A 43,957-nucleotide genomic window follows, 5' to 3' on the forward strand; every position below is an offset into this window, starting at 1 on the left:
CCCCTCACCCGGATTGCCAACCGAATTGCGAAGGGCAATTCGGGGCAATCCGACCTCTCCCCGAGGGGAGAGGAGGTCGCCGGCGTTAACGCCAGCCTCTTCTCCCCAGCGGGGAGAAGGTGGCCGCGAAGCGGCCGGATGAGGGGGGCCCCCTATGCGATAGCCCTGCCGTTGGGGGGGAGATCGCTGCTTCGCCCATCAGCGCCCCCGCCCGCCTGCCTCCAGCTTCTGCTCGGCCGCAATCAGCATCTCGACAAACCTCGTCACCTTGGGCGGGCGGAAGCGGGCGGCGGGGTAGACTGTGTAGATGCCGCCGGAGGGCAGCCGCCACTCGGGCAGGACCTGCACCAGCCGCCCGGCGGCCAGCTCGTCCCGCACCAAAAAGTCTGGCAGCACCGAGAGGCCGGCGCCGGCGCGGACCGCCGCCAGCACTGCCGGCGTTGCGTCGATTGAAATCGTTGCCTGCATTCGCACGGCCTGCTGCTCGTCGCCGCGCGAAAATTGCCATAGCAGCGGTTCGCGCAGCGCCATGTTGGCGACGAAGGGCAGCCCGGCAAGGTCTTGCGGTTCGCCGGCGGTGAAGCGGCCTTCAAACCCGGCGCCGCACACCATGAATTTGTTGGAAGGTGCCGATGCGCCGCGCCTGCAGGCTGGAATCGGCCAGCCAGCCGACGCGGATGGCCACGTCGATGTGGCCGGAAACCAGGTCGATCGTCTCGTCGCCCAGCGTCAGCTCCACCCGGCAGGCGGGATAGCGCGCGCTGAAGGCGGCGACCACCGGCACCACCGCCGACGTGCCGTAGTCGTTGGACGCCGCGATGCGCAGCGTGCCAGTCGGCTCGGCGGCGGCCTGCGCGAGTTCGTCGAAGGCATCCTCGGCCTGCTGCAGGACTTGCAGGCAGCGGGCATGGAATGTCCGGCCGGCCTCGGTCGGATGGACGCGGCGCGTCGTGCGGATCAGCAGCGTCGTTCCGACATCGCGCTCCAGCCGCGCCACCTGCTGGCTGACGACCGCCTTGGTGATGCCCAGCCGCTCGGCGGCCCGCGTGAACGAGCCGGCGTCGACCACCGCCGCGAAATAGGCCAGCCGGTTCAGGTTCATGCTTGGCTCATGGCGGTCTCATTGTCAGGCAATGGCATACATTACGTCTATTTTGTCGGCCTTCAATACGCATTCCGCTTTTGCCATCTTGCGGGCATCGAGGCTGCGCGCCGCCGAGTTCCGCATTCCCAGGAGACATCCATGTTCACACGGAGAGCCATCATGAAAACCACCCTCGCCGCCGGCGCTGCCGCGGTCTTTGCTCCCGCCGGGCTCGGCCATGCGGCCGGCGGGCTTTCCTGGAAGCATTTTCCGGCCGGGCAAAACGGCTTCTTCCGCGCCCCGGTGCTGATCTCCGGCGCCACCGAAGCCGTGCTGATCGACGGTGGTTTCACCTACCCCGACGGCCGCGCCGTGGCCGAAGCGATCAAGGCCACCGGCAAGACGCTCACCACCATCTATGTCAGCCAGTCCGACCCCGACTATTATTTCGGCCTCAAGCCGATCAAGCAGGCGTTCCCGCAGGTACGGGTGATCGCCGCAGCCGATACGGTGGCCGCCATCAACGGCAATGTCGAAAAGAAGCTCGCCGTCTGGGGGCCGCAGCTCAAGGAGAATGGCCCACAGGCGCTCGCCGACGTCGTCATCCCCGAAGCTTTCGACGGCAAGACGCTCAGCGTCGACGGCGAGAGCATCGAGATCGTCGCCGCGGAAGGGCTCGCCAATCGGCGCTATCTCTTCGTGCCGTCGCTGAATGCGGTGTTCGGCGGGGTGATGATCTTTGCCGGCGTGCATGTCTGGACCGCCGACACGCCGACCAAGGAACTGCGCGCCGCCTGGCTGGCCAATCTCGAAAAGATCGCAGCGCGCAAGCCGGCGATCGTCGTGCCCGGGCACATGACACCTGAGGCAACTACCGACCTTTCAGCCGTCGAGCACACCAAGACCTATCTCATCGCCTTCGAGGAAGAACTGGCCAAGGCCAAGGACGCGGCCGCGCTGAAGAGCGCCATGGAAGCCCGCTTCCCCGGCCTCGGCATGGGCGTTGCGCTCGACATCGGCTCCAAGGTTGCCACCGGCGAGATGAAGTGGGGCTGAAATGGCCGCCAATCTCGACCCTCGAGGGGGAGATCGGAAGCTTCAGCCTCGGCGCTCGATCCTGCAATGCTGGTGATAGGCGAAATCGCCGATGACAGCCAATCTCCCCCCTCGTGGGGGAGATGCCCGGCAGGGCAGAGGGGGGCGCGAATGAACGCCGGCCTTCGCGCCCAAACTTACCGCCCCTGCCCGCCTGATGTCGACACGCTCATGGGCCAGCGGGCGCTGACGCCAAGCGCTTGATTACGGTCATCCGCCGAGACGGTTGGTGCGCTTGCTGGCTTCGGCCTTGGCCCGCGCCTCGACCGCCCTTTCGATCTCGCGCTTCAGCTCGTCCTTGATCGCCACCGTCTCGGCCATCAGCGCCTCGACCTTCATGAAATCGAGCACGCGGTATTTCGACACCGCCGGCCGGATCAGGATGTCGGGCCGGCTCTGGTTCAGCTTACTGGCGATGATCGACTGCATCATCAGCTGCGTGGCACCGAACATCAGGTCGACGGAGGTCGGGAATTTGCGCCCGGCCTCGGTCGGCGCGCCGACCACGTCGACGGCGATGATGATGTCGGCGTCGAGCTCGATCAGGTCGAACGGCACGGGATTGTAGATGCCGCCGTCGATCAGCAGCCTGCCGTCGCGCATCACCGGGCGGAACACTGCCGGGATCGCCGCCGAGGCAGCCAGCGCCGAATGCAGCTCGCCCTCGTCGAACACGGCGAGCTTGTGGCCATAAAAATCCGTTGCCGTCACCTTCAGCGGTATCTTCAATTCGGCGAAGGTCTCGGGGATGGCGTCGGGCAGGAACGCCTTGAGGATGCGCTCGACATTGAACTGGCTGACCCGCAAGCCGCCCTGCAACGCTTCGGCAAAGGTGCCGGGCCGCGCCCGCCACATGCGCGTCGCCACTTCGGCGCGGCGGCCGAGGATCGAGCGCGTATAGTCGTGGATGTCCTTGCCGGTCATGCCCGAGGCCATGCCGGCGCCCATGATGGCGCCGATCGACGAGCCGGCGATTGCCGCCGGCCTTATGCCCAGTTCGTCCAGCACCTCGATGACGTGGATATGCGCCAGCCCGCGCGCGCCGCCGCCGCCAAAGGCGATGCCGAAGCTAGGCGCCATTTTGGGTGACATTTGACGACAGGACAGCCGCTTTCGACCTGCTCTTGTCGAGGTTGGCGCCGCCCCTCACCTGCCTGCCGGCATCCTCTCCCCGTATAGTGACGGGGAGAGGGGCGCTCTCATCGATGGTTTTGCCAATCGCCAGCGCTGCAAGAAGGGCGTCGGCATTGCGGCCAGCCCCCTTCTCCCCGTCACTATACGGGGAGAAGTGCCCGGCAGGGCGATGAGGGGCAGCGCCAGCGCCCGAGAAATGCAGGCAACGGCTCATCCCTTGCTTCCTAGCTTCGGCCCGACCACCATGACGGCCGGCTCGGCGGAGAGCAGCTTTTTTGCCGCCGCCTTGACCTGGTCCAGCGTCACCGCGTTTATCAGCGCGGCGCGGCGCTGCATGTAGTCGATGCCGAGCTTGCCGAGCTGGATCTCGACCAGCGTTGAGGCGATCGCGCCGGAGGAATTCAGATTGTTGATGGCGTAGGCGCCGATCATGTATTTCTTGGTCGCCGCCAGCTCGCCTTCGGTCGGCCCCTCCTCGGCCATGCGCTTGACCACGTCGCGCACCACGGCCAGCGTCTCGGCCGCCCTGTCGGCGCGGGTCGAAGTGGTGATGGACAGCGCCTCGGAATGCTGGTGGTCGACGAGGTCGGAGCTGACGCTATAGGCCAGGCCGCGCTTCTCGCGCACCTCGTCGAACAGCCGCGAGGTGAAGGTGCCGCCACCGAGGATCTCGTTCATCAGCACCGCGGCGAAGAAATCCGGCGCATTCCGCTTCACTCCGGGATAGGCGAGTTGCAGCGAAGCCTGCGGCTGGTCGTACACGACCTCGAGCTGCTGGCCAAGTTTCAGGTCGATGTCGGGAACGGGCGTAAGCGCCTGCTTTTCCGGCAGGCTGCCGAATACCAGGTCGAGCTTCTGCTTCAGCGTCTCGGCGTCGATGGCGCCGACCACCGCGACATGCAGACCGTCGCGGGCGAAATTTGCCTTGTGGAAGGCGCTGAGATCGGACGGCGTGATCGTCGCGATGCTTTGCCTGGTGCCCTGGTCCGGCCGCGCATAGGGATGCCTGCCGTAGATCGCGTCGAGCCATTTGCGCTGGGCGAGCGTATCGGGATCGCGCTCGTTGGCGATGATGCCGGACAGGATTTGCGCGCGGATGCGGTCGATCGGCACCTGGTCGAAGCGCGGCTGGTTGACCGCCACGCGCAGCAGGTCGAAGGCGCCGTCGCGCTGCTCGGCCAGCATGCGCATCGAGCCGTAGATTCCGTCGCGCTGCGCATCGAAGCTCATCTCGGCGCCGACATCGTCAAGCTTGACCTGGAAGGCCTCGCTGTCGAGGTTGCCGGCACCTTCGTCGAACAGACCGCTCATCAGGTTGGCAAGCCCTTCCTTACCGGGCGGATCCTGCGTCGCGCCGCCATCGAAGACGAAGCGGATGGCGACGATCGGCACCGAATAATCCTCCACCAGCCAGGCGGTGATGCCCTTCGACGAGGTCACCTCCTGGATGTTCATGGCAGCACGAGCCGAAAGCGCCGGCAGGATGAGGAAGACGAGGGAGAGGATGAGGGTCGCTAGAAGAGGGCCGGAGCGCGCGTGCTTCCCTTCTCCCCTTGTGGGAGAAGGTGGATCGGCGCGAAGCGCCGAGACGGTTGAGGGGTGTTGGACGGAGTGCCGTTGGTGCCAAGCTGGAACACCCCTCATCCGACCGAGCTTTGCTCGGCCACCTTCTCCCACAAGGGGAGAAGGGGAGGAGCCCGGGGGAGAAGGCAGAGCGGGACCGTGCTGGTTCATCATCAAATCAATTCCCAGCCTGGGTTTGCGGCAGAAGATAGCCGGTCGTTGCGTGGTCGAGATTGAGATAGCGGGCAGCGACCGTCTTGACCTGGTCGGCGGTGACCTTGCGGATGCGGTCGGGCCATTGCTGGACGTCCTGGACGTTGCCGCCGGTGGCGAGCGTCGAGCCGTAGATGTTGGCCATGTCCTCCTGCTTGTCGCGGGCAAAGATCATCGAGCGGACGAAACGGTCCTTGGATTTTTCCAGCTCATCGCTGGTGACGCCGTCTTTCGCGATGCGGGCGATCTCGGCGTCGACCGCGGCCTCGACGTCTGCAAGCTTGGCATCGCCGCGCGGCGCGCCATAGACGGTGAAATTGCTATCGTCGAGCATCGTGCCCTGGAAGAAGGCGCCAGCCGGGGCGGCTATCCCTTGCCTGACGACAAGCTCCTGGTAGAGCCGGCTGCGGTTGCCGCCGCCGAGGATTTCGGACAGCACGTCGAGCGCTTCGGCTTCGCCGGGCTTTGCCGTGTGATAGGACGGAACCACCCACTGCGTCGTAAAGCTCGGCACGCTGACGCGCCCGTCGGTCAGCGTCACCGTGCGCCTGGTGTTCTGCTCGGGCTCGATCGGGCGGATCCGCGGCGGCAGATCCGGGCCGCGCGCGATCTTGCCATAGGTCTTTTCGGCCAGCGCCTTGACCGTTTCCGGCTCAACATCGCCGGCCACCACCAGCACGGCGTTATTGGGCGTATAATATTTGTTGTAGAAGGCCATCGCGTCGGTGCGGTTCAGCTTCTCCATCTCCTGCATCCAGCCGATGACCGGGATGCGGTAGGGCTGGTTCTGCCACAGCGTGGCGTCGATCTCCTCGTCGAGCACCGCCTGCGGATTGGAGTCGATGCGCGAGCGGCGCTCCTCGAGGATGACGTCGCGCTCGGTCTTGATGACATCGTCGTTGAGGATGAGATTGCGCATGCGGTCGGCCTCGAAGCCCATCATCTCACCGAGCGCCTGCGGCACCACTGTCTCATGAAAAGCGGTGTAGTCGTAGGAGGTGAAGGCGTTGTCCGAGCCGCCGATGGCGGCGACGGCGCGATCGAGCTCGCCGGCCGCATGGTTGCTGGTCGCCTTGAACATCAAATGCTCGAAGAAATGGGCAATGCCGGATTTGCCCGGCGGCTCGTCGGCGCTGCCGATCTTGTACCAGACCATATGGGTGACGATCGGGGCGCGGTGGTCGGGGATGACGACGACCTCCATGCCGTTGTCGAGCAGGAAATCCGTCACCGCGCCGTCGTCGGGATTGTTGTCCGCCAGAGCCGGCGCGGCCATCACCAGGGCCAGTCCCAAGAGCGTTCCGCGCAGCCATTCAGCCTGAAATGTCATAGATGGCTCCGGTTTGGGGTGGAACGATAGGCGGGGTTGCTGGTCGAGGCAAAGCGAATTGTTCGTCATTTTGAAGGCGCTGCTTCCTCGCCAATTGCGGGGCCTCACCCAACCTCGATGAAGCGGATGACCGTCTCGCCATAGTTGCGCTCGTCGACAACCGAAAAGCCCGGCCCCGCCTCGAACGTCGCCGCCGCCGCTTCTTCGACGACGCAGAGCGCGCCGGGGGCGAGCCAGCCGCCGGCCTTGGCCGAGCGCAAAGCGCGTTCGCCAAGGCCTTTGCCATAGGGCGGATCAGCAAAGACGAGGCCGAATGCGGCAATGGTGCCCGCCTCGCCCAAGGCCGTCGCGTCGCGACGGAAGATCTTGGTGCGGCCGGTGAGGCCGAAAGCCTCGACATTGGTGCGGATCAGGCCGCGCCCTTCGGCGGATTCCTCGATGAAGACAGCATAGGCAGCGCCGCGCGACAGCGCTTCGAGGCCGAGCGCGCCGGTGCCGGCGAACAGGTCGAGCACGCGCGCGCCGTTCAGTTTTTCGGGAAAGCGATGCGCCAGCACGTTGAAGACCGCCTCACGCGTGCGGTCGGTCGTCGGGCGGATGGCAAAGGTGCGGGGCGTCGCCAGCGGACGCCCGCGAAGCTCACCGCCGACGATCCGCATTGCTTCCTTTCGGGCCGCCACGCGGCCGGTCGCCACCGCTATCCGAACGTTCGCCACGAGGCTTGCCGAACGGCTTTGCACCGCCGGGCTTGCCATAAGACGGCTTGAAAGCGGCCTTGCGCGCCTTGTTTTCCGCCGCCTTGGCGGCGTCTGCCTCCGCCCTGCCCTTGCCGATCGGCCGCGCCCCCGGCGCCATCCAGACATTGGCCTTGCGCTGGCCCGGCGGTTCGATCGGCCGCTGCTCGCGTTCGGATTTCTTGCCGCCGAAGCCGCCACGAGGCTTGTCGCCACGGGGTTTGTCCCCGAAGTCGCCGCGTTCAGGTTTGGCGCCACGCTCGCCAAAGCTCCTCTCCGGTTTTGTCGACAGCTTGCCGAGCGCTTCGTCGCGGCTGCCTTCGCGGCGCTTGCGGTTCTTGATCAGGCCGCCCTCGCCGATCGGACGGCGTTCGCCGTCACGGGTGAATTTCGGCCGCTCGGGCTCCTCCTCCCGCTCACGCCTGACCGGCTTGTTGGAAAACGGCTTGGCGATATCGGCGTCGAAATTGGCACCGGACTCTTCGACCAGGCGCTCGCCGAGCTGGTCGCGCAGCACGCGGCCCTTGATCTCCAACACATGGCCTTCCGGCAAATCGTCGAGCTGGAACGGCCCGTAGGAAATGCGGATAAGCCGCGTCACGTCGAGACCGAGCGAGCCCAGGATGTTCCTGACCTCACGGTTCTTGCCTTCCCGCAGGCCGAGCGTCAGCCAGGCATTCGAACCCTGCTCGCGGTCCAGCGTCGCCTCGATGGCGCCATAAAAGACACCGTCAACGGCAATGCCTTCGCGCAGGCCCGCGAGCGCGCTTTCCTCGACCTTGCCGTGGACGCGCACGCGGTAGCGCCGCAGCCAGCCGGTCGCCGGCAGTTCGAGCACGCGCGACAGGCCGCCATCATTGGTGAGCAGCAGCAGCCCTTCGGTGTTGATGTCGAGCCGGCCGATGGTCATCAGCCGCGGCAGCCCGGGGGGCAGCACGTCGAAGACGGTCTTGCGGCCTTCGGGATCGCGGTTGGTGGTGACCACGCCGGCCGGCTTGTTGAACAGGAACAGCCGCGTGCGCTCGATCGGCGGGATCTCCATGCCGTCGAGATGGATGATGTCGCCGGGCATCACGTTGAAGGCCGGCGAGGTCAGCGCCCTGCCGTTGACCTTGACGCGGCCGGCCGCGATCAGTTCCTCGGCATCGCGGCGCGAGGCCAGGCCGGCACGCGCCAGCCGCTTGGCAATGCGTTCGCCGGCTTCTTCCGTTGCCTCGACGCGACACGGACGCGGCTTGAAGCCGCCCTCCGATGCCGCCTGTGCCCTTTGTGCCCCTTGCGGCCGATCGCCGCCAAAATCACGCTTGGGACGATCCCCGAAGTCACGCTTGGGACGGTCGAAGCGCTTTTCGCCGTGCTCGCCTTCGGCAGCGGCCGGCCGGTCGCCGCGCGGCGCGTAGGGCTTGCGCGGACCTTCGCGCTTCTCATAAGGCTTGCCCTCCGGACGCGGCCCTTTGCTGAATGGCCTCTCGCTGCCTTTGAAGTCGCGCTTCGGCCGCTCGCCTTCGGCAGCTGCTGGCCGGTCGCCGCGCGGTGCATAAGGCTTGCGTGGACCTTCGCGGTTCTCATAAGGCTTGCCTTCCGGACGCGGCCCTTTGCTGAACGGCCTGTCGCCTTCGCGCTTCGGCTTGAAGTCACGCTTCGGCCGTTCGCCTTCGGCCGCCGCCGGCCGATCGCCGCGCGGTGCATAAGGCTTGCGTGGACCTTCGCGCTTCTCATAAGGCTTGCCTTCCGGACGCGGCCCTTTGCCGAACGGCCGGTCGCCTTCGCGCTTCGGCTTGAAGTCGCGTTTCGGCCGTTCGCCTTCGGCCGCCGCCGGCCGATCGCCGCGCGGAGTGTAGGGTTTTTTGACGCCGAAGGACGGCTTGCCACCCTTGCCGGGAGCGCCATCGCGACCACGCGGCCCCGCCGGTTTCGGGCCGGCCTTGCGCGGGAATTTCTTGTTTTTGTCGTCCATGTGGCCTTTGCTCGTTTGCGCGGGTAGTAACAGGATCGCGCTCTAGTGGCGAGGAGATAATCGGAATGGAAACCGCGTGAGGCGGCAGGATTTCATGGCGCTGGCGCTGAAAGAAGCCGAAGCCGCCGCCCTGCGTGGCGAGGTGCCGGTTGGCGCGGTCGTCGTCGGCGGCGATACGGTCGTTGCGAGTGCCGGCAACCGCACCCGCGAGTTCGCCGATCCGACCGCCCATGCCGAGATGCTGGCGATCCGCGAGGCCTGCCGCAAGCTTTCCAGCGAGCGGCTCAGCGGCCACGATCTCTATGTGACGCTGGAGCCGTGCACCATGTGCGCCGGCGCCATCTCTTTCGCCAGGCTGCGCCGGCTCTATTTCGGCGTCGCCGACGAGAAGGGCGGCGCAGTCGTCAATGGCGTTCGCTTCTTCACGTCACCGACCTGCCATCATGTGCCCGACATCTATCCTGGCATGGCCGAGAACGCTGCAGCAGCATTGCTGAAGGACTTTTTTCGCGAGCGACGCGGACCCTGATTTTCCTGGTTCGGCAGACGGACCGAATCCAAGTCAGCCAATCCAGTTCAGCCAATCCAGGCCAGAACGTCTCTGGCGCCGTCAGTCTACCAGGGCAGCCAGTCGAACATGCCGCTGCTCTTGCTCTTGGCGGCCGCCTCCCTTTTGAGGCGGCGTTCCTTCTTGTACTCGTCCTCGCCGAGGTCACCCTGCGGCGCAGTGTCGGCGGCAGCGCGGTATTGCACCGGCGGCTCGCTCAGATATCTGCGGGTGGTCGGGTCGCCCTGTTTGCCTTCAGCCCGGCGGCGCATGATTTCCGCGGCGCGGTCCTTGTCCGAATCGGCCGGAGTCCAGGCTGGCGGGTGGCTCGAGCCCGACTGCTTCAGCGCGGCCTTGACCGACGCCGGATCCGTCTGCACGTCATCGATGACCTGCGCCTGGTAGGCCGGGTCGTCCTGATGCAGGGTGGCATCGGCGCGCAGGCGGGCACGGCGCTGCTCCGGCGATTCGGGCCATTCGGCACTCGCCGTCTCGATGCTTTCCTGCGGCGGCGGCAAGACTTCCTTCTGCCCCGGCCCTGGCTTCACCAGCGTGGGGCGCGGCTTGTAGTCGATACTATCCTTGCGTTTGGGTGCGAAGGAAAAAGCCCCGGTGAGGTCGCCGGCAAGCTGCGCGCCCGCGGTCTTGTCGGTCCCGTAGGTGGGCGAGCCCATGCAGCCGGACAAGGCGAGGCTCGATACGACAAGCGGCGCCAGCAGCGCGACGCGCGCGTAAGTTCTCTCGGTCATGCCAAAAAGTCCCACTGTAGACAGCCTCTCGATTGCCGCCGGCCAAAGAAAGGTCCGGCCCCCATCGCCTATGCTCTTCCGACGGAATTCCGGCGACAATTTGTCGTCCGGAGTTTCGCGTGTTTACCTCAACCACTCGTTAAGGGCAACGCACGGGGGCCGATCGGCCGCCCGCCGTGGCAATTGTGCACCGCCTTAAAGGCGGCTCAAAGCCTTCAGCTCATGCAGGACAGCTGCGTCACGGGCCGAAACATCCGGGAATTCCGGATCTGAGCCGACATCGGCGGTGTAGCGCCAGGAGCGTGCGCATTTCACCAGGCCGCGGTCCTCCGCCTTCTCGACGACCACGGCGACGCCTTTGACATCGTCGAGGGTAAAGCCGCCCGCCGGCGCCTTGCCGTGCGCGATAACCAGATCGCTGGTGATCGCCATCTCGGCCATGTCGACATCGGCGATCGCCGCTTCGAGTAGGGCATCGTCGAGAGTGACGACCGGCACCGCTTCCAGCGAAGAGCCGATGACCTTCTGCGCGCGGGCGATCTCCAGCGCGCCGGTGACGACACGGCGGACCTGCCGCACCTTGCGCCACTTCTCCGCCAGCGCCTCGTCCTTCCAGTCCGCCGGGATCTCCGGGAACTGGTCGAGATGCACCGAGACGACATCCGGATGACGGTCGAGCCAAGCCTCTTCCATGGTGAAAGGCAGCATCGGCGCCAGCCATTTCACCAGACAGTCGAAGAGATGGCGCACCACCTGCACGGAAGCCTTGCGCTTCACGCTGGAAGGCGCTTCGCAGTAGAGCGCATCCTTGCGGATATCGAAATAGAAGGCCGACAGCTCGATCACCATGAAGTCGAGCAGCGCGCGGGTGATGCGCTTGAATTCGAAGGCGTCGTAGCCCGAGCGTACGACTTCATCGAGCTCGGCGAGCCGGTGCAGCATCAGCCGCTCCAGCTCCGGCATCTTGTCCAGCGGCACCTCCTCGCCATCGTCATGGGCGAGCGTGCCCAGCATCCAGCGGATGGTGTTGCGCAGCTTGCGGTAGGCGTCGATGTTGGTCTGCAGCACGTTTTTGCCGAGCCGCTGGTCTTCCCAATAATCGGTCGTCACCACCCACAGCCGCAAGATGTCGGCGCCGGACTGTTTGATGACGTCCTGCGGCACGACGGTGTTGCCGAGCGACTTCGACATTTTCCGCCCCTCCTCATCCATGGTGAAGCCATGGGTGACGACGGTTTCGTAGGGCGCCCTGCCCCTGGTGCCGCAGCTTTCGAGCAGCGAGGAGTGGAACCAGCCGCGATGCTGATCGGAGCCTTCGAGATAGACGTCGGCCGGCCATTTCAGGTCGGGCCGGTCCTCAAGCGTGAAGGCATGCGTCGAGCCTGAATCGAACCAGACATCGAGGATGTCCATCACCTGCTGCCATTTCGAGGCATCGTGATTGCCGAGGAAACGCTCCTTGGCGCCGGCGGCGAACCAGGCGTCGGCACCTTCCTTCTCGAAGGCGTCCATGATGCGCTGGTTGACTGCCTCGTCGCGCAGGACATTGCCGTCGGCATCGGCAAAGACGGCGATCGGCACGCCCCAGGCGCGCTGGCGCGACAGCACCCAGTCAGGGCGCTCCTCGATCATGGCGCGGATGCGGTTCTGGCCGGCGGCGGGTACGAAACGGGTATCGTCGATGGCTTTCAGGGCGCGGCTGCGCAGCGTCGTGCCGTCGCCAAGCTCCTTGTCCATATAGACGAACCATTGCGGCGTGTTGCGGAAGATGATCGGCTTCTTCGAGCGCCAGGAATGCGGATAGGAGTGCTTCAGCCGGCCGCGCGCGAACAGCGCGTTTCGCTTGATCAGCTCGTCGATGACGGCCTGGTTGGCGTTGCCCTTCTTGCCATCGTCGTCGATAACGCGCGCCGCCCCACCCTCGCGGTCCGGGCCGAAGCCCGGCGCGTCCTTGGTGAAGAAGCCGGCATCGTCGACGGTGAAGGGGATCGCGGTGTCGATGCCACGCTGGCGAAGATCAGAGGCGGCATCCATCCAGGCGTCGAAGTCTTCTCGGCCGTGTCCCGGCGCGGTGTGGACGAATCCGGTGCCCGCATCGTCGGTGACATGATCGCCGGCCAGCATCGGCACAGGGAATTCGTAGCCACCACCCAGACTTTTGAGGGGATGCGAAAGCGTAAGATTTTCAAGCTCTTCGGCGCCAACGCTGCGAAGACGATTCAGGGTGACGTTGGCCTTCGCGGCAGCGTCGTCTGCAAGTTTCTCGGCAAAGATCAGCTTTTCGCCGGGCTGGGGGCCAAAGGCGTTCTCGGCCGCCGTGACCTCGTAGAGACCATAGTTGATGCGCGGCGAGTAATTGACGGCGCGGTTGCCGGGGATGGTCCACGGCGTCGTGGTCCAGATGACGACGTTGGCATCAAGCAGATCGAGCGACGTCTGCGTCAGCTTGGGATCCAGGGCTGGCTGCCCATCATCGATGTTGATGACCTGGCGAGCGAGGCTGACGACCGGAAACTTCGCCCAGATCGTGTCCGACTCATAGTCCTGGTATTCGACCTCCGCCTCGGCCAGCGCGGTGCGCTCGACCACACTCCACATCACCGGCTTGGAGCCGCGATAGAGCTGGCCGGACATGGCGAATTTCAGCAGCTCGCCGGCGATGCGCGCCTCGGCGTGGAAAGCCATCGTCGTATAGGGATTGTCGAAGTCGCCGACGACGCCGAGGCGCTGGAATTCGGAACCCTGCACCTTGATCCAGTGCGCCGCAAACTCGCGGCATTCCTGCCGGAACTCGTTGACCGGCACCTCGTCCTTGTTCTTGCCCTTGGCGCGGTACTGCTCTTCGATCTTCCATTCGATCGGCAGGCCGTGGCAATCCCAACCGGGTACATAGTTCGAGTCATAGCCGCGCATCTGGAATGAGCGGGTGATGACGTCCTTGAGGATCTTGTTCAGCGCATGGCCGATATGAATGTTGCCATTGGCATAGGGCGGGCCGTCGTGCAGCACGTATTTTTCGCGGCCGGCTGCGTCTTCGCGCAGCTTGCGGTAAAGGTCCATATCCTGCCAGCGCTTGACCAGCAGCGGTTCCTTTTCCGGCAAACCGGCGCGCATCGGAAAATCCGTCTGCGGCAGGTAGAGCGTTTTGGAATAGTCGATCGTCTCGGCGGTCTCGGTATCAGTCATTCGTCTGCCATATGCGTTGCCCGTCGGCAAAAGAGCCCGGGCGTTGAACTATCATGATCTGGAAAAAGCGCGAGAGGCCGCGCGCAAGATTCCCGGCGGCTCCGGCGGCGGTCAAGCCGCCCGGAACACCGGGCCTGTAATTCGTATCGCAGTCGCGAGAAGGCGCGAAAAGCTCGTCATGGCTGGGCTTTTAACTGAGACAGGCGATGTTGAAAAGCCCGAACTCTGATGCTTCCGCTAGGAGCGTACACCAATTGCGCCTATGTTTGTCGGTAGATGGCGTCGAGAGACCAGCATCTTCGGTTTGCATTTCACAGTTTAGCGCGCTGGAAGGACGGAATGTGACCCTGACGACTACCGAGTCCGCCTTGCGACTTGAACGCATTTCAACGATGGCGAATCGCGTTTTTGGCAACCATGAAAAGGCGCAACGCTGGCTGCGTAAGCGAAGTCGGGTTCTCAACGACGCGCCCATCGATCTCCCTCAGTCTGCAACAGGTGCCACGCTTGTGGAAGAGGAACTCAACCGGATCGGCTACGGCATAGTCGTCTGAGCCTTGCGGCTCTCCGTCGTGCACAACCCGCCCGCTCACATCGAGAAATCGAAGCGATAGGTCGTCGACACGCCGATCATGAACTGATCCCTGGAGCCCCGCTCCTTGACCAGGCTGGAATCGGCGGCCGGGCCCATCAGGCGGGAATATTCGCCGAACAGACTGGCCGTCATCGGCTCGGTCACCTTCCAGGTCACCGCGCCGCCCAGGCCCGCGGATTTCACCCCGCCGCCTGGATGATATTCGCTGAGCCCCGAGGCCAGTGACTCCTTGGCATCAACGCCATAATAGGCGTCGAAATAGTCCGATGAGGCGAATGAAACGCGCGGCCCGCCGGAAATCCTGACGTCGGGCGTCACATCGTAAAAGGCGTCGGCGGCGATGTCGGCGACAAAGCCGTTATGGGCGCGAATGCCGTGCCGCAATTCGGCGCGGGCACGCAGCCAATCCAAAGGATAGAATTCGAAGAAGCCGCCAGCCTCGCCGCCCCAGCGCACCGGGTCGAGACCCTTCAATTCGTCGGCGTCACCACCATCGCGGGAAAACAGGAACTTGCCTGTCAGGCCGGCGCGGACGCCGCCATCGTCGATCAATGCCAATGAGATATTGTCGTTGCGCGAGTTGAAGCGCGCCGCGGGACCAGCCTTGCCGAGCGAGATGATCGGCGAGGCGCTGAGCAGGTACTTCTTGCCGCCCTCGAAATTCGGCGCGACCATGCCGGTGGCGCCGACCGTCAGGTACCAGTCTCCGGACAGCCAGCCGAAGGTGCCCTCGCCGGCCTTGGCAACGCCGCAGGTGCCGAGCATGAATGCGGCCAAGACCGTCGGGATCGTCGGGACTGACCGCATCGTTACTCCATACGTCGAACGCATTGGCCGATACAACCAGCCTTCATCCAAGCCATGGCGCCATTTCGGTAAAATTTGACTTAATATCCGTAACATTGGCGGCGTTGGCCCTGTTTTCCGCATAGCAACGAATCGTATTGGCGCACCAAGATCCCAGATCAAGACGTCTGGAATGCGCCAGCAGTTGCCTCGGCAAGGGTTCCAGCAGTTGCCTCGGCAAGGGTTATAAATACTCGTGGACAAACATGCCCGCGCTGTGAAGAGCGCGGCGACCGGCACTCAACCGCGCATTCCAAACCGGCCAAGCGTGAATCATATGCGGCCAAATTTCGAGACGTACTTTGACGTCAGTCGCGCCAGCGGCTTCCGCGAGCCGAGTTGCGTCCGACAACAGCGTCTCGGCCGAACCGACTTGTATAAGCATTGGGGGAAATCCGCTCAGATCGGCGAACAACGGCGAGATCAGGGGATCGCGCCGACCAACGCCATTGGGAACATAGGCGGTTGCCAGTTCCTCCAAATACGCCCGGTGGATGATGGGGTCGATTGCGTCCTTGGTTGATAGTGTCGCGCCGGACATCGAAAGGTCCGTCCAGGGCGAAACCAGCCAAAGACATCGCGGCAACGGCTCGCCTGCCGCGCGCAATATACTGACCAGGCACAGGGTGAGGTTGCCGCCCGCACTGTCTCCGCCAACCACGATGCGATCCGGCGCGATCCCTTGCCGCCTCAGAAAGCGCCATGCGGTGAGTGCGTCTTCATGTTGCGCAGGGAAAGGATGTTCCGGTGCGCGTCGATAGTCGATCGCGAGAGTGCGCATTCCCATTGCCCGACCTGCCTCTGTCACCATTCGACGATGACTTTTAGGAGAGCCGGAGCAGTAGCCACCACCGTGGAAAAACAGCAGAACCTTATCCCTGTCACTCCCAGGCGCCAGGGACCACTCTCCCTCGAGGCCATCGAAAACCACATCCTCGCATCGGATGTCCTCGGCAATCGGCCACACCGAACCAACCTCGTCGAGCCGTGCCCGGCGTTCGTCCCAGCGGACCGTTCGTGGCTTTGAGGTCAACAACCTGCGGACGGCGTTGATCTCCGTCAGATCGAGGTGTTCGTCCACGTCGCCCATTTTGCTTCCCTAGCCTCATCAAGCGTAGAAAACGGCGTACAGCAGCACGTCATCGATAAAGGGCCAATGCCAGCGCTGGGGATTTTTCGTTACACTTGCGTCATGGCGAATACACGAGACGGCGGGTCGCCCCTAAACCCACTCGTCATCTTTAGCACTCCCCTCGCATATGGTCGAATATTCCATCTGATATTTGGCCTCTTCGGGACAAAGCGGAAGTGTGGCAAGCGGATCGCTCGGGGCGTGGCGCTCGCAGCCTGCTCGCTGGACGGGCAAGGCGATCGGCGCTACCTTCCGGAACAAAGAAGCTAGGCAACCTTGAGGGAGAAGGGTGATGACACTGCACGGCGACGCCTTGAAAGACGCCATTGGCCAGACGCGGGCGAAGTGGGGATGGTTCGTCGCGCTTGGGGTGCTGCTGCTTGTCTTCGGCGGCATCGCTTTCGGCAATCTGTTCATCGCAACCGTCGCCTCCGTCTTTGTCGTGGGCTGGCTGATGCTGATGGCCGGCGTTGTCGAGATCATCCATGCCTTCGGCGTGAAGACATGGGGCCGCTTCTTCTATTGGCTGCTCAGCGGCCTCCTCTACGCCGTCGCCGGCTTCTTCGCCTTCGACAATCCGGTCCTCGCCTCGACGGTGCTAACCTTCCTCCTGGCAGTCGCACTCCTTGCTTCAGGCGTGCTCAGGGCCTGGGTCGGCTACAGCCACCGGCCGCAGCCGGGCTGGGGCTGGGTGGTCGCGGCCGGCATCATCAGCGCGCTGGCGGGACTGGTCATCGCCATGGGCTGGCCGGTCAACAGCGTGTGGGTGCTCGGCCTGTTCCTGGCCGTCGACCTGATTTTCCAAGGCTGGACCTTCATTGCCGTCGGCTTGGCGCTGAAAAAGTAGATTCAGAAAGCTATGGCCGCGTCGAGCCCGGAAAGCGGCCTGACGCCGGCGAGCAGTGCCTTCGCCTCAGCCTCATCGCGCTTCATCTGTGCGACCAGCGCATCAAGCCCGTCGAACTTCACCTCCGAACGCAGGTAGCCGAAAAAGGACACGGCACAAATCTCGCCGTAGAGGTCGCCGGAAAAGTCGAACACAAAAGTCTCCAGCAATGGTGCGCCATTGTCGTCGACCGTCGGCCGGCGGCCGAAGCTGGCGACGCCATCATGAAGCGAGCCGTCGGCGCGGCGGAAGCGGACTGCATAAATTCCGTCCTTCAGGGTGGCTTCCGGCGAAAGCCTCATGTTTGCGGTCGGAAAGCCGAGTGTCCGGCCGAGTTGCTGGCCGCCGATCACCTCCGCCTCGACGGTGAAACGGTAGCCGAGCAGGCCGGCGGCCTCGGCCACATTGCCCTCGCACAGCAGCGTGCGAATGCGGCTCGACGACACCACCTCGGCGCTTTCGTCGCGGAAGGCATCGACCAGCGTGACGCCGAAGCCGTGGCGCTCGCCGGCCGCCATCAGATAGGCCGGGCCGCCTTGGCGGTCCTTGCCGAAATGGAAATCGAAGCCGGTGACGGCGTGGCTTATGCCGAGGTTGCGCTCGAGCACGCCGGTGACGAAAGCCTCCGCCGACAAGGAGGCGAACTCGCGTGTGAACGGCTGCTCGACCAGCGCCGCAAAGCCCAGATGCGACAGCAGCCGCGCCTTCATTGGCGGTGGCGTCAACACGAACAGCGGCATGTCCGGCCTGAACACTTTTCGCGGATGCGGCACGAAGGTCAGCACCAGGGCAGGTACGCCGCGACGCTCCGCTTCGGCGCGCGCGCGTTCGAGCACCGCCTGGTGGCCGCGGTGGACGCCGTCGAAATTGCCGATCGCCACCACGCCGCCACGCAGATGGGCCGGCAGCGGTGCGGTTGCGGAAATGCGTTCGAACATTGCCGTCATAGCTTGAACCTATTGCAGTCTGGGCCTGAAGTTATTGCAGTCTGGGAATCACCGCGACCGGCCTGTAGCCGTATTTTTCGAGAAAGGCCGCGAGCCTGGCCGGGTCTGGCTGCAGCGCTTCACCGTAATCGCGGGCATGGATGCCGCCCGATACGTAGAGCACGTCGAAGCCATTATCGGCCGCGCCCTTGATGTCGGTCATCATGCCGTCGCCGATGGCCAGAACTTGCGAACGCTCGACCGTGCGGCCGAGAATGACGGCGATCTCTTTCATGGCGACCTCATAAACCGGCGCATAGGGTTTCCCGGCGATCAGGGTGCGCCCGCCAAGCTGCGCGTATTCGCGGGCCAAAGCCCCTGCGCACCAGATCATGCGTTCGCCGCGCTCGACGACGATGTCGGGATTGGCGCAGATGAAGGGCAGGTTCCTGGCACGCAGCCGCCGCAGAAGATCGGCATAATCTTCCGGCTTTTCCACCTCGTCATTGAACAAGCCGGTGCAGACCACGCCGGATGCTTCGAACTCCTCGACAAGCTCGACGTCGAGACCATCATAGAGCGTGAAATCTCGATCGGCGCCTATATGGAAGATCTTTCGCGGCCCGTCGGCGATCAGGTCGCGGGTCACGTCGCCGGACGTCACGACACGATCGTAGGCGGCGGAAGGAACACCGATAGCGTTCATCTGCGCCACCACGTCGGCGCTGCGGCGCGGCGAATTGGTGATCAGCACGACAGGTATTTTCGCCGCGCGAGCAGTGATCAGCGCGGCAGCAGCCGCGGGGAAATGCCATTCGCCATTGTGCACCACGCCCCAGACATCGCACAGGATGGCTGAATAGGCTCCCGACAGGTCTGCGAGCGAACCGATGATGTCGGGCGAATCCGCCATGCCGTTGTCCCTGTACCATGATGCTTGCAAGCGCCGCGACCGACGGTCCGTAGCGGCCGGCCCGGATTAACCGAAGCGCTTCGCTCTGTCACCAGCTTTCGTTGTGCCCGCAAGATTGCCGCCCGGGGCGCCGGCGGGGAAGTGATGGCGAAAGCTTTTCTTTTCCAGCGCCTTATCCGCTTTTAGGGACTTTGCCGCGGAGAGCGCGGACCGGCATTGCCGATTGCGGACGTGTGGTTAACGGGGATTGAAAAACCGTACGGACCTTGAACGTATTTTAGCAATCGGAAATTTAAAAATGCGTGGCATCGTCCGGGAAAAATAGGGCGGGGCGGGAATGCTGAAGGCAATAATCGGAAAATTTCGACACGACAGACGTGGCAACTACTCCTTAATGACTGCAATCACCATTGTGCCGCTGATGGCCGGTCTGGCGCTCAGTGTCGATTACGGGGAGTTGCTGCGCCAAAAGCACGAAACGCTGAACGCACTTGATGCGGCCGGCCTCGCCGCCGCCCAGCAGATCGTCGCCGGCGCCAGCGACGACGACGTCAAGGCCTACGCCAAGACATTTTTCGAAACCAATCTCGCACGTATCGACCCGGCGAACACAGTGCTGACCGTCACGCTGCCCAACAACAATGCCGGCGGCGGCACCTTGAAGCTCTGCGCCGGCCTCACCTTCCACCCCTATTTTCTACCGGCCGCCAGCCTGCTGATCGGCGGCACGGCAAGCGACACGACCTTCACCGAATGTTCGGAACTCCGCCTCAAGAACACCCTCGAAGTCGCGCTTGTGCTCGACAATTCCGGCTCAATGACCGATCTCGGCTCCGGCACCGGCGAGAAGCGAATAGACCTGCTGAAGTCGGCCGCCAAGCAGCTTGTCGATACGCTGGCGCTTCAGGCGCAGCAGATGAAGCAGATCACCAAACCGGTGCAATTTTCTCTCGTGCCGTTTGCGGCCTCGGTCAATATCGGCCCTACCCACGATCAAGACGGCTGGATGGATCAGGACGGCATCTCCCCGATCCAGCATGAAGATTTTGACTGGACGACGATGAGTGCCGCCAACAATCCGGACAAATATGCCGAGAAGCTCAATGGCATCTGGTACAAGCGCGGCACCGGCTGGGGCGAGACCAAGGACCAGCCGCTGACGCGTTTCAGCCTCTATGCCGACATGACGGTCGAATCGGGCCGCGAAGAGGTACCCAATTCGAAGCAATATGTCTGCGACACATACAAGAAGAACGGCACCTGCCAGTACGGCCATTGGAGCGCACCGGAATATATCTATACGACGAGCCGCTATGCGAGCTGGCAAGGTTGCGTCGAGGCACGGCCATATCCCTACAATGTCGACGACACCACGCCCGACACAGCCGCGCCTGCCACGCTTTTCGTGCCGATGTTCGCCCCGGATGAGGCTGGCACTCTGTGGCTCGATTTCAACCGTGACGGCATCAACGACGTCATCAGCACGTCTTACAATTACGGCAACAACTGGTGGGCCGATTGGCCCTATGTCGCCGGTCCTACCGCTTCGCAGCGACAGTCTGATATGCGCAAATATTTCCTGGTAAAACCGTACGGTTCGCAATCCGCAGCCGCGGGCGATGGGCCGAATTCCTCCTGCACCACCAACCCGATCACGCCGTTGAAGGACGTCAGCCAGGACGCAGAGAAGCAGGAGATCAAGGACGCCATCGACGCCATGGCGCCGAACGGCAACACCAACGTACCGGAGGGCATTGCCTGGGGCTGGCGAACGGTATCGAGCAACCCACCGTTCACCGATGGCCGGCCGAACAGCGAGCGGGGCAACGACAAGGTGGTCGTGGTGCTGACTGACGGAGCCAATACCTATAGCGCCGTCAGCGACGGCAGCTATGCCAACAACAGGTCGACCTACGCCGCCTACGGCTACACTGGCCTGACCTATCCGGGATCTGGAAGCGTGACCCGCCTGTTCATGAATACCAGCACCGATATCGGCAAGACCACCTATACCGGTGCCAACTACACGGCAGCACTCGACGAGCAGATGAAAACGCTCTGCGCCAATGCAAAGAATTCGAACATTCTGGTGATGACGGTGGCGCTCGACCTGTCGCCCACAGATACTGGCGACAAGAAGGCGATCGATGCGCTGAAGGCGTGTTCCTCGGATTCGCGCTTCCGCAAGGATCCGGCCGACCCGAGCAAGCCGGCCAAGTTGTTCTGGAATGCGACGGGCGCGACGCTGTCCGACAATTTTAAGGAAATCGCCAACGAATTGTCGAACCTGCGCATCGTCGGCTGAAGGCGATGGGATTAGCGACGTAAAGGCAGAGGGGCGCAGCGCGCTGGCGCAAAGGCTCCTGCCCTCATGCCCTTGCGGGTGGGGGAAGCATGTGGTGAGTGTCCCCATCCGGAGATACGCTCTTGCCTGAACCCGCCAACCATCTCGCCTTCGCGCTGGTCTGCCTCGGCATGGTGCTGACGCCCGGCCCGAACATGATCTATCTGATTTCGCGCTCGCTGTCGCAAGGGCCGAAGGCCGGGCTGATCTCGCTGGGGGGCGTGGCGCTCGGTTTTTTATTCTACGTGCTGTCAGCGGCGTTCGGCATCACCGCGCTGCTGCTCGCCGTCCCCTTCGCCTATGACGTGCTGCGCCTTGCCGGCGCGCTCTATCTGCTGTGGCTTGCCTGGCAAGCGGTGAAGCCGGGCGGGCGCTCGCCCTTCCAGATCCGCGAACTGCCTAAGGACAGGCCGCGCAAGCTGTTCGCCATGGGCCTGATGACCAACCTCCTCAACCCGAAGGTGGCAGTGCTCTATCTGTCGCTGCTGCCGCAGTTCATCAGCCCCGGCAAGGGCCACGTGCTGTCGCAGCTTCTGGTGCTCGGTGCCACGCAGGTCGCCATCAGCCTGACCGTCAACGCCATCATCGCGGTGACGGCCGGCTCGATCGCCATCTTCCTCGCCGGGCGGCCGCTATGGCTGGTGATCCAGCGCTGGATGATGGGCACGGTGCTGACCGCGCTGGCCGTCAAGATGGCAACCGATGCGCAACGCTGATCGGGCCTACATCGGCCGTCTGACCTGCTGTGCCCGCTCCGGTTCGACCACCGTGCGGTAGAGATGCCAGGTCGCGTGGCCAAGGACGGGCATGACGACGGCAAGCCCGGCAAATAGCGGGATCGAGCCGATGACCAGGAGCACGGCGACCATTAGGCCCCACAGCGCCATCTGCAGCGGGTTTGTCATAACTGCGCGCGCCGACGTCTCGACTGCCGAGACCGCGCCGACATCGCGGTCGAGCAGCAGCGGAAAGGCGACGACAGTCGTCGCCAGCACGATCGCGGCGAAGGCGAACCCGGCCAGGTTGCCGAGCAGGATCAGTGTCCAGCCCTTACTGGTCGTCAGCACCTCGCGAACAAAGCCGACGATAGAGGTCGGAGGCTGATTGCCGTACAGGCTGGTGTAGATCGATTGCGCGGTGAACAGCCAGAGCAGGAACAGTACCAGCAGCATGATGCCGATGACCGCAATCGCGGGCAGCGCCGGCGAGTGGCGCACGTCGAGCGCATGCCACCAGGATGTATCCATGCCGAACTCGCGCCGACGGCTGATTTCGTAAAGGCCGATAGCGGCGAACGGACCGACCAAAGCGAAGCCGGACATCAGCGGATAGATGAGCTGGATGGCATTCGAGCCCGACGTCCACTGCGTCAGGATCAGGCCGACCACCGGATAGATCAGGCACAGGAACACATAATGCGACGGCTTGGCCCAGAAATCCTCTACGCCGAGACGGAGCGCATCGATCAGATCCTCGGTGCTGATGCGGCGCACCGTGGGCTGTACATGCATTCCACGCGCGTCCGCCATGACATGAAAGCCAGCCATAACCTTTCTCCCGTGTGTCGGGGCGGTCACCGCCAGGATGGCCGCCCGCAGCTGCCACTTCAAGAACGGCGATATGATAGCCGATCTCGGCGCGCTTGTCGCCACCACCCGGCGCCAGGGCGCGCCGGGCGGCTGAACGAACAGATTAGGCCGCGAAGCGATCGATCACCTCGGCCAGCCGCACGTGACCGAGGCAAGCGCCTGACCCGGCCGGCTTTTCACCATCCTCGATGGCCTGCGCAAATCGCACGTCCGGATCGCTTTCGATCCGGCGGCGCAACGCCGCCAGCTTGGGATAAGCTGCGCCGTCGACCGCCTTGTGGAACTCCGCCCAGCGCGCCACGCCGATCAGCGTGGTATCGGCAAGCGTCAGCCGGTCGCCGACCAGGAAATCCGTGTCGAGGATCATCGCCTCGAGCTGGTCATGGCGGTTGGTAACGACCTTGCGGCCAAAGTCACGCAAGGTTGCCAGCAGCACCGGCTCGGCCGATTCCATTTCATGTGCGGCCCAGAGCGGGGTGAAAGCGGCGGTGAAGCCGGTGTTCACGAAAGCCATCAGCTGGTGCATCCGGTCGGCTTCCGGCGAGCGAGGCTCAAAGCTGATACGACGTTGCGTATCGCGGGCTTCGAGCCAAGCGGCAATCGCCATGGTCTCGGTGAGCACCCTGCCTTCGTCGGTGATCAACACCGGCGTTTCCTGACGGCCGTTGATGCTGGCATAGGCGTCGTTCTTCATTTCAGTGAGCATGTCGACTCGACACAGGCGGTAGGGCTGTCCGACGCGTTCAAATGCAGCGACGAGCCCCATCGAACTTCCCAGCGGGAAGCCATAAAGGAGGATAGGTTCCATTTCTTTGTCTCTTCCATAATTTAGGGATTACGCTGCGCAGCGAAACTTGACCCTAAACGCTGGTCGCCCCATGTAAATTACGCACTATTCTGTAACCAGGTCCCCCCATGAAAGATGTCGTCTCACGCTGCCCGATCGAAGAGACCATGCGTGTGCTCAGCGGTCGCTGGCCCACCTTGCTGCTCTACTATCTCAAGGACGGCACCAAGCGCTTCAGCGATCTGAGGCGTGACAACCCGACCGTGTCGCACCGCATTCTGGCTCTCGAACTGCGCAAGCTGGAGGACGCCGGGATTGTGCGGCGAACGGCGCATGCCGGCTATCCGCTACGCGTGGATTACGACCTCACGACGCCCGGTCTCAAGCTTGTGCCGCTCATCGAGGCCTTGGGCAGATGGTGGGAACATACCGAGGACGACCGGGTCGGCCAGGCTCCACCGATGCCGGAAACGAGGCTAGACACAGCGGCCTAGCCGATCGTGAAAATCTGACGCTTGCTATCCGAGGCTGGACAACCGCTTTGGATAGGATCCGGCCGAATATCGGAATGCACGGACAGCGCCAGAAGCTGTCATTGCCGAGCAGATACTCTAACGTCGCGTTTGGGCCGGAAGCGGAGATCCGCTTTCGGGATGATTGGGCCAAAAAGCTGACCTTCGCGTCCAGCATAGCGTGGGCTGGTTTGCGCCACTTGCGGACCTTTGCCAATGATGCCGCGAAGGTCGCGTCTCGGACCCGTTGCTGCCCTTCGGTCACAGCTTGGGGCATACAAAGGTGTGAACACGACAGACAAGCCAGTCGCGGAAATTGGCAACCGGGATGTCTGAACCGAAGGCGCTACCCCAGCCGGCGAACCGCTCGGTATTCGCGCGAGACGCTGAAAAAAACAGCTGTGACCACGAACGCGGCCGGCTGCTGCGGCTGAAGAGACGAGGCGTCGCGATCTGCGGCCCCCTCAGCCGGTCGACTTCTTGAAGTTGGCGAGGGCCTTGTCCCAGTTCACCACGCGCCACCATTCCTTGAGGTAGTCGGCGCGGCGGTTCTGATACTTGAGATAATAGGCGTGTTCCCAGACGTCGACGCCAATCACCGGACGCGCCCCTAGCTCGAGCGGCGTGTCCTGGTTGGCTGTGCTGACGATGTCGAGCTTCTTGTCCTTGTTCACGACAAGCCATACCCAGCCGGAGCCAAAGCGGCCAAGGCCAACCGCCGTGAGCTTTTCGGTCAGGCCCGCATAGCTGCCGAAGGTGCTGCTTATGGCGGCGTTGAGGTCGCCACCGGGCTGGTTGGGGCCCCCGGGAGTCATCAGCTCCCAGAAGTGAGTGTGATTCCAATGTCCCCCAAGATTGTTGCGCACGCCTTCCGGGACCTTGCCCAGATCTGCCAGAATAGCCTCCATCGGCGTGCTGGCGAGCTCGGGCCAAAGCGGCACGAGTTGATTGCAGGCATTCACATAAGCGGCGTGATGGCGGTCGTGATGGATCATCATCGTGGTCGCGTCGATGTGCGGCTCTAATGCGTTGTTCGCGTAGCCGAGCGGTGGGAGCTTGAAGGGTTGGGTCTCCTGCGCAAAGGCCGCGGCGCCCAACAGGGTTGTGTTGGCTGCCGCGGCCGATGCTCCTGCGAGAAATAGAAGACTCTGACGCCTGTTCATGGTGTAGCTCCGGGTGAAAGTGGAACGCCAATGCTGCATGCTGTTCGTTTACGAGGTGTCGCGACTCCAAGCATCGCTTCGCGAAATTCCCTGAGGGTTAGCCATTGTTCCGATCAGTGTTGAACGAGATAGGTTTCAATCCTGCCGACACCTGCCAGTTCTACATTACAGCGCGGTTCGAGCTTCCAGGAGGTGTGCAGGGCCTGCTTGGTTGCCTCCGAAATCTGCATGCGGTCGGCCACGCCCTGGGACTCGAGCCGGCTTGCAATATTCACGGTTTCGCCCCAGACGTCGTAGACGAACCGATGCCGGCCGATCAGGCCCGCGATCACCGGTCCCGTGTGCACGCCAATGCGGATCCGAAAACCATCGTTGCCCCACGCTAAGGGCTTCAACGCGTCCAGCATGGATTTCCCCAGTGCCACGATCCTGTCGGCATGGTCAGCTGCCGGTTCCGGAACACCGCCCGCAGCCATATAGGCGTCTCCGATGGTCTTGATTTTCTCCACGGCATGCTTCTCCGCCAAGACGTCGAACGTGCTGAATAGCCCGTCGAGGCGTTTGATCAGGTCCGACGGCGGCAACCTTGCCGCTATGCTCGAGAAACCGACAATATCGGCAAAAAGAATGGTCACTTCATCGAACCGGTCGGCAATGAACTCTTCGCCCCGTTGCAGCCGTGCCACGATCTGACCGGGCAGGATCGCATGGAGAAGCGAGTCAGCCCGCCGCTTCTCCGCCTCGATCCGCTGAAGATACTGGTGCTCGCGGTCGAGCCAACGTTTCTTCTCCAAACTCGAGTTGATCCGGGCGCGCAGCAGGACCGGATTGAAAGGTTTAGGCAAGTAGTCGTCGGCCCCCGCCTCGATGCAGCGGACCACCGCGTCCACTTCGTCCAACCCCGATATCATGATGACAGGGATATGCCGCCATCGGCGCTCCGCTTTCAATCGCGAGAGCACCTCGATGCCGTTCATGTCCGGCATTAGGACGTCCAGCAGAACTAGGTCGAACTCGTGTTCCGCGAGGTGAGTCAGCGCCGACGGACCGGACTCGGCAGTGACTACCTGATGACCGTCACGTTGCAAGCGGCGCGAGAGGAGACCGCGGTTGCTGGTGATGTCGTCGACGACAAGTATGCGGCCACCGTGACCGGAGCTTGCGTCGTGCTCTGCCTTGATCAGTGCCCGTTCGAGCCCTGCCACATCGATCTCAGCCTGATCCGTGGTCCGCGGTTCCTCGCTGTCGGGTGCGCGCGAGAGGCCGGCAATCGCATCGACATGCGCCAGCAACTCAGCCGCCGCGGCGAGCATCACCCTGACATCCTCTTCCAGCGCGTATTCGTGCAATTCTTCGGCTTCTTCACGAATCATTTCGGAATAGCCGATGATGGCGTTGAGCGGCGTTCGCAAGTCGTGGCGCAGTTTCGCCTCGATCTCGACCCCTGCCCGGTTCTGATTGTCCGCTTTGCCGTGGATCAAGCTGTCGATCAGGCTACTCAATTCGCAAGCAGCGGCGCCAACCTTCTCTAGATCCGGTCTCATGTGGGCCAGACCGAGGTCCTGCACCTGCTCGGTTAGCAACTCCTGAAATCCTGAGATTGCCCGCGCCGGTCCGGCGAGCTGTTGCGCCAGATGGACGGCGATCGCATGGCGTTGGAACTTGTTCTTAGCAGGCATATTTTCAAACCGTCGGTCCGCGCCTCATCGATTCGCGGCAAGCAATTGTTCAATTTTCTGGACAAGTCGCGACAGGTCCACCGGCTTGCTATCGTAGTCATCGCAGCCTGCCTCGAGTGCCATTTCGCGATCGTTGGCCATCGCGTGCGCAGAAAGCGCAATGATCGGGATCCCGGAGGTGGCCGGATCAGCCTTGATCCGCCGGGTCGCCTCCCACCCGTCCATGACCGGCAAGCTCATATCCATGAGGATGAGATCGGGCCTTTCCGAAACGGTGAGTTCCACGCCCGACTGTCCGTTTTCCGCAATGAGGACTTCGAACCCACGCCGTGACAACCGCCGCAAAAGCATGTCGCGGTTCAATTCGTTGTCTTCTACCAGAAGGATCCTCGTCATCTTTAGCTTCCTTCAGCCATGGGGGCGGTTCCGCGATCGGCAATGCTGGCACCTGTCGACCCAAGTGGGAAGATCTGGCGCTCGAGGGCCTCGACCAACTGAGACCGACTATTTGCGCCCTTGATTACAACCGCGACCGCCCTGTCGCGAAGCCACTTGAGCTCGTCCGCCGATAAATCCTTGGAAGTCACGACGACGACCGGAATGTTCTGAAGCTCGGGCACCTGCTGCATCTCGTTCAGGGTCTGGAACCCGTCCATTTCGGGCATCAGCAGATCAAGCAGGACCAGACGCGGTAACAACCGCTTCATCAGCTTGAGGCCGCGCAGGCCATCGCTTGCCTCGTGAACCCGCCAATCCTTCTTGATCAGGATACGCCGAAGGAAGTCGCGGGAGGCTTGATCGTCGTCAATAACAAGCACATCGCGGTTGCCGCCGCCGCAAGCCTCTATTGTTCGTATAAGCTTCTGGGTGTCGATCGGCTTCGTGAGGTATTCGACCGCACCGAGTGAGAGGCCGAGTTCGCGATCTGCAAGTATCGTCGCAAGGATTACCGGAATCTCGCAGAGCTCCTTATCGCCCTTCAGTGAGCGCAGCACTGACCAGCCGTCCTGATGCGGCATGATGATGTCGAGAACGATTGCGGCCGGGCGATGCGCTCGCGCCGCGGCTATGCCTTCCTCGCCGCTTGCTGCTTCGATTGATGCCAGTCCCGCCTCAGCCAAGGACCTGGCGATGAGAGTTCGGGCGGCTGGTTCGTCATCTATGATCAGAACCGCCTGCTCCGAGGGTCTCGACGACAGCGGCTCGGCGGGTTTCTGCTCGCCAGGTTCTTCGTCGCACTCGGCTGGAATCTCCATTGTGAAAGTCGAGCCTTTTCCGAACTCGCTTTTAACGGTTACAACGCCTCCGATCATGCGGCAGAAACTCCGGGTTATGCTGAGGCCCAATCCCGTCCCGCCGTAGTTGCGAGTGGTGGAGGCGTCTGCCTGCGTAAAAGCATCAAAGAGCCGTTCTTGCTGCTTTGGCGTCATCCCGATCCCGGTGTCGGACACTGTGAATATCAGCCAGTCGCCGTCCGATCTCCTCTCGCGTCGAATCGCCAGTGTTACACGGCCCCCCTCGGTGAACTTGGCTGCGTTACTGAGGAGATTGAAGAGGTTCTGACGCAACTTCGTCTGGTCCGAATGCATCTTCCCGAGGTCGCCCGCGAGGTCCATAACGAAACTGTTTCGGTTTTTCGCCATCAGTGGCGCGACTGTGGCCTGGACATCGCGCAACAAGTCGGCGACGTCGAAAGTCTCCAGGAAATTTGCCATCTTATTTGCCTCGATCTTCGACAGATCGAGGATGTCGTTAATGAGCGCGAGGAGATGGCGACCGGCCCCGGCGATCTTTTCCACATCTGGCACGAACTCATTCATTTGCTGGTCGCTCGCCTCTTCGATCAGCATCTCGCTGTAGCCAATGATCGCGTTCAGTGGAGTGCGCAGCTCGTGGCTCATGGACGCGAGGAAGCTGCTCTTGGCCTCATTTGCCGCTTCAGCATGACTCTTGGCCCGCTCGAGTTCGACCTCTCTCTGCTTCAGTTCCGTGATGTCGGTGTAAACGGCGACGGTCCCGCCGTCAGGGGTCTTTCGTTTGCTGACGCGGACCCAGCGTTCTCCAAAGCGACCCTCGTGGACGAAGCCTGCCGGATCCTTCTGGATGCGCAGCCTCTTCGCAATCCATTCCTCCGGCGACGCGCCCTCAAGGTCGACGTGCCCGCTCGCCAAGCGTCTTTTCAGAATATCCTGAAGGCTTTGCCCCGGCAGAGTAGCTCGGTCATTGTCGGGAAAGATTTCGCAGTATTTGCTGTTGGCAAGAAGGACCTTGTCCTCCGAATCGAACAGGACAAATCCGTCAGAAATCGCCTCGAGTGCCGCTCCGATCGTCCGTCTTTGCCGCTCCGCCTCATCCTCCAGTCGTTGCTTGGCAATTGCGCTCGCCCGGAAAAGCCGAAGCGTCCGCGCCATCGCGCCGAGCTCGTCCCCTCCCTCTGCCTGTATTTCGACGTCGTAGCGTCCTTCCGTCAGATTTCCGATTACCCGGTTCAGCCGCCGCAACGGTCCGACGATCGAGCGAAGAACAAGGATGGTGAGAAGTGACCCGATCATCACCACGATGGCCACCAGAACGGCAGCAGTAGTCGCCGTTTTCTGGGTTTCCGTTACGACCTCGTTGCGAGCGGCTTCTGCCTCGGCGCTCGCTCGGTCGACGAGTTTGTTAAGCGCAGCATCCACGTTTGCGCTGTGGGTGCGCGCCTCGGCGAGGAGAGTGTTGCCGATGATGCGGTTGTCTTGAGTATAGCTGTCTGCCGCCTCCAGCGCTGTTTTGACATAGGCATCCATCTCAACGCGGATTTCCCTGACCGCATCCGGTGATGATTTCGAAAGGCGGTCCAGATGTGCCAGTAGTCGCTCGCGCGCCTGCTCGGCATTACGCTGGGAATTCATCAACAAGCTAACCGACAGATCAGTCAGCCAGTATCGCAATTCGCCGAATGTTGCGTGCGCCGCAGCCGCAGTGGACGCGGCGTCGAAAAATGCTTTGGTCTCCGCAGTTCGATCTGCACTGCGATAAAGTGCCTGTGTGAGAAAGATTGACGATACGATAAGGCTGATAAGGCCGGCCGCTGTCAGCGCAGCTATGCGGGCCGAAATCGGTAGATGGGCAAAGGGACGCGCAAAGGGCCTCGCCGGCGCCGATACCGTTTCCACGCGGTGCGGTGATTGTTCCAAAGCGCTCATTTGAACAAGACGATGCTTATCGCGCCTCCCAGATCGCCCGCTTTGCCGCCCTCCTTTGGGTATCCTGTCACGTCGATCTCGCCCTTCGGCTCGCCGTGGCAGGAAAGACACGAGCCAGTATAGTATTCGGGCAGCAGCATTCGAAATGCAGGGCGCCCATCCGCCTCGGTGACTTCCGTGTAGGCTTCTCCCTTTGCTCTCTGCGGATCCAGCAAGACGCTTTCGATGATCCGTGCTTCCCATGCGTCCGGAAGCGATTTGCGGTTGCGCACGAGTTGCTCTGGCGCGGTCACGCGCACCCGAGCTTCGTTGCCGGCCTTGGCAGCGAACTTGTCATTCATCAGACGCGCAAACACCGCTGGCACGAAGCCTTTGAAAGCGGTTCCCGCGCGGTTGATGTTATCTTGCTGTTCGTCCACCACCTCTCGCATCGCCTCAATCTGGGCCTCAAGCAGACGCCGGTCGCGCTCGGTCAATCCGCCCGAAAGCGGGTCGTGGCCGGTGTGTTTTGAGTATGCGGCGATGGCTTCTCTCGTAATGCGCTCACCGTCGAGGTGCTTGTCGCCAAGAGCAGGATCATTGATGAGCGTCTGATAGTTCGAGATGATGCTTCGCCCCGCACGGAGCAATTCCGCGAGTCGCGTTCCCGTCACGACATCCTCGGTAACTCCCGCTCCGATGGCAGACGACACGACGAGTCCGCAGCCGACAAGAACAGCGGCAATGAAAGTCCGGGTCAACGTTGACATGGCGGACATTTCCGTTCCCTTCAAGGACGGCCTTTAGGGTATATTAGCATAACACGATAAAAGGCGGGGACCCAGCGGCAAACTTTGCTGGTTCCGCAACGAACAGTCTGGGCGACTTGCGACCCGCGAGCTCGGCCCTTTTTGTTGCGCTGTGGGTCGGCTTGAGCGAGATTCTAATCGCCTGCCCGGCAAAAGCCATGATCACCGCTATGTCAGGCGGGCATGACCGTTGCGAGAATTGAAAATTATGAAGGCAAACCAAGCCTGAACAGGCGCATGCTGCTCAGAGCTGCCGGCCTTGGTGCCCTTGCCGGGCTCGCCGCCTGCGCAACCGCCGTGCTGCCCACCGGCGAAGGCGCCGGTGTCTCTGCTTCCGCGGCCGGCACCCTGAGCGGCATTCGGGCCTCAGCCGGTCTTGGACCGCTTGTCGCCGATCCTCGTCTCGAACAGGCGGCCTTGCAGCAGGCCGGCTACATGGCGCGCCGCGGCCGCATGAATCACACCACCGGCTGGGGCAAGGACTTTGCCTCGCGCGTCAAAGACAATGGCATTGCCGGCGCCGCCGCCGAGAACATCGCCGAAGGCCGCTTCGACCAGCAGAAGCTGTTCGATATCTGGGTGCATTCGCCAGGCCACCGCCGCAACATGCTAGACCCGCGCTTCACCCGCTTCGGCCTCGCCTATGTACGCGACGGCCGCGACAACACGCTTCGCTACTGGTGCCTTGTGCTCGGAAGATAGCACGGTTTCGCCTTTGGTCGGCGGAGTCCGTGCCGGATGATCGAGCCGTCAGTCTTTGCGGCCGCCGAGCAACTCCTCGATGTCCTGCGCACAAACCGGTCTGCTGAAATGATAGCCTTGCATTTCGTCGCAATTGTTTCTGCGCAGGAAGGCCACCTGATCATCTGTCTCAACGCCCTCGGCGATGACCCTCAGGTTGAGATTTTGCCCCAATGAAATCACCGCGCTGGCCACAGCCTGGTCGTTCTCGTCGGCGGCGAGGTCCTTGATGAAGGACTTGTCGATCTTCAGCCGCGCCACGGGAAAGGTTTTGAGTGCGCTGAGGCTGGAATAGCCTGTGCCGAAATCATCGATCGAGATCTGGACACCCAGGCTTTGCAGGGCGTTCATGGTCGCGACGGCGAGCTCGATATCCTGCATGATAAGGCTCTCGGTCACCTCCAGCTCGAGATACCTGGCCTCCAGGCCGCTGTCCTTCAGCGCGCTGACGATGCGATCGATCAGGTTGCGCTCCCTGAATTGCCGCGCCGACACATTCACGCAAACGGTCAAGGGCGGCAGCCCGGCGTCTTGCCAGGCTTTGTTCTGCCGGCACGCCTCATGCAGAACCCAGTCGCCGATCGGTACGATCAGACCTGTCTCCTCGGCGGTCGGGATGAACATCGTCGGCATTATCGTGCCAAGCGTTGGATGGTTCCAGCGTATCAGCGCCTCGACCGCAAAAATCCGACCTGACCGAAGGTCCACTTGCGGTTGGTAGAGCAGAGTGAATTCCGAACGCGCCAAGGCGTTTCGCAACTCTTCCTGAAGCACGAATTTTTCATGCGCCCGGGTATTGAACTCCGGAGCGTAAAACTGGAAATTGTCGCGGCCGAACTCCTTGGCGCGATACATGGCCGCATCGGCATTTGCCAGCAGCGTATCGGGATCAGTCCCATCCTTCGGATAGTTGGCAATGCCTATGCTGGCCGTCGCCCGCACAAGATGCGCTCCGAGCCGAACCGGTTCGGCGAGTGCCGACCTGAGCTTTTGCAAGGTCTCGGAAACGAGATCGACGTTCGCCGGCTGGTCGAAAAGCACGATGACGAATTCGTCGCCGCCAAGCCGCACGACGGTATCGGTTGCCCTCACGCAGTCGACCATGCGACTTGCGACGATCTTCAGAAGCTCGTCTCCGGCATTGTGGCCGAGCGTGTCGTTGACAAATTTGAAATTGTCCAGATCGATGAACACCACCGTCACCCAGCGATCGTATCGCTGGGCGTACAGGACCGCCTGCGAAAGCCGATCCTCGAGCAAGGCGCGATTGGGAAGCCCGGTCAGCACGTCATGATTGGCCATGAAGTGGATCCGGTCTTCAGCCTGTTTGCGTTCGATGGCGATCCCGGCGATGCGCGTGGTGAAATCGATCAGGCGGGTCTCGGCCTCGGTCGGTTCGCGCACCGTCATCGAATACATCGCAAAGACGCCAAGCACCGCGCCCTGATGCGACAGGATCGGGGTCGACCAGCACGAACGCAAACCGTGCGGCCGCGCGAGTTCGCGATAATCCTGCCAAAGCGGATCCTGCATGATGTCAGCGACAATCACCGGCTCGTGCCGATAGACCGCCGTTCCGCAAGACCCCGCCCGAGGGCCGACCGCGGCGCCGTCGACGGCGTCGGTGTAGTCTTTCGCCAGGCTCGGCGCGGCGGCGTGGCGCAAGTGGCTGCCATCCTTGTCGAGCAGCAAGACCGAACCGAATATCCCCGCCAGTTGGGACTCGACCAGACGCATGAGCCGCTCGAGCACGTCTTCGAGGGGAGCGCTCTTTGCGATCATCTCGAGGATATGCGCCTGCCCATCGCGAAGGATTTCGGCCTGCTTGCGCGCAGTGATGTCGCGGGCAATGCCGACGAGGCCGAAAATGTTGTTTTGAACGTTGCGCAATGGCAGTTTCGTAGACAGGAACCATTTGCCGGTGCCTGACGCATCGACGACGAACTCCTCCTCGTCGATCATCGGTTGTCCGTCGCGCATCAGTTGCTGCTCGACGAAGCGAAATTTCTGCGCAAGATCCGGCGCATGAAGGTCGAAGTCGCTCAGGCCGATCATGTCGCTCGTGCTGTCTCGACCGCTGTCGGACGCAATGGCTCGGTTGGCGACGACGAAGCGGCTTTCGGTGTCCTTCACCCACATGTAGTCAGGCACCAGGTCGATCAGCGTCTGCAAGGAGATACGCTCGTCGACGACCAAGCGGTTGGCGCTGAGCTCGCTGATGTCCTCGTGCGTGGCCACCCAGCCGCCGTCAGGCATCGGTTGATGGCAGACCTGAATTGTCCGGCCATCGGCGAGCTCGGCTGTCCAGTTCCCCGAAGCAGTGCCCGAATTGACTGCCCGGGCCAACGCCAGATAGGCGTCCGCATTCATTGCCGAGGTCCCGACAGCGACGCGCCGCTCGACGATTTCGCGCAGCGCCGCACCCGGCTGCAATTGCTCCGGCGCAAGGCGATAGATTTCCGCATAGCGCCGGTTGCACAGGATCAGCCGTTCATCGGCGTCAAAAAAGCAGATGCCTTGCGAGATGTTCTCGATCGCGGTCTGGAACCGCAGTGCCTGGTCCTGAAGCGCTGCAATCGTGGCGCGAAGCTCGCGCTCGAGCGCCTCATATGAGGCAGTCGCCAGTTGTGCCAGCGTCGTCAAATTGGCGGATTCGGGCACTTCGGCGGTTTGCCTGGATGATTTCGTGGCCAAACACAGTTCCTCCCGCTGATGCTTGAGGCAAGCAAAGGAGGCTCGCCTTCAACCCAAAAGCGAGTGCATATTGGTCGGGATATACTAATGGCAGGTGAACCGGCTCAATGCCGACCCGACCGGCACAGGCAACGGAAGCCGTGAGCCGGTCGCGGTTGCCGGAGCCGTGAGACTTAGTCCATATGCGCGGTAGGCGCTCCACCGGCGGGCGGCGCAGCCTTTGGCTTGCGCAGCAGGAAAACAAACGGGACGGCAAGCAGTGTCATCATCATCAGCAGCTTGAAGTCATTGACGTAGGAGATCATCATCGCCTGGATATTGACCATGCGATCCATCAGCGACAGCGCCATCGGATCGCCGCCCGCTGCTGCCGGCGACGCCGCCCAGAGGTTGGGATTGAACGGGTTGACATAGGCCGAGAGCTCGGCGTGGTTGATCTGCGTGTTACGCACCAGCAGAACCGTCACCACCGATACGCCGATCGATGAGCCAAGATTGCGCACCAGGCTGAACAACGCCGTGGCATCGGTACGGAAGCGTGCGTCGAGCGTGGCGAAGGCCACGGTGGACAGCGGCACGAACACCATTCCCATTCCAAGGCCCTGGATGACGCCGGAGCTGAGGATAAGCCAGTTGTCCATCTGCGGCGAGAAGCTGGACATCGTGTAGAGCGATTGCGCGGTCAGCAGGAAGCCGATGACGACGAGGATCCTGGCATCGATCCTGTGCATGATCCGCCCGACGAACAGCATCGCGATCATCGTGCCGACACCGCGTGGCCCCAGGACGATGCCGATGGTGAGGGTCGGATAGCCGAAGATGGTCGACAGCATTGGCGGCAGCAGCGACATGCTCGCCAAAATGAGCACGCCCATGACAAAGATGAACGCCAGCCCGGTGACGAAATTGCGATCGAGGAAGATCTTCGGGTCGATAAAGGGGTGCTCCGCCGTCAACGTGTGAATGGTGAATACCCAGAAGCCGGTGATGGAAAGACCAAGCTCGATCCATATCTCGATCGAGGAAAACCAGTCGACCTCGCCGCCGCGATCTAGCATCAGTTGCAACGCGCCGACACCGAGCGAGAGCATGGCGAAGCCGAAGAAATCGAAGCTGCGCACCCGCCGGGCAACGCTGGGGAGATATGCGGCCATGCCGAGGAAGGCGATGATGCCGACCGGCAGGTTGATGAAGAACACCCAGCGCCAGTTGAAATTCTCGGTCAGCCAGCCACCCAGCGTCGGGCCAAGGATCGGTCCCAGCATGATGCCGGCGCCCCAGATGGCCATGGCCTGGCCGTGGCGTTCCCTAGGGTTGATGTCGAGCAGGAAGGTCTGCGACAGCGGCACGATGGCCGCACCGAAGACGCCTTGCATCAGCCGGAAGAGAACGATGGTCTCCAGGCTCCAGGCGATGCCGCACAGCATGGAGAAGACGGTAAAGCCGACCACCGCCGTCAGGAACAGTTCCTTGCGACCGAAGCGGTCGGCAAGCCAGCCGGTCACCGGCGTCATGATCGCGGCGGCAACGATGTAGGAGGTCAGCACCCAGTTGATGTTGTCGGGGGAGGCGCCGAGATCGCCGGTCATGGTCGGCAGCGCAACGTTGGCGATCGTCGTGTCGAGCGCCTGCATGATCGTCGCCAGCATGAGCGCAACTGTGATCAGGCCGCGGTGCGGCACTTCGCGAAAGGGTTCTGGGCTGCTCATGACGTAAAACTTCCAGCAGGTAACAAAAACGTGTACATTAGGTTTCCGGACGGCGAGGCCCCGCTGTAGAGAGACCCTCATCGCGGTGGGACGCGAGCATCGATGTGGGGGTTACATCGACTGAGCGTCTCGACAAAGCGGGCGCCTGCCGCCCGGAAACCTGAGGACCGAAGATCCTGCGCGCGTTGTCTGCTCAGGCAGGCTACAGCGCAGCGCGTCTACGCATTCAACTTTTCCTGCGTCTCCCTCGGACCAATCCTGCATCCATCTCGCTGTTTGCTATGCGGCCGCTGTTCGGCCTCTTTACTTGGCCTCGCCTGCCGTCGCGCTGTGGAAAATGCTCGGCAGCCCGCGGGAAACGCCGGTGTCCACCGTGACCGTCGCGCTCATGCCGGTGCGCAGCGCCGTCTTGGCGTCGGCATCGGTCAATTCCAGGCGGACCGGAATGCGCTGCGTGACCTTGACCCAGTTGCCGGTCGCGTTCTGCGCGGGCAGCAGCGAGAACTCGGCCCCGGTGCCGGCGCCGATCGCCTTGACGGTGGCTTCGAACGTCTTGCCCGGATAGGTGTCGACCACGATTTCGGCCTTTTGGCCCGGATTCATGTTGGTGAGCTGCGTTTCCTTGAAATTGGCGTCGACCCAGGTATCGCCGGTCTCGACCAGCGAAAACAGCGGCGTGCCCGAGCCGACATACTGGCCGACCTTGAACGAAGCGGCCTGGCTGATGATGCCGTCGGCAGGCGCTTTGACTGTTGTCTGGACCAGATCGTAGGCCGCCTTGTTGCGTGCAGCGAGCGCCGCCATCACTGTCGGATGCTTGTCGGTCTCGATGTCGGGATTGCCGCCAAGTGCCGCCTTGGCGCTGACGATCCCTTGCTGGGCCACGGCCAGCTGCTGCTTGGCCTTGTCGAGGTCGTTCTTGGCCTCGTCCAGCGACGACTTGGCGTTGATGCCCTTGCGGGCAAGGTCGGCGGCGCGGTCATACTGCGACTGCGCGTACTGGACCTGGCTTTCGTCGGACTTCTCTTGCGCCAGCGCCTGGCTGTAGGCCGCACGCAGCTGCTCGACATTGAGCCGCGCGCCGGCCACCGCCGCATCGGCCTGGGCCAATGCGATCCGGTAGGGCTCGGGATCAATGGCGAACAACACGTCGCCCTGCTTGACAGACTGGTTGTCGAAAATATCGACCTGAACGATGCGGCCCGCCGTATCGGCGGCTATCGACACCTTGGCCTGCTGCAGATTGGCGTTCTCGGTCTCCTGATAGCGGCCGCCGGTCACCCAGACATAGCTGCCGCCGGCGATCAACGCAGCGGGCAGCACAAACATCAAAAGGAGGCGGCCGGCACGACGCTTCTTCTTCGGCGCCACTGGCGCCGGAGCTACCTGCGGAGCGACCGTTACCGGAGCTGCCGCCGGCTTCGCGGGAGCTTCCATCTCCAGCTTGGCCGCATTCTTATCTACTTTGGCTACCGCGTTCATGCTGCTGCGCCTTCCGTATTCTTCACTTTTTCCGAGGGCGGCGTCTCACCATCCGCAAGATTCTGCACCATTGTCTCCAGCGCCTTGACCAGGACGCGGCGATCTTCCGGCGAAACGCCAACGAGCGATTCCTCATACACCTCGCCGGCAAGGCTCTTGACGTGGGCGTAGGCTGCGTTCGCCTTGGCGGTCGGGAAAATCATGCGCACTCGTCTGTCGGTTGCGTCGGGACGGCGCTCGATCCAGCCGCCCTCCTCCATGCGATCGACAAGACGCGAGACGCTGATCGGCTCGATTTCGAGAAGCTCGGCAAGCCGCGCCTGCGCGACACCCGCCTCCTTGGCGACGCGGACCAGAAGCCGCCATTGCGCCGAAGAAAGGCCAAAACCGCTGGCGCGCGCCTCGAAGCGCTTGCGCATCAGGCGCTGCACGTCGTGGATCAAAAAGCCCAATCTGTCGATGCCGTCGGAAACCATGAGCGACATATATAATAAGCGTGCTCATAATTCAAGGAGCCGGATTATGCCAGAGGGTGGCAAATGTGCATGGCAGTCACATCATGAGCGATTGCGAATGAGCATCGTGACCACGAAGAAAGCGCCGACCGAACTGGTGATGATGCCGATCGGCAGTTCCTGCGGCGGCAACAGCGTGCGCGCGAGAAGGTCGCTTGCCAGCAACAGCACCGCTCCGAAGAGGGCGCAGCTTGCAATCAGGCGCAGATGAAGCGGGCCGGCCAGGGTCCTGGACAGATGTGGGATCATCAAGCCAACGAAACCTATGACGCCTGCGACCGAGACAAGGATCGCCGTCGAGAAAGCGGCGACGAGAAATGTCATCCTGCGCATCCGCGCAACCGGCACGCCGAGGCTTTCAGCGGCATTCTCGCCGGCCAGGAAAGCGTCGAGCCGGCGGTGGTTCCAAAGTCCATAAACAAGGATGGTGCCTGCGCCCAGAGCAGCCAGCTCGATATTGTCCCAACGGGCCAGCCCGAGCCCGCCCATCGTCCAGAACAACACCGAGTGAGCGGCGCGCTGGTCTCCGGCAAAGACGAGATAGTTAGTCAAGGCGGTGAACATGAACGAGACGGCAAGCCCGGCGAGGATCAGCCGTTCGGGGCCTTGCCCCCTCACCCGCGAAACCAGCAAAAGCACGATGCCGGCGGCCAATACGCCGCCCGTGAAGGCCGCGACCGGCAACGTCCAGATACCGAAATGGTCGCCAAAAATGGTGATGACGGAAACCGCGCCGGCCGCGGCTCCGGACGACAGGCCGAACAAGAACGGATCTGCGAGGTCGTTGCGCGTTACCGTCTGCAGCAGCGCGCCGATGACGCCCAGCCCGGCGCCGACACAGATGGCCATAATCGTGCGCGGTAGCCTAAGATCGAGGACGATCTTGGCAATCGGGATCTTGCCGGCCGGACCGGACACGATGTCTCCGTCCAGCCCGGCGGCATGTCCGAGCGCAGCAATCACGTCGCTCAACGCGATGACCGTCGATCCATAGGCAATCGACAGCAGAGCAAGAGCGGCAATCGCTGCTGCTCCTGCTGTCATCGCCAATTCGAACGCTCTCTGGCGCAAGCTCAGAAAGCTTCCGGGTGCATCGCCCTGGCGATCTTGCCGATCCCCTCGATGTTGGCAGGCCCAGGCGTCAGTTCGGCATAGCGCAGCGCAATGAAGTGCTCATTTTTGACCGCCTCAGTCTCCTTCATCGCCGGATGAGCTTTCAGGAAATCGAGCAGTTTTCTGTAGCCGCCGTCCTGGTAGTCGAGCAGGATAAGAAATTGCGGATTGCGGGCCGCCACCGTCTCCCAATCCGTATTGCCCCAGCTCGTCGGCATGTCGGCCATGATGTTGTCGCCGCCCGCTGCGGCGATCATGGCGCTGGGGATCGCGAACTTGCCTGATGTGAAGGGTTTGTCTTCGCCGGAGTCGTAAAGAAACACACGCGTTCCCGTGCGGTCGCCGATCTTTGCCGTGATATCGGCGAGCTGCGCCTTCCAGTTCGAAACAAGCTTTCCCGCCTCCGCCTCCTTGCCAAAAATCTTGCCCAGCTTTTCGACATCACCATAGAGCAGGTCCATCGAGGCGGCGGGGCGGTTCTGGTCGAGATGGACGCAACTTTCCGTCAGCACCAGCGTCTTGATACCGTGCGGGGCCAGCGTATCGGGCGTCACCTCGCCGCCAGGCTTCATACCGTAATACCAGCCGGCGAAGAAGAAATCGGGCTCGACGGCGACGAGGTTTTCGAGGGTCGGGTATTTCGGCGCGAGTTCCGGGATCGCGCCCTGCTCGGCCTTGAATTCCGGACCGACCTTATACCATCCGGTGATGCCGGTCAGGCCGACGATCGATGGTTGCAGCCCCAGCGCGAAGGCCATCTCCGCCATGTTCAGATCTTGGATGACGGCGCGCTTCGGCGCGGCGTCGAACGTCAGCGGCGTGCCGCAGCTATCAACGGTTACCGGGAAAGCGAAGGCGGTCTGGGCAAGTAGGAGGGAGGCAAAAGACAGTACGATGCGTTTCACGGATGTTGCTCCTTGGTCAAATCGGGATGTGAAGAGGCGCGGTTCGGAACGTCGAAGACCGTGAGTTCGCGGTCTTCGGTGGGATGGCGCAGCCAAAGCACGTCAACGCCGAAAATCTCGCGGATCAACTTCTTGGTCAGCGCCTCGCGCGGACTGGCAAGTGCCTGCAGGCGGGCCTCGTTCATCACCGCGACCCTGGTGGCAAATGGCGTGACAAGCGACAGATCATGAAGCACCGCCACGACGGTCATGCCAAACTGCGATACGAGTTCGAGAAGGTCGCTGCGGGCGCGCGGATCGAGATGATTGGTCGGTTCATCGAGGAACAGGATTTTGGGCTCCTGGGCGATGGCGCGCCAACTGGGCGCGTTGCCGCTCGCCACCGGATAGCGAGCCGATCGTGCGGCCGAGCAGCGGCAGCAGGCCGGTTCTGCGAAGTGCTTCAATGACGATGTCGCGTTGCTCGCTCCTCCGTCGCAAGCCGGCATGCGGGACGCGCCCAAGCTCGACGTAGTCGATCACGGCAAGCCGCGGATCAGGCTGGTCGGTCTGGCCAACGACCGCCATGTGCAGTGCCCGCTCGGCGGCCGAAAACCTCTCCAGCCGGCGTCCGGAAAATCTCACATCTCCCGCGCTTGGCCGCAGCGTACCGCATAGCATGCGCAGCAGCGTCGTCTTGCCGGCGCCATTGGGGCCGATGATGGCGAGGCGGTCGCCCGGCGCTATCGAAAGGCTCACCGCGCTGACCAGGCACCGGCCATTCGTCGTCGCGCTCAGTTCACACGCTTCAAGAAGAGGCTGGGAGGCGTCCAACTTACCGTCACTTTCTCAATGGCGACGGAAGGAAGCTGGACGGACCGGCCGACAAGACCGATGTCCACGTCTCCTCCCGGCACACCCCGTCCGGTCAACTCATGCTGATGGCAGGTCTCCTGGCTCGCGGGTCTTTGCGCCATCCTGCCTTCCCAGCCTTGCCGGCCAGTGGCACTTCGGATTTTTGCTAACCGCTTACAGTTGCGGGGGCAGCCGCGGCCTCGATCCGAAGATCTCACCGTGTTCCCTTTTCACCCCTTGCCTTTCGACTCGGGGACCATCAGTCAGCCACCCTAGTTTTCCGCCAATCACAGCGCAATAAGTCTTGTCAGAAGGAGCCATATAGACCTCGTGATGTAATAACGTTACATTTAAAAGGACGTTTGCCCGCTTCCTGTCAAGCCTTTTCGCGCGATTTGCGACTTGCCGACGACCGTCGCTCTCGATTTGCGCAGTGCGCAATTTCGATCAAACTGCCTCCGCCAGGAAGCGGCACCATAATCTTGCCAATATAAGACATGGCCAATGTAAAGACTGGGCCAATGCGGAGACTGGGCCAATGCGAGGTGCCAAATGAATCCGACCGAGAAGGCGCTGTGGTTCGTCGAAAGCCATCTGCCCGAAGCAGTCTCGCTGGACGATGTCGCCAAGATCAGCGGGGTGTCGCGCTTTCATGTGACGCGGGCTTTCGGCGCGGCTACCGGCCGTTCGGTGATGAGCTACGTCCGTTCTCGCCGACTGACCGAAGCGGCGCGCAAGCTTGGCGCCGGCGCACCCGACATCCTCTCGGTCGCGCTCGACGCCGGCTATGCCTCGCATGAGGCCTTCACCCGCGCCTTCCGCGACCAGTTCGGCACCACGCCGGAACTGGTGCGCGCACAAGGCTCGCTCGACAACCTCGATCTTGTGGAGCCGATCCTGATGGACCAGTCCTTTCTCGCCACTCTCGAACCGCCGCGTTTTGAGACCAGCCGGCCGTTTCTCATCGCCGGTCTCGGCGAGCGCTACAGCTGCGAAACCAGCGCCGGCATCCCGATGCAGTGGCAGCGGTTCGGCCCCTATATTGGCAACATTCCTGGCGAGATCGGCGACGTCGCCTATGGCGTCTGCGTCAACGGCGACGACGCCGGCAATTTCGACTACATCGCTGGCGTCGAAGTGTCCGATTTTTCGGACCTGCCGAGGGAGTTTTGGCGTGTGCGCGTGCCGGCGCAGAAATACGCCGTGTTCGCCCATCGTGACCATATCTCGACCATCCGCCGCACGGTCAACACGATCTGGAACAAATGGCTGCCAGCCTCTGGGCACGAGATCGCCGATGCGCCGGAATTCGAGCGTTACGGCCCCGAATTTGATCCGCACAGCGGCAATGGCGGGCTGGAAATCTGGATACCGGTCAAAGGGTGAGGTACGGCAGGCCGACGCCGAAGCGCCGGAAGCGCTGCTACAACTCCAAATTCCAGTTCTGGCCGACCAGATCCTGGCCGAAGGAATGGTGGCGCTCCTCGTTGGTCAATTTAAAGCCCGCAGCCTCATAGATGTGGCGGGCGGCGGCGAGCACGTCGTTGGTCCACAGCGTCAGTGTCCTGTAACCCGTGGGGCGGCAAAAGCCGATACATTCCTCGACCAGCCGCTTGCCGATGCCGAGACCTCGCGCCGAGGGCTCGACGTAGAGCAGGCGCAATTTCGCCACCGCGTCCGACTGGCGCACGACGAAGACGGAGCCGACGACCTCGCCTTCCCGCTCGGCGATCCAGCTGCGTTCCCATTTCGGATCGAAGGATTTGACGAAGGCACCGAGGATTTCGGCGACCAGCGCTTCATAGGTTTCGTCCCAGCCATATTCCTGCGCGTAGAGCAGGCCCTGGCGATGAATAATCCAGCCGATGTCGCCGACTTGCAGAGGCCGCAGCATATAGGGAATTTTGGGCTCGGCGCTTCCGCCCAGCAAACGCTGCACCGTCTGCATGGCTTTGACCAGCCTGTCCTGTTCGGCATCCGAAAGCCGGTCGAGCAAAGCCGCGACCTGGTCGTGCGAGCCCTGGTTCAGCGGTGCGAAGGCCTGCCGCCCGGCCTTGGTCAGCGCGATCGACGAGCGCCGCGCATCCGCCTCGATCGTGGCACGCTCGACCAGATCACGCTCCTCGAACTTCTTCAGCAGCCGGCTGAGATAACCGGCATCGAGGCCGAGATCGCGCCCAAGATCGGTGGCGGTCAGGCCATCGCGATGCGCCAGCTCATAGAGCACCCGCGCCTCGGTCAGCGAGAAGGTGCTTTTCAGCAGCCCTTCGTCGAGCAGCCCGATCTGGCGGGTATAAAAGCGGTTGAAGGCCCGCACCGCGTCGATCCGCTCCTTGCCTGGGTGATGATGAATGGTCATGGCATCCTCCTCCGGGCAAGATCAGCGATTTAGTTGACTTGGTCAAGTATCTGTTTGAAGCATCCGTTTGAAGCAATTGTCCTGATGATGCTCACCGGGCGCCTTGACTCACGCGAGTTGCCAGACTATTTCAGCGCCACGTTAGCACTCCCCCAAGATGAGTGCTAACCATGTCCGGCGCCGCCGGACGGAGGAACTGTTCTCACCATTCTCATCGAGGAATAAAAAATGGCAAAGTCGAAGTTCCGCCCGCTTCATGACCGCGTGGTCGTTCGTCGGGTCGAATCCGAATCCAAGACCGCGGGCGGGATCATCATTCCCGACACGGCGAAGGAAAAGCCGCAGGAAGGCGAGATCATCGCCGTCGGTTCCGGCGCCCGTGACGAAGCCGGCAAGCTCGTCCCGCTGGACGTCAAGGCCGGCGACCGTATCCTGTTCGGCAAGTGGTCGGGCACCGAAGTCAAGCTCAATGGCGAAGACCTTCTGATCATGAAGGAAGCCGACATTATGGGCATCATCGGCTGAATATCGGCCTCACCCTCATTTAAATCTTCGGGCTCAATCCAAGCCCCTGCCAGGAGCTAAAAATGGCTGCCAAAGACGTAAAATTCTCCCGCGACGCTCGTGAGCGCATGCTGCGCGGCGTCAACATCCTCGCCGACGCGGTG

General features: G+C 62.5%; 38 protein-coding genes, 1 pseudogene and 1 riboswitch. Of the genes and pseudogenes, 11 read left to right on the forward strand and 28 right to left on the reverse strand.

The features are described from left to right. Positions 1 to 198: 198 nt before the first annotated feature. Positions 199 to 1,102, reverse strand: a pseudogene (locus NKH91_RS30290) (LysR family transcriptional regulator). 141 nt (positions 1,103 to 1,243) lie between these two features. Between NKH91_RS30290 and NKH91_RS30295 the strand changes: the two are divergent. Beyond that, a complete protein-coding gene (locus tag NKH91_RS30295) occupies positions 1,244 to 2,140 on the forward strand; it encodes an MBL fold metallo-hydrolase (RefSeq protein ID WP_352849078.1) in 897 nt (298 codons plus the stop codon). Between the two features lie 249 nt (positions 2,141 to 2,389). Here NKH91_RS30295 and NKH91_RS30300 read toward each other — a convergent pair whose 3' ends face one another. From NKH91_RS30300 to NKH91_RS30320, 5 genes are all read right to left on the reverse strand, one after another. Then, the gene (locus NKH91_RS30300; protein ID WP_352849080.1) at positions 2,390 to 3,259 is read right to left on the reverse strand and encodes a patatin-like phospholipase family protein; all 870 of its coding nucleotides are present in this window, start codon (positions 3,257 to 3,259) and stop codon (positions 2,390 to 2,392) included. A gap of 264 nt (positions 3,260 to 3,523) precedes the next feature. Next, positions 3,524 to 4,768, reverse strand: a complete 1,245-nt coding sequence (locus NKH91_RS30305; protein ID WP_352849086.1) for a M16 family metallopeptidase — start codon at positions 4,766 to 4,768, stop codon at positions 3,524 to 3,526. 286 nt (positions 4,769 to 5,054) lie between these two features. After that, positions 5,055 to 6,419, reverse strand: a complete 1,365-nt coding sequence (locus NKH91_RS30310) for a M16 family metallopeptidase (protein WP_352849088.1) — start codon at positions 6,417 to 6,419, stop codon at positions 5,055 to 5,057. 104 nt (positions 6,420 to 6,523) lie between these two features. Further along, positions 6,524 to 7,078, reverse strand: coding sequence for a 16S rRNA (guanine(966)-N(2))-methyltransferase RsmD (gene rsmD, locus NKH91_RS30315; protein ID WP_352849091.1), 555 nt, complete (start codon positions 7,076 to 7,078; stop codon positions 6,524 to 6,526). Further along, the gene (locus NKH91_RS30320; RefSeq protein WP_352885031.1) at positions 7,059 to 9,110 is read right to left on the reverse strand and encodes a pseudouridine synthase; all 2,052 of its coding nucleotides are present in this window, start codon (positions 9,108 to 9,110) and stop codon (positions 7,059 to 7,061) included. Before NKH91_RS30320 ends, rsmD begins: the two co-directional genes overlap by 20 nt. 76 nt (positions 9,111 to 9,186) lie before the next feature. Between NKH91_RS30320 and NKH91_RS30325 the strand changes: the two genes are divergently transcribed. Beyond that, on the forward strand, positions 9,187 to 9,639 hold the full coding sequence (locus NKH91_RS30325) for a nucleoside deaminase (RefSeq protein WP_023717130.1): 453 nt from the start codon (positions 9,187 to 9,189) through the stop codon (positions 9,637 to 9,639). A gap of 86 nt (positions 9,640 to 9,725) precedes the next feature. Here NKH91_RS30325 and NKH91_RS30330 read toward each other — a convergent pair whose 3' ends face one another. Beyond that, complete coding sequence (locus NKH91_RS30330) at positions 9,726 to 10,406, reverse strand: hypothetical protein (RefSeq protein WP_023717129.1); 681 nt, start codon at positions 10,404 to 10,406, stop codon at positions 9,726 to 9,728. Positions 10,407 to 10,601: 195 nt separating this feature from the next. Then, the gene (gene ileS / locus NKH91_RS30335) at positions 10,602 to 13,592 is read right to left on the reverse strand and encodes an isoleucine--tRNA ligase (protein ID WP_352495537.1); all 2,991 of its coding nucleotides are present in this window, start codon (positions 13,590 to 13,592) and stop codon (positions 10,602 to 10,604) included. A gap of 43 nt (positions 13,593 to 13,635) precedes the next feature. Between ileS and NKH91_RS30340 the strand changes: the two genes are divergently transcribed. Next, on the forward strand, positions 13,636 to 13,821 hold the full coding sequence (locus NKH91_RS30340; RefSeq protein ID WP_023717127.1) for a hypothetical protein: 186 nt from the start codon (positions 13,636 to 13,638) through the stop codon (positions 13,819 to 13,821). A gap of 112 nt (positions 13,822 to 13,933) precedes the next feature. Beyond that, on the forward strand, positions 13,934 to 14,146 hold the full coding sequence (locus NKH91_RS30345) for an antitoxin Xre/MbcA/ParS toxin-binding domain-containing protein (protein ID WP_352495538.1): 213 nt from the start codon (positions 13,934 to 13,936) through the stop codon (positions 14,144 to 14,146). A 35-nt stretch (positions 14,147 to 14,181) separates the two neighbouring features. On the opposite strand, the gene NKH91_RS30350 is transcribed toward NKH91_RS30345, so the two are convergent. Next, positions 14,182 to 14,994, reverse strand: a complete 813-nt coding sequence (locus NKH91_RS30350; RefSeq protein WP_023717125.1) for a MipA/OmpV family protein — start codon at positions 14,992 to 14,994, stop codon at positions 14,182 to 14,184. Between the two features lie 223 nt (positions 14,995 to 15,217). Then, positions 15,218 to 16,123: an alpha/beta hydrolase gene (locus NKH91_RS30355; protein ID WP_352481725.1), complete on the reverse strand. Its 906-nt coding sequence runs from the start codon at positions 16,121 to 16,123 to the stop codon at positions 15,218 to 15,220. Between the two features lie 334 nt (positions 16,124 to 16,457). On the opposite strand from NKH91_RS30355, the gene NKH91_RS30360 reads away from it, so the two are divergent. After that, positions 16,458 to 17,012, forward strand: coding sequence for an HdeD family acid-resistance protein (locus NKH91_RS30360; RefSeq protein WP_023717123.1), 555 nt, complete (start codon positions 16,458 to 16,460; stop codon positions 17,010 to 17,012). A 2-nt stretch (positions 17,013 to 17,014) separates the two neighbouring features. Here NKH91_RS30360 and NKH91_RS30365 read toward each other — a convergent pair whose 3' ends face one another. Together NKH91_RS30365 and NKH91_RS30370 are read right to left on the reverse strand one after the other, a co-directional pair. Then, a complete protein-coding gene (locus NKH91_RS30365; protein WP_023717122.1) occupies positions 17,015 to 17,998 on the reverse strand; it encodes a bifunctional riboflavin kinase/FAD synthetase in 984 nt (327 codons plus the stop codon). A gap of 31 nt (positions 17,999 to 18,029) precedes the next feature. Further along, positions 18,030 to 18,890 (reverse strand): TIGR01459 family HAD-type hydrolase, encoded by an 861-nt coding sequence (locus NKH91_RS30370; RefSeq protein WP_023717121.1) that lies wholly within the window; start codon positions 18,888 to 18,890, stop codon positions 18,030 to 18,032. 337 nt (positions 18,891 to 19,227) lie between these two features. Between NKH91_RS30370 and NKH91_RS30375 the strand changes: the two genes are divergently transcribed. Next, entirely contained in the window at positions 19,228 to 21,195 is a 1,968-nt protein-coding gene (locus NKH91_RS30375) for a pilus assembly protein TadG-related protein (RefSeq protein WP_352849093.1), read from the forward strand. A 122-nt stretch (positions 21,196 to 21,317) separates the two neighbouring features. Then, entirely contained in the window at positions 21,318 to 21,950 is a 633-nt protein-coding gene (locus NKH91_RS30380) for a LysE family translocator (RefSeq protein WP_023674336.1), read from the forward strand. A 6-nt stretch (positions 21,951 to 21,956) separates the two neighbouring features. On the opposite strand, the gene NKH91_RS30385 is transcribed toward NKH91_RS30380, so the two are convergent. Together NKH91_RS30385 and NKH91_RS30390 are read right to left on the reverse strand one after the other, a co-directional pair. Further along, positions 21,957 to 22,781: a DUF2189 domain-containing protein gene (locus NKH91_RS30385; RefSeq protein WP_352849095.1), complete on the reverse strand. Its 825-nt coding sequence runs from the start codon at positions 22,779 to 22,781 to the stop codon at positions 21,957 to 21,959. Between the two features lie 145 nt (positions 22,782 to 22,926). Continuing rightward, complete coding sequence (locus NKH91_RS30390; RefSeq protein ID WP_352849098.1) at positions 22,927 to 23,631, reverse strand: glutathione S-transferase family protein; 705 nt, start codon at positions 23,629 to 23,631, stop codon at positions 22,927 to 22,929. Between the two features lie 107 nt (positions 23,632 to 23,738). Here NKH91_RS30390 and NKH91_RS30395 point away from each other — a divergent pair, with 107 nt between their 5' ends. Then, positions 23,739 to 24,104 carry a winged helix-turn-helix transcriptional regulator gene (locus NKH91_RS30395; RefSeq protein WP_352849100.1) on the forward strand — a complete coding sequence of 122 codons (366 nt, stop codon included), beginning with the start codon at positions 23,739 to 23,741 and terminating at the stop codon, positions 24,102 to 24,104. A gap of 482 nt (positions 24,105 to 24,586) precedes the next feature. Here NKH91_RS30395 and NKH91_RS30400 read toward each other — a convergent pair whose 3' ends face one another. The 5 genes from NKH91_RS30400 to NKH91_RS30420 all read right to left on the reverse strand — a co-directional run bounded on the left by NKH91_RS30400 (position 24,587) and on the right by NKH91_RS30420 (position 30,907). Continuing rightward, on the reverse strand, positions 24,587 to 25,285 hold the full coding sequence (locus NKH91_RS30400) for a superoxide dismutase (protein WP_084642425.1): 699 nt from the start codon (positions 25,283 to 25,285) through the stop codon (positions 24,587 to 24,589). Positions 25,286 to 25,398: 113 nt separating this feature from the next. Next, the gene (locus NKH91_RS30405; RefSeq protein WP_352481731.1) at positions 25,399 to 26,964 is read right to left on the reverse strand and encodes an adenylate/guanylate cyclase domain-containing protein; all 1,566 of its coding nucleotides are present in this window, start codon (positions 26,962 to 26,964) and stop codon (positions 25,399 to 25,401) included. A 24-nt stretch (positions 26,965 to 26,988) separates the two neighbouring features. Further along, a complete protein-coding gene (locus tag NKH91_RS30410) occupies positions 26,989 to 27,360 on the reverse strand; it encodes a response regulator (RefSeq protein ID WP_023717114.1) in 372 nt (123 codons plus the stop codon). Positions 27,361 to 27,362: 2 nt separating this feature from the next. Then, the gene (locus NKH91_RS30415) at positions 27,363 to 30,149 is read right to left on the reverse strand and encodes an ATP-binding response regulator (RefSeq protein ID WP_352481732.1); all 2,787 of its coding nucleotides are present in this window, start codon (positions 30,147 to 30,149) and stop codon (positions 27,363 to 27,365) included. Then, positions 30,146 to 30,907, reverse strand: a complete 762-nt coding sequence (locus NKH91_RS30420; RefSeq protein ID WP_352849102.1) for a Tll0287-like domain-containing protein — start codon at positions 30,905 to 30,907, stop codon at positions 30,146 to 30,148. The genes NKH91_RS30415 and NKH91_RS30420 overlap by 4 nt, the downstream gene beginning before the upstream one ends. Before the next feature lie 213 nt (positions 30,908 to 31,120). On the opposite strand from NKH91_RS30420, the gene NKH91_RS30425 reads away from it, so the two are divergent. Continuing rightward, positions 31,121 to 31,639, forward strand: a complete 519-nt coding sequence (locus tag NKH91_RS30425; RefSeq protein WP_023717111.1) for a CAP domain-containing protein — start codon at positions 31,121 to 31,123, stop codon at positions 31,637 to 31,639. Between the two features lie 48 nt (positions 31,640 to 31,687). Here the strand turns inward: NKH91_RS30425 and NKH91_RS30430 are convergent, their stop codons facing one another. The 8 genes from NKH91_RS30430 to NKH91_RS30465 all read right to left on the reverse strand — a co-directional run bounded on the left by NKH91_RS30430 (position 31,688) and on the right by NKH91_RS30465 (position 40,834). Continuing rightward, entirely contained in the window at positions 31,688 to 34,372 is a 2,685-nt protein-coding gene (locus NKH91_RS30430; protein WP_352849104.1) for an EAL domain-containing protein, read from the reverse strand. Between the two features lie 173 nt (positions 34,373 to 34,545). Continuing rightward, positions 34,546 to 36,081 (reverse strand): DHA2 family efflux MFS transporter permease subunit, encoded by a 1,536-nt coding sequence (locus tag NKH91_RS30435; protein ID WP_352849107.1) that lies wholly within the window; start codon positions 36,079 to 36,081, stop codon positions 34,546 to 34,548. A gap of 303 nt (positions 36,082 to 36,384) precedes the next feature. Beyond that, positions 36,385 to 37,563: an HlyD family secretion protein gene (locus tag NKH91_RS30440; RefSeq protein WP_352849109.1), complete on the reverse strand. Its 1,179-nt coding sequence runs from the start codon at positions 37,561 to 37,563 to the stop codon at positions 36,385 to 36,387. Beyond that, complete coding sequence (locus tag NKH91_RS30445; RefSeq protein ID WP_023717107.1) at positions 37,560 to 38,039, reverse strand: MarR family winged helix-turn-helix transcriptional regulator; 480 nt, start codon at positions 38,037 to 38,039, stop codon at positions 37,560 to 37,562. The genes NKH91_RS30440 and NKH91_RS30445 overlap by 4 nt, the downstream gene beginning before the upstream one ends. Positions 38,040 to 38,120: 81 nt before the next feature. Beyond that, a complete protein-coding gene (locus tag NKH91_RS30450) occupies positions 38,121 to 39,122 on the reverse strand; it encodes a FecCD family ABC transporter permease (protein ID WP_352481735.1) in 1,002 nt (333 codons plus the stop codon). A 29-nt stretch (positions 39,123 to 39,151) separates the two neighbouring features. Continuing rightward, entirely contained in the window at positions 39,152 to 40,096 is a 945-nt protein-coding gene (locus NKH91_RS30455; RefSeq protein ID WP_352849111.1) for an ABC transporter substrate-binding protein, read from the reverse strand. Then, on the reverse strand, positions 40,093 to 40,479 hold the full coding sequence (locus NKH91_RS30460) for an ATP-binding cassette domain-containing protein (protein ID WP_352849121.1): 387 nt from the start codon (positions 40,477 to 40,479) through the stop codon (positions 40,093 to 40,095). The genes NKH91_RS30455 and NKH91_RS30460 overlap by 4 nt, the downstream gene beginning before the upstream one ends. After that, entirely contained in the window at positions 40,412 to 40,834 is a 423-nt protein-coding gene (locus tag NKH91_RS30465) for an ATP-binding cassette domain-containing protein (protein ID WP_352849114.1), read from the reverse strand. Before NKH91_RS30465 ends, NKH91_RS30460 begins: the two co-directional genes overlap by 68 nt. Positions 40,835 to 41,001: 167 nt before the next feature. Continuing rightward, positions 41,002 to 41,206, reverse strand: a riboswitch (cobalamin riboswitch). Between the two features lie 276 nt (positions 41,207 to 41,482). On the opposite strand from NKH91_RS30465, the gene NKH91_RS30470 reads away from it, so the two are divergent. After that, positions 41,483 to 42,316 carry a GyrI-like domain-containing protein gene (locus tag NKH91_RS30470; RefSeq protein ID WP_352849116.1) on the forward strand — a complete coding sequence of 278 codons (834 nt, stop codon included), beginning with the start codon at positions 41,483 to 41,485 and terminating at the stop codon, positions 42,314 to 42,316. A gap of 37 nt (positions 42,317 to 42,353) precedes the next feature. Here the strand turns inward: NKH91_RS30470 and NKH91_RS30475 are convergent, their stop codons facing one another. Next, positions 42,354 to 43,289 carry a bifunctional helix-turn-helix transcriptional regulator/GNAT family N-acetyltransferase gene (locus NKH91_RS30475; RefSeq protein ID WP_352849118.1) on the reverse strand — a complete coding sequence of 312 codons (936 nt, stop codon included), beginning with the start codon at positions 43,287 to 43,289 and terminating at the stop codon, positions 42,354 to 42,356. 228 nt (positions 43,290 to 43,517) lie between these two features. Between NKH91_RS30475 and groES the strand changes: the two genes are divergently transcribed. Further along, a complete protein-coding gene (gene groES / locus NKH91_RS30480; protein ID WP_006333965.1) occupies positions 43,518 to 43,814 on the forward strand; it encodes a co-chaperone GroES in 297 nt (98 codons plus the stop codon). Positions 43,815 to 43,957 lie beyond the last annotated feature (143 nt).

Source organism: Mesorhizobium sp. M0894 (genome assembly GCF_040319725.1).
Classification (GTDB): Bacteria; Pseudomonadota; Alphaproteobacteria; order Rhizobiales; family Rhizobiaceae; genus Mesorhizobium.

What these genes read in the sequence shown, in the direction of transcription:
- NKH91_RS30295 (WP_352849078.1), top strand. Translation starts at nt 1,244, where the DNA reads ATGTTCACACGGAGAGCCATCATGAAAACCACCCTCGCCGCCGGCGCT.
- NKH91_RS30300 (WP_352849080.1), bottom strand. Translation starts at nt 3,259, where the DNA reads ATGGCGCCTAGCTTCGGCATCGCCTTTGGCGGCGGCGGCGCGCGCGGG.
- NKH91_RS30305 (WP_352849086.1), bottom strand. Translation starts at nt 4,768, where the DNA reads ATGAACATCCAGGAGGTGACCTCGTCGAAGGGCATCACCGCCTGGCTG.
- NKH91_RS30310 (WP_352849088.1), bottom strand. Translation starts at nt 6,419, where the DNA reads ATGACATTTCAGGCTGAATGGCTGCGCGGAACGCTCTTGGGACTGGCC.
- rsmD (WP_352849091.1), bottom strand. Translation starts at nt 7,078, where the DNA reads ATGCGGATCGTCGGCGGTGAGCTTCGCGGGCGTCCGCTGGCGACGCCC.
- NKH91_RS30320 (WP_352885031.1), bottom strand. Translation starts at nt 9,110, where the DNA reads ATGGACGACAAAAACAAGAAATTCCCGCGCAAGGCCGGCCCGAAACCG.
- NKH91_RS30330 (WP_023717129.1), bottom strand. Translation starts at nt 10,406, where the DNA reads ATGACCGAGAGAACTTACGCGCGCGTCGCGCTGCTGGCGCCGCTTGTC.
- ileS (WP_352495537.1), bottom strand. Translation starts at nt 13,592, where the DNA reads ATGACTGATACCGAGACCGCCGAGACGATCGACTATTCCAAAACGCTC.
- NKH91_RS30350 (WP_023717125.1), bottom strand. Translation starts at nt 14,994, where the DNA reads ATGCGGTCAGTCCCGACGATCCCGACGGTCTTGGCCGCATTCATGCTC.
- NKH91_RS30355 (WP_352481725.1), bottom strand. Translation starts at nt 16,123, where the DNA reads ATGGGCGACGTGGACGAACACCTCGATCTGACGGAGATCAACGCCGTC.
- NKH91_RS30360 (WP_023717123.1), top strand. Translation starts at nt 16,458, where the DNA reads ATGACACTGCACGGCGACGCCTTGAAAGACGCCATTGGCCAGACGCGG.
- NKH91_RS30365 (WP_023717122.1), bottom strand. Translation starts at nt 17,998, where the DNA reads ATGACGGCAATGTTCGAACGCATTTCCGCAACCGCACCGCTGCCGGCC.
- NKH91_RS30370 (WP_023717121.1), bottom strand. Translation starts at nt 18,890, where the DNA reads ATGGCGGATTCGCCCGACATCATCGGTTCGCTCGCAGACCTGTCGGGA.
- NKH91_RS30375 (WP_352849093.1), top strand. Translation starts at nt 19,228, where the DNA reads ATGCTGAAGGCAATAATCGGAAAATTTCGACACGACAGACGTGGCAAC.
- NKH91_RS30385 (WP_352849095.1), bottom strand. Translation starts at nt 22,781, where the DNA reads ATGGCTGGCTTTCATGTCATGGCGGACGCGCGTGGAATGCATGTACAG.
- NKH91_RS30390 (WP_352849098.1), bottom strand. Translation starts at nt 23,631, where the DNA reads ATGGAACCTATCCTCCTTTATGGCTTCCCGCTGGGAAGTTCGATGGGG.
- NKH91_RS30395 (WP_352849100.1), top strand. Translation starts at nt 23,739, where the DNA reads ATGAAAGATGTCGTCTCACGCTGCCCGATCGAAGAGACCATGCGTGTG.
- NKH91_RS30400 (WP_084642425.1), bottom strand. Translation starts at nt 25,285, where the DNA reads ATGAACAGGCGTCAGAGTCTTCTATTTCTCGCAGGAGCATCGGCCGCG.
- NKH91_RS30405 (WP_352481731.1), bottom strand. Translation starts at nt 26,964, where the DNA reads ATGCCTGCTAAGAACAAGTTCCAACGCCATGCGATCGCCGTCCATCTG.
- NKH91_RS30410 (WP_023717114.1), bottom strand. Translation starts at nt 27,360, where the DNA reads ATGACGAGGATCCTTCTGGTAGAAGACAACGAATTGAACCGCGACATG.
- NKH91_RS30415 (WP_352481732.1), bottom strand. Translation starts at nt 30,149, where the DNA reads ATGAGCGCTTTGGAACAATCACCGCACCGCGTGGAAACGGTATCGGCG.
- NKH91_RS30420 (WP_352849102.1), bottom strand. Translation starts at nt 30,907, where the DNA reads ATGTCCGCCATGTCAACGTTGACCCGGACTTTCATTGCCGCTGTTCTT.
- NKH91_RS30425 (WP_023717111.1), top strand. Translation starts at nt 31,121, where the DNA reads ATGACCGTTGCGAGAATTGAAAATTATGAAGGCAAACCAAGCCTGAAC.
- NKH91_RS30435 (WP_352849107.1), bottom strand. Translation starts at nt 36,081, where the DNA reads ATGAGCAGCCCAGAACCCTTTCGCGAAGTGCCGCACCGCGGCCTGATC.
- NKH91_RS30440 (WP_352849109.1), bottom strand. Translation starts at nt 37,563, where the DNA reads ATGAACGCGGTAGCCAAAGTAGATAAGAATGCGGCCAAGCTGGAGATG.
- NKH91_RS30445 (WP_023717107.1), bottom strand. Translation starts at nt 38,039, where the DNA reads ATGGTTTCCGACGGCATCGACAGATTGGGCTTTTTGATCCACGACGTG.
- NKH91_RS30450 (WP_352481735.1), bottom strand. Translation starts at nt 39,122, where the DNA reads ATGACAGCAGGAGCAGCAGCGATTGCCGCTCTTGCTCTGCTGTCGATT.
- NKH91_RS30470 (WP_352849116.1), top strand. Translation starts at nt 41,483, where the DNA reads ATGAATCCGACCGAGAAGGCGCTGTGGTTCGTCGAAAGCCATCTGCCC.
- NKH91_RS30475 (WP_352849118.1), bottom strand. Translation starts at nt 43,289, where the DNA reads ATGACCATTCATCATCACCCAGGCAAGGAGCGGATCGACGCGGTGCGG.
- groES (WP_006333965.1), top strand. Translation starts at nt 43,518, where the DNA reads ATGGCAAAGTCGAAGTTCCGCCCGCTTCATGACCGCGTGGTCGTTCGT.